Source organism: Micromonospora chokoriensis, assembly GCF_000718555.1.
Classification (GTDB): domain Bacteria; phylum Actinomycetota; class Actinomycetes; order Mycobacteriales; family Micromonosporaceae; genus Micromonospora; species Micromonospora chokoriensis_B.
Window position 1 is genome coordinate 1 of the sequence record NZ_JOAN01000015.1, and the last position, 56,103, is coordinate 56,103.

At 70.0% G+C, this 56,103-nt stretch carries 53 protein-coding genes, 2 tRNA genes, 1 other RNA gene and 2 pseudogenes; 33 read left to right on the forward strand and 25 right to left on the reverse strand.

Annotated features, from left to right (window positions below; genetic code table 11):
• Nucleotides 1-333: 333 nt before the first annotated feature.
• On the reverse strand, nt 334-2,154 hold the full coding sequence (locus tag IF46_RS0119800) for a VanW family protein (RefSeq protein ID WP_030489840.1): 1,821 nt from the start codon (nt 2,152-2,154) through the stop codon (nt 334-336).
• An 84-nt stretch (nt 2,155-2,238) separates the two neighbouring features.
• Between IF46_RS0119800 and nudC the strand changes: the two genes are divergently transcribed.
• Nucleotides 2,239-3,258, forward strand: a complete 1,020-nt coding sequence (gene nudC, locus IF46_RS0119805) for an NAD(+) diphosphatase (RefSeq protein ID WP_420063581.1) — start codon at nt 2,239-2,241, stop codon at nt 3,256-3,258.
• A 106-nt stretch (nt 3,259-3,364) separates the two neighbouring features.
• Nucleotides 3,365-4,084 (forward strand): FkbM family methyltransferase, encoded by a 720-nt coding sequence (locus IF46_RS0119810; protein WP_198041480.1) that lies wholly within the window; start codon nt 3,365-3,367, stop codon nt 4,082-4,084.
• On the opposite strand, the gene IF46_RS0119815 is transcribed toward IF46_RS0119810, so the two are convergent.
• Entirely contained in the window at nt 4,077-5,357 is a 1,281-nt protein-coding gene (locus IF46_RS0119815) for a hypothetical protein (RefSeq protein WP_051724023.1), read from the reverse strand. The genes IF46_RS0119810 and IF46_RS0119815 overlap by 8 nt on opposite strands.
• Nucleotides 5,358-5,599: 242 nt before the next feature.
• Here IF46_RS0119815 and IF46_RS0119820 point away from each other — a divergent pair, with 242 nt between their 5' ends.
• The 3 genes from IF46_RS0119820 to IF46_RS34475 are packed head-to-tail and all read left to right on the forward strand — an operon-like array spanning nt 5,600 to nt 8,198.
• Nucleotides 5,600-6,337 (forward strand): methyltransferase domain-containing protein, encoded by a 738-nt coding sequence (locus tag IF46_RS0119820; RefSeq protein WP_030489844.1) that lies wholly within the window; start codon nt 5,600-5,602, stop codon nt 6,335-6,337.
• Nucleotides 6,318-8,003, forward strand: a complete 1,686-nt coding sequence (locus IF46_RS0119825) for a hypothetical protein (RefSeq protein WP_030489845.1) — start codon at nt 6,318-6,320, stop codon at nt 8,001-8,003. Before IF46_RS0119820 ends, IF46_RS0119825 begins: the two co-directional genes overlap by 20 nt.
• Nucleotides 8,004-8,039: 36 nt before the next feature.
• Nucleotides 8,040-8,198, forward strand: a complete 159-nt coding sequence (locus IF46_RS34475; RefSeq protein WP_157563198.1) for a hypothetical protein — start codon at nt 8,040-8,042, stop codon at nt 8,196-8,198.
• Here IF46_RS34475 and IF46_RS0119835 read toward each other — a convergent pair.
• Nucleotides 8,183-9,370 carry a glycosyltransferase family 4 protein gene (locus IF46_RS0119835; protein WP_030489846.1) on the reverse strand — a complete coding sequence of 396 codons (1,188 nt, stop codon included), beginning with the start codon at nt 9,368-9,370 and terminating at the stop codon, nt 8,183-8,185. The genes IF46_RS34475 and IF46_RS0119835 overlap by 16 nt on opposite strands.
• An 89-nt stretch (nt 9,371-9,459) precedes the next feature.
• Between IF46_RS0119835 and IF46_RS35745 the strand changes: the two are divergent.
• A pseudogene (locus IF46_RS35745) lies at nt 9,460-12,204 on the forward strand (alpha-(1->3)-arabinofuranosyltransferase); the annotation flags it as partial.
• 129 nt (nt 12,205-12,333) lie between these two features.
• Nucleotides 12,334-13,713, forward strand: a pseudogene (locus IF46_RS35750) (discoidin domain-containing protein); the annotation flags it as partial.
• On the opposite strand, the gene IF46_RS33860 reads toward IF46_RS35750, so the two are convergent.
• On the reverse strand, nt 13,602-14,801 hold the full coding sequence (locus IF46_RS33860; protein WP_157563204.1) for an acyltransferase family protein: 1,200 nt from the start codon (nt 14,799-14,801) through the stop codon (nt 13,602-13,604). The pseudogene IF46_RS35750 and the gene IF46_RS33860 overlap by 112 nt on opposite strands.
• A gap of 136 nt (nt 14,802-14,937) precedes the next feature.
• Here IF46_RS33860 and IF46_RS0119850 point away from each other — a divergent pair, with 136 nt between their 5' ends.
• A complete protein-coding gene (locus IF46_RS0119850; protein WP_084597966.1) occupies nt 14,938-16,047 on the forward strand; it encodes a DUF3068 domain-containing protein in 1,110 nt (369 codons plus the stop codon).
• A 54-nt stretch (nt 16,048-16,101) separates the two neighbouring features.
• Here IF46_RS0119850 and IF46_RS0119855 read toward each other — a convergent pair whose 3' ends face one another.
• Nucleotides 16,102-16,845: a class I SAM-dependent methyltransferase gene (locus IF46_RS0119855; RefSeq protein WP_198041482.1), complete on the reverse strand. Its 744-nt coding sequence runs from the start codon at nt 16,843-16,845 to the stop codon at nt 16,102-16,104.
• A gap of 384 nt (nt 16,846-17,229) precedes the next feature.
• Between IF46_RS0119855 and IF46_RS0119860 the strand changes: the two genes are divergently transcribed.
• The gene (locus tag IF46_RS0119860) at nt 17,230-17,853 is read left to right on the forward strand and encodes a DUF6230 family protein (RefSeq protein WP_030489851.1); all 624 of its coding nucleotides are present in this window, start codon (nt 17,230-17,232) and stop codon (nt 17,851-17,853) included.
• Nucleotides 17,854-17,928: 75 nt separating this feature from the next.
• The gene (locus IF46_RS0119865; RefSeq protein WP_030489852.1) at nt 17,929-19,377 is read left to right on the forward strand and encodes a DUF6114 domain-containing protein; all 1,449 of its coding nucleotides are present in this window, start codon (nt 17,929-17,931) and stop codon (nt 19,375-19,377) included.
• A gap of 116 nt (nt 19,378-19,493) precedes the next feature.
• Here IF46_RS0119865 and IF46_RS0119870 read toward each other — a convergent pair whose 3' ends face one another.
• Nucleotides 19,494-21,164, reverse strand: coding sequence for a DUF885 domain-containing protein (locus tag IF46_RS0119870; RefSeq protein ID WP_030489853.1), 1,671 nt, complete (start codon nt 21,162-21,164; stop codon nt 19,494-19,496).
• Between the two features lie 130 nt (nt 21,165-21,294).
• Here IF46_RS0119870 and IF46_RS0119875 point away from each other — a divergent pair, with 130 nt between their 5' ends.
• Entirely contained in the window at nt 21,295-22,275 is a 981-nt protein-coding gene (locus IF46_RS0119875) for a DMT family transporter (protein ID WP_051724025.1), read from the forward strand.
• A 21-nt stretch (nt 22,276-22,296) separates the two neighbouring features.
• On the opposite strand, the gene IF46_RS0119880 is transcribed toward IF46_RS0119875, so the two are convergent.
• Complete coding sequence (locus IF46_RS0119880) at nt 22,297-23,370, reverse strand: PHP domain-containing protein (RefSeq protein WP_030489855.1); 1,074 nt, start codon at nt 23,368-23,370, stop codon at nt 22,297-22,299.
• A gap of 1 nt (nt 23,371) precedes the next feature.
• On the reverse strand, nt 23,372-24,136 hold the full coding sequence (locus tag IF46_RS0119885; protein ID WP_030489856.1) for a M23 family metallopeptidase: 765 nt from the start codon (nt 24,134-24,136) through the stop codon (nt 23,372-23,374).
• Between the two features lie 65 nt (nt 24,137-24,201).
• On the opposite strand from IF46_RS0119885, the gene IF46_RS0119890 reads away from it, so the two are divergent.
• From IF46_RS0119890 to IF46_RS0119905, 4 genes are all read left to right on the forward strand, one after another.
• The gene (locus IF46_RS0119890; protein WP_030489857.1) at nt 24,202-24,591 is read left to right on the forward strand and encodes a hypothetical protein; all 390 of its coding nucleotides are present in this window, start codon (nt 24,202-24,204) and stop codon (nt 24,589-24,591) included.
• Between the two features lie 111 nt (nt 24,592-24,702).
• Nucleotides 24,703-24,870: a hypothetical protein gene (locus tag IF46_RS34830; protein WP_198041483.1), complete on the forward strand. Its 168-nt coding sequence runs from the start codon at nt 24,703-24,705 to the stop codon at nt 24,868-24,870.
• A 117-nt stretch (nt 24,871-24,987) separates the two neighbouring features.
• Nucleotides 24,988-25,515 carry a tRNA adenosine deaminase-associated protein gene (locus IF46_RS0119900; RefSeq protein WP_030489858.1) on the forward strand — a complete coding sequence of 176 codons (528 nt, stop codon included), beginning with the start codon at nt 24,988-24,990 and terminating at the stop codon, nt 25,513-25,515.
• A 34-nt stretch (nt 25,516-25,549) separates the two neighbouring features.
• Nucleotides 25,550-25,996, forward strand: coding sequence for a nucleoside deaminase (locus IF46_RS0119905; RefSeq protein ID WP_036392693.1), 447 nt, complete (start codon nt 25,550-25,552; stop codon nt 25,994-25,996).
• A gap of 4 nt (nt 25,997-26,000) precedes the next feature.
• Here the strand turns inward: IF46_RS0119905 and IF46_RS0119910 are convergent, their stop codons facing one another.
• Nucleotides 26,001-27,155: a sensor histidine kinase gene (locus IF46_RS0119910; RefSeq protein WP_030489860.1), complete on the reverse strand. Its 1,155-nt coding sequence runs from the start codon at nt 27,153-27,155 to the stop codon at nt 26,001-26,003.
• A complete protein-coding gene (locus IF46_RS0119915) occupies nt 27,152-27,808 on the reverse strand; it encodes a response regulator transcription factor (RefSeq protein WP_030489861.1) in 657 nt (218 codons plus the stop codon). The genes IF46_RS0119910 and IF46_RS0119915 overlap by 4 nt, the downstream gene beginning before the upstream one ends.
• A gap of 138 nt (nt 27,809-27,946) precedes the next feature.
• Between IF46_RS0119915 and IF46_RS0119920 the strand changes: the two genes are divergently transcribed.
• The 4 genes from IF46_RS0119920 to IF46_RS0119935 are packed head-to-tail and all read left to right on the forward strand — an operon-like array spanning nt 27,947 to nt 31,441.
• The gene (locus IF46_RS0119920; protein ID WP_232234098.1) at nt 27,947-28,462 is read left to right on the forward strand and encodes a hypothetical protein; all 516 of its coding nucleotides are present in this window, start codon (nt 27,947-27,949) and stop codon (nt 28,460-28,462) included.
• Complete coding sequence (locus tag IF46_RS0119925; RefSeq protein ID WP_051724026.1) at nt 28,459-29,550, forward strand: peptidoglycan-binding protein; 1,092 nt, start codon at nt 28,459-28,461, stop codon at nt 29,548-29,550. Before IF46_RS0119920 ends, IF46_RS0119925 begins: the two co-directional genes overlap by 4 nt.
• Before the next feature lie 8 nt (nt 29,551-29,558).
• Nucleotides 29,559-30,242: an ABC transporter ATP-binding protein gene (locus IF46_RS0119930; protein WP_198041494.1), complete on the forward strand. Its 684-nt coding sequence runs from the start codon at nt 29,559-29,561 to the stop codon at nt 30,240-30,242.
• A complete protein-coding gene (locus IF46_RS0119935; RefSeq protein WP_030489865.1) occupies nt 30,242-31,441 on the forward strand; it encodes an ABC transporter permease in 1,200 nt (399 codons plus the stop codon). Before IF46_RS0119930 ends, IF46_RS0119935 begins: the two co-directional genes overlap by 1 nt.
• Before the next feature lie 129 nt (nt 31,442-31,570).
• On the opposite strand, the gene deoD is transcribed toward IF46_RS0119935, so the two are convergent.
• Nucleotides 31,571-32,278 (reverse strand): purine-nucleoside phosphorylase, encoded by a 708-nt coding sequence (gene deoD, locus IF46_RS0119940; protein WP_030489866.1) that lies wholly within the window; start codon nt 32,276-32,278, stop codon nt 31,571-31,573.
• A gap of 75 nt (nt 32,279-32,353) precedes the next feature.
• Here deoD and IF46_RS0119945 point away from each other — a divergent pair.
• A tRNA-Ser gene (locus tag IF46_RS0119945) sits at nt 32,354-32,440 on the forward strand.
• Nucleotides 32,441-32,505: 65 nt separating this feature from the next.
• On the opposite strand, the gene IF46_RS33320 is transcribed toward IF46_RS0119945, so the two are convergent.
• The 5 genes from IF46_RS33320 to IF46_RS0119970 form a co-directional block, all read right to left on the reverse strand.
• Nucleotides 32,506-33,741, reverse strand: coding sequence for an ice-binding family protein (locus IF46_RS33320; protein WP_198041484.1), 1,236 nt, complete (start codon nt 33,739-33,741; stop codon nt 32,506-32,508).
• Between the two features lie 79 nt (nt 33,742-33,820).
• Nucleotides 33,821-34,315, reverse strand: coding sequence for a hypothetical protein (locus IF46_RS0119955; RefSeq protein ID WP_030489868.1), 495 nt, complete (start codon nt 34,313-34,315; stop codon nt 33,821-33,823).
• A gap of 92 nt (nt 34,316-34,407) precedes the next feature.
• Nucleotides 34,408-34,962: a hypothetical protein gene (locus IF46_RS0119960; RefSeq protein ID WP_030489869.1), complete on the reverse strand. Its 555-nt coding sequence runs from the start codon at nt 34,960-34,962 to the stop codon at nt 34,408-34,410.
• 108 nt (nt 34,963-35,070) lie between these two features.
• Nucleotides 35,071-35,262: a DUF397 domain-containing protein gene (locus tag IF46_RS0119965; RefSeq protein ID WP_030489870.1), complete on the reverse strand. Its 192-nt coding sequence runs from the start codon at nt 35,260-35,262 to the stop codon at nt 35,071-35,073.
• Nucleotides 35,253-36,020 carry a helix-turn-helix domain-containing protein gene (locus IF46_RS0119970; RefSeq protein ID WP_030489871.1) on the reverse strand — a complete coding sequence of 256 codons (768 nt, stop codon included), beginning with the start codon at nt 36,018-36,020 and terminating at the stop codon, nt 35,253-35,255. Before IF46_RS0119970 ends, IF46_RS0119965 begins: the two co-directional genes overlap by 10 nt.
• A 198-nt stretch (nt 36,021-36,218) precedes the next feature.
• Between IF46_RS0119970 and IF46_RS0119975 the strand changes: the two genes are divergently transcribed.
• Nucleotides 36,219-36,461 carry a hypothetical protein gene (locus IF46_RS0119975; protein ID WP_030489872.1) on the forward strand — a complete coding sequence of 81 codons (243 nt, stop codon included), beginning with the start codon at nt 36,219-36,221 and terminating at the stop codon, nt 36,459-36,461.
• 8 nt (nt 36,462-36,469) lie between these two features.
• Here the strand turns inward: IF46_RS0119975 and IF46_RS0119980 are convergent, their stop codons facing one another.
• Nucleotides 36,470-37,306: a class I SAM-dependent methyltransferase gene (locus IF46_RS0119980; RefSeq protein ID WP_030489873.1), complete on the reverse strand. Its 837-nt coding sequence runs from the start codon at nt 37,304-37,306 to the stop codon at nt 36,470-36,472.
• A gap of 218 nt (nt 37,307-37,524) precedes the next feature.
• Between IF46_RS0119980 and IF46_RS0119985 the strand changes: the two genes are divergently transcribed.
• Complete coding sequence (locus IF46_RS0119985) at nt 37,525-37,869, forward strand: YbaB/EbfC family nucleoid-associated protein (protein ID WP_198041485.1); 345 nt, start codon at nt 37,525-37,527, stop codon at nt 37,867-37,869.
• Nucleotides 37,870-37,890: 21 nt separating this feature from the next.
• The gene (locus IF46_RS33325; protein ID WP_051724028.1) at nt 37,891-38,553 is read left to right on the forward strand and encodes a pentapeptide repeat-containing protein; all 663 of its coding nucleotides are present in this window, start codon (nt 37,891-37,893) and stop codon (nt 38,551-38,553) included.
• A 121-nt stretch (nt 38,554-38,674) separates the two neighbouring features.
• On the opposite strand, the gene IF46_RS34480 is transcribed toward IF46_RS33325, so the two are convergent.
• The 4 genes from IF46_RS34480 to IF46_RS0120010 all read right to left on the reverse strand — a co-directional run bounded on the left by IF46_RS34480 (nt 38,675) and on the right by IF46_RS0120010 (nt 40,485).
• Nucleotides 38,675-38,941 carry a hypothetical protein gene (locus tag IF46_RS34480; RefSeq protein ID WP_157563210.1) on the reverse strand — a complete coding sequence of 89 codons (267 nt, stop codon included), beginning with the start codon at nt 38,939-38,941 and terminating at the stop codon, nt 38,675-38,677.
• Between the two features lie 79 nt (nt 38,942-39,020).
• Nucleotides 39,021-39,311: a hypothetical protein gene (locus IF46_RS0120000; protein ID WP_157563213.1), complete on the reverse strand. Its 291-nt coding sequence runs from the start codon at nt 39,309-39,311 to the stop codon at nt 39,021-39,023.
• Nucleotides 39,312-39,916: 605 nt separating this feature from the next.
• The gene (locus tag IF46_RS0120005) at nt 39,917-40,192 is read right to left on the reverse strand and encodes a hypothetical protein (protein ID WP_157563218.1); all 276 of its coding nucleotides are present in this window, start codon (nt 40,190-40,192) and stop codon (nt 39,917-39,919) included.
• 208 nt (nt 40,193-40,400) lie between these two features.
• Nucleotides 40,401-40,485 (reverse strand) — tRNA-Ser (locus IF46_RS0120010).
• A gap of 82 nt (nt 40,486-40,567) precedes the next feature.
• On the opposite strand from IF46_RS0120010, the gene ffs reads away from it, so the two are divergent.
• Together ffs and IF46_RS0120020 are read left to right on the forward strand one after the other, a co-directional pair.
• Nucleotides 40,568-40,657, forward strand: an RNA gene (ffs, locus tag IF46_RS33865) — signal recognition particle sRNA small type.
• Between the two features lie 211 nt (nt 40,658-40,868).
• Nucleotides 40,869-43,613 carry a DNA polymerase III subunit gamma and tau gene (locus IF46_RS0120020; RefSeq protein WP_030489878.1) on the forward strand — a complete coding sequence of 915 codons (2,745 nt, stop codon included), beginning with the start codon at nt 40,869-40,871 and terminating at the stop codon, nt 43,611-43,613.
• Here the strand turns inward: IF46_RS0120020 and IF46_RS0120025 are convergent.
• On the reverse strand, nt 43,610-44,269 hold the full coding sequence (locus IF46_RS0120025) for a DUF998 domain-containing protein (protein WP_030489879.1): 660 nt from the start codon (nt 44,267-44,269) through the stop codon (nt 43,610-43,612). The genes IF46_RS0120020 and IF46_RS0120025 overlap by 4 nt on opposite strands.
• A 213-nt stretch (nt 44,270-44,482) precedes the next feature.
• Between IF46_RS0120025 and IF46_RS0120030 the strand changes: the two genes are divergently transcribed.
• The 7 genes from IF46_RS0120030 to IF46_RS0120060 all read left to right on the forward strand — a co-directional run bounded on the left by IF46_RS0120030 (nt 44,483) and on the right by IF46_RS0120060 (nt 51,618).
• Nucleotides 44,483-44,791, forward strand: a complete 309-nt coding sequence (locus IF46_RS0120030; RefSeq protein WP_030489880.1) for a YbaB/EbfC family nucleoid-associated protein — start codon at nt 44,483-44,485, stop codon at nt 44,789-44,791.
• An 8-nt stretch (nt 44,792-44,799) separates the two neighbouring features.
• Complete coding sequence (recR, locus tag IF46_RS0120035; protein WP_030489881.1) at nt 44,800-45,393, forward strand: recombination mediator RecR; 594 nt, start codon at nt 44,800-44,802, stop codon at nt 45,391-45,393.
• A 312-nt stretch (nt 45,394-45,705) separates the two neighbouring features.
• A complete protein-coding gene (locus IF46_RS0120040) occupies nt 45,706-47,367 on the forward strand; it encodes an ABC transporter substrate-binding protein (protein ID WP_030489882.1) in 1,662 nt (553 codons plus the stop codon).
• 85 nt (nt 47,368-47,452) lie between these two features.
• Entirely contained in the window at nt 47,453-48,457 is a 1,005-nt protein-coding gene (locus tag IF46_RS0120045; protein WP_030489883.1) for an ABC transporter permease, read from the forward strand.
• Nucleotides 48,454-49,416 (forward strand): ABC transporter permease, encoded by a 963-nt coding sequence (locus tag IF46_RS0120050; protein ID WP_030489884.1) that lies wholly within the window; start codon nt 48,454-48,456, stop codon nt 49,414-49,416. Before IF46_RS0120045 ends, IF46_RS0120050 begins: the two co-directional genes overlap by 4 nt.
• 8 nt (nt 49,417-49,424) lie before the next feature.
• Complete coding sequence (locus IF46_RS0120055) at nt 49,425-50,438, forward strand: ABC transporter ATP-binding protein (protein WP_030489885.1); 1,014 nt, start codon at nt 49,425-49,427, stop codon at nt 50,436-50,438.
• Between the two features lie 76 nt (nt 50,439-50,514).
• Complete coding sequence (locus IF46_RS0120060; RefSeq protein WP_030489886.1) at nt 50,515-51,618, forward strand: ABC transporter ATP-binding protein; 1,104 nt, start codon at nt 50,515-50,517, stop codon at nt 51,616-51,618.
• 24 nt (nt 51,619-51,642) lie between these two features.
• Here the strand turns inward: IF46_RS0120060 and IF46_RS0120065 are convergent, their stop codons facing one another.
• Together IF46_RS0120065 and IF46_RS0120070 are read right to left on the reverse strand one after the other, a co-directional pair.
• Nucleotides 51,643-52,014, reverse strand: coding sequence for a hypothetical protein (locus IF46_RS0120065; protein WP_030489887.1), 372 nt, complete (start codon nt 52,012-52,014; stop codon nt 51,643-51,645).
• An 11-nt stretch (nt 52,015-52,025) separates the two neighbouring features.
• On the reverse strand, nt 52,026-52,670 hold the full coding sequence (locus IF46_RS0120070; protein ID WP_030489888.1) for an HNH endonuclease family protein: 645 nt from the start codon (nt 52,668-52,670) through the stop codon (nt 52,026-52,028).
• A 107-nt stretch (nt 52,671-52,777) separates the two neighbouring features.
• Here IF46_RS0120070 and IF46_RS0120075 point away from each other — a divergent pair, with 107 nt between their 5' ends.
• Nucleotides 52,778-54,271, forward strand: a complete 1,494-nt coding sequence (locus IF46_RS0120075; RefSeq protein WP_030489889.1) for an MFS transporter — start codon at nt 52,778-52,780, stop codon at nt 54,269-54,271.
• 29 nt (nt 54,272-54,300) lie between these two features.
• Here IF46_RS0120075 and leuA read toward each other — a convergent pair whose 3' ends face one another.
• On the reverse strand, nt 54,301-56,052 hold the full coding sequence (leuA, locus tag IF46_RS0120080) for a 2-isopropylmalate synthase (protein WP_030489890.1): 1,752 nt from the start codon (nt 56,050-56,052) through the stop codon (nt 54,301-54,303).
• Nucleotides 56,053-56,103: the final 51 nt, after the last annotated feature.

A 56,103-nucleotide genomic window follows, 5' to 3' on the forward strand; every position in this document is an offset into this window, starting at 1 on the left:
CCGATGGTACTGCACTCGTGAGGGTGTGGGAGAGTAGGACGCCGCCGGACAACTTTTCAGAATAGGCCACCCCCACCCGGGGGTGGCCTATTCTGCGTTCCCGTTTGTCCCTGCGTAATCGACCCGGCTCCCCCAGGTCTCCCGGGAGTGTCCGACGCCCCCTGGAGGGCTCGGCGCGCCCGAAGCCGCCAAGGTCACGCTCGAACCATGTTGTAGTGGCCTCACTGACGCGCCGACACCACTACAACCAGGATGTTGCGTGACCGAGCGAGCGGGCGGTCCGGGCGGGCGGGTCCGGCCCCGGGGGCCGGACCCTGAGAGCGAATGAGGACCTCAGGATGTCTTCGGCCCGCAGACATAGCGGGGTTCCGCGGCGTAGCGCCAGGTGAACTTCTCCCGCTTGACCACTACGCCGCCCTTCTTGATGACCCGGAAGGCGTCCTGGGCGAAGCCGTTGATGCCGTTGGTCTCGATGCACGAGGGCCCGGGATCCAGGTGGACCTGCTTCGGCGTGGTGATGTTGCGGCGTGGCCCGTACTCCGTCTTCACGCTGTCGTAGATCTTGGTGCTCCAGATCGACACGGTGATCGAGCTGGACGTGTACGACGTGTCGATGAGCAGGCCGTGCTCGGTGTTGTTGCGGAACTTGAAGTCCAGATTCGGCCAGATGATCGTCGACTCGATCACCGCCGGGTACCTGTCGAACCAGTACGAGTGCGGCTTGTGCTCGACGTCCTCCAGGCCGGCGTAGTAGGTCGCGTTGAAGAGCGTGGTGGTGAACTGCGAGATGCCGCCGCCCACGCCCGGCACCAGTTTGCCGTCGAGGATGACCGGTGCGTCCTTGTAGCCCTGGGCGTAGCCGCGCTCGCCGGTGTGACCGTTGAGCGAGAACGTCTTCCCGGGCAGCACGACCGTGCCGTCCACCTTCTTCGCGATGATCGCGATGTTCTGGTTGCGCGGCGCCGCCATGCCGCCGCTGAAGCGGGTGGTGAAGGTGGACACCCGCTCCTTGATGCCCAGGCCGGCGAGCTTCTCGCCGGTCAGCGCCGGCGGCGTCGACTTCAACTCGCCGGTGACCTCGCGGCCCTCCGTCTTGGGTAGCACGGCCAGCAGGTCCCGACTGAGGGCCGCTGCGTCCAGCTGCTGCCCGGACTGTCCCTCGGTGGGGGTGGGACGGCCGCCAGAAATGGTCATCGTGGCGTCTTTGGGCGGCACCTCGATGGTGGCCAGCTTGTCGCCGAGCGCCGCCCGAAGCCGCTTGACGTCCACCGACGGGGTGAGCTTGCCGGTCTTGTCGGCGTTGAATCGCAGGCTCTTCGCGATTGCGGCGGGCGGGATCGTCACCGAACCCTTGTCGGTACGCAGGGTGGCCGGAGCGGCGACTGCCGGCTTCGCCAGCTCGCTGACCAGCCGGTCCAACTCCTGCGGGGTGGTCGCCGGGTGGCTCTCCACCAGGGGCACGGTGATCGGTGCGCCGGCCAGCCAGCCAGCGCGGACCACCTCGGCGGAGCGCTGCGGGTCCAGAGCCAGGCCGGGCTTGGGCTGTACGACCTTCGGCGTGGTGCCCTGGTAGGTGATCGCCGGCATGGTCATCCCCTGGGCCTGGTTGCCGAGCACCTTGCGGAGCGCGTCGTCCAACCGGCCCACGTCGACGGTGACCACCGGCTCGACGGTGCGGGAGCCGACCAGCCGGCTGACTGGGTGCGCCTCGGCCTCGGCCGCTGCCGCGACGGTTGCCGGCACGTCGACCGTCAGCCCCACGTCGGCCGGGTTGATCTCGGCGGTGCGCCCGTCGACGGTGACCTTCAGCGGTGTGGCGAGCGTTGCCGCCCGCCGGGCCAGTGCCGCCCGCAACTCCCGGTCGGCGTCGGCACGGCTCCGGCCGCCCAGCTCGGTGCCGAGCACGCTGGTGCCACGGGGCACATCTCCGGCGTACGCCCAGGCGCCGGCACCTGCCACGGCGGCGAGGACACCACCGGTGACGCCGGCGGCGAGCAGCATCCGCACCCGACGCTGGCGACGCGGATCGCCGTCCGGCTCGCCAGGAGCGGCTGTCGTGACCGGCTCAGGCCCGTCGTCCGGCCAACTGACCGCGGTGACCTGCACGGTGGGCCGGTCGTCGGCGGGTGGAGTCTTGTCGCCGTACAGCGTCACTGGAACCTCGATCGCCAGGGTGCTGCGGGAGGTCCTCCCTCCCGGAGGCACCTACGGTAACGAATGTCCGGCCGTCCTCGTGGGCTGAGCCCACCAGGCGCTGCTACCGCGTGTCGTTTGGCGTGTCGTGGCTGGCCGGGGGGCGGTGTCTGCGGCGGACCGGGGACGTGGCACGGTGGCCGGGTGGGCACTGTGGAGCGGGCGTTGGCGTACGGCGGCGGTCGGCTGGACCGGGCGGGCCCGCTGCGTACCGATTCGACGCGGTTGCACGCGCTGTTCGCCGAGTCGACCACGGTGGTGCTGCCGATGTGGCGGGACCGCTGCCTCGTCGACGGCCACGGGCCGGTACGGCTCAGCGCGGAGCGGGCCGCCCTGGTCCGATCCGCCGCCAGTGACACGGTGTTCCTGGGGCTCGACGCGGACGTCGCGGTGTTCGCCGCGGACCTGTCCGCACTCCCCGAGCGGTCCGCCGTCGAGATGGCCGGCGCGGTGCGCTCCGTCGACGTGCGGGGCCTGGTCGGCCGGCTCGAACCCGGCGACGCGGCCGTCCAGGCGTACGCCCGGGGTTTGCTGCACTGGCACCGGCAGCAGCGTTTCTGCGGGACGTGCGGTGCGGCGGCCGTCGCCGACGGTGGCGGGCACCTGCGGACCTGCACCAGTGGGGAGTGCGGGCGTCTGCTGTTCCCAAGGATCGAGCCGGCGGTCATCGTGTTGGTCGAGGCGCCCGGCCGACCGGGGCGCTGCCTGCTGGCCCGGCACGCGGGTGCGGCCGAGGACGCGTACTCGACGCTGGCCGGCTTCGTCGAGGTCGGCGAGAGCCTGGAGGACGCGGTCCGTCGGGAGATGGCCGAGGAGGCGGGGGTGACCGTCACCGACGTGACCTACCAGGGGTCGCAGGCGTGGCCGTTCCCCGCCGGTCTGATGGTGGGTTTCCGGGCCACCGCCACATCCGACGAGGTACGCGTCGACGGCGAGGAGTTGCTGGAGGCGCGCTGGTTCACCCGGGCGGAGCTGCGGGATCGGGTGGCCTCGGGTCGTCCGCTCGGTCGGGTGGACGCGATCGACCACCGTCTCCTGGCGGACTGGTTGTCCGCAGAAGCGTGACCGGTGGCGAGCCGGCGCTCCGCACCCTGTTCAGGGGCGTCGATGACAGTTAGCCTTTGCGCCCATGCCGTCTTCGACAGGTCTGCTGACCGCGGTGAGTTCGCACGTGGCGTCGCTGCTTCCCGATCGGGCGGTGGCGGGCGCCATCCGCGCGGTCTATCCGCGCGTCGAGCCTGAGCTCGCACGCCTGGCGGAATTCATGCCAAAGGGCGGCACCGCCCTCGATGTCGGCGCCTGGTACGGCCCATGGACTCGCCGTATGCGCAAGCTGGCCGACCAGGTCGTCGCCTTCGAGCCGAACGAGGAGCTGGCGCGAAGCATCGTGCGTGCCTTTCCCGAGGTACGGGTCATCCGCGCGGTGGCGTCGGATCATGAGGGAAGCGCCGAGTTGTTCCTGCCGGAGAGTGGACCCGCAGTGGGCACCTCATCGCTGGAGTACGGATCCGGCCGCTCGGTGACCGTCCCTCGCGTGACGATCGACGGCCTGGGCCTCAGCGACGTGCGGTTCCTGAAGATCGATGTCGAGGGGCACGAGCTGCCGACGTTGAACGGCGCCGCCGAGACGATTCACCGGGACGACCCGGTGCTGCTGGTCGAGGTCGAGGAGCGAGTCCAACCCGTTGCCCCGATCATCGATCTGCTGACCGGGTGGGGTTACCGCGGCTACGTGCTGCCGGGGCGGGAATGGTTGCCGCTCGCGGACTTCGACATCCGCGGCAATCAGCGTGACGCGATAGCGCGAGTACACCAGAGTTTCGCGCGTCGGGTCGTGTTCCCCCGGCCGCGATACGTCAATTCGGTCCTGTTCAAGAGGGACGTCAGCTGATCCGGCCAGCGAGGTCCGGGGGTGCGACGGGTTGCGGCCCCGCCGTTGGGTTTCGCCGCCGCGCCGAGGCGCGGACGATGACCGCCAGGGCGAGGGCGGCAGCCGCGGCAGCGGTGGTGGCGGTCCACATGATGCCGGCGAAGGTGTGCGGTGCCACGAAGACCGCCACGAAGACGAGCCCGCCCGCCGCCACCCAGAGCGGCACCGATGGCCAGCGGGCCCCGCTCGCGATCTGCGCGTTGATCAGCACAAAGGCCAGAGCGTAGAAGGCCCCGGTGGCGGCGAAGAACGGTGCGTATCCGCCGAGTGCGGCGTAATCCTGCCCGCCAGCGAGCCGGAAGGCGAGGCCGCCGGCCAGCGCCGCGCCGAGGACGAGTGCGCCGCCGCACGCGCTGACGACGGCCCAGGCGGCTCGCCGTGTCCTGCCGTCGAGGCGGGCCATCCGGGGCAGGGCCAGCACGGTGACCACCTGCGGTGCCCAGAGCGCTCCCTTGGTCAGCACCGTCCCGACCGAATAGGCGCCGGACTCCGCAGGTGTCAGCAGCTGCCGGGCCAGGATGAGGTCGGCGTACGACGCGACAAGCATCGCCAGGGTGGCGCTGCTGGCCGTGCTGACCTGCCGCAGACCCAGCGTCGACCCGCCGGCCGCGCGGCGTCCCGCCGGTGGCGCCTCGATTCCAGCGGCCCCCGCCCCGGCGACCAGGCGCAGGATCGGCAGAGCGACGTACGAGCAGACGAGACCAGCCAGCAACGAGCCGACGAGGCCGGCGCCGAGGGCGAGCCCACCGATCACGCCGGCGTAGCGTCCGATGGCCAGCACGCCCATCCCCACCGCCAGTCGCAGGAAACGCTGGTCCCCCTGCAACTCGCCGAGCCATCCGGCGGCCAGGACCACGGGGAGCGTCATGCCCACCAGCAAGGTCACCACCTCGACCGGCAGGTGCAGGCTTGTGACGATCAGGGGAATGGCGGCCACCAGGATGCCGGCCGTGACAGCTGCCGTGCCGAGGGTGACGCGTGCGGTCGACGTGTGCGGGTGACGTGCCCGGTGCACGGCGACGGCGGTCTGGAGACCCGCGCCGGCGACGCCGGCGATGGCGACGAGAGCCTGCACGGTCGCCAGCGCTCCGAGGTCGGCGGCGGTGAGGTGGCGGGCACCGAGCATGGGCACCAGATAGGCCAGCCCATTGGTCAAGGTCGCGGCGGCCATCACGGCGCTGCCGGTCGCCGCCATCCGGCCGGCGTCGGAAACCGGTGCGGTAGTTCCTCTCATACCGGCCGTCTGACTCCACTTCTCCCCGCCGTCGTGCCGGAAGGGTGGGCACCGGCGGGAGCGCACAGGGTACCGAGATGAGCGGGCCCGCGTGGGCCGCTAGTCGGGCCGTCTGGCCGGTCGACTACGCCCGGTGGAGGGGCTAACGTCTCCCCGCGCGACCGGCTCGGGCGGGGTCTCACGGACGACGCCCCGGCGTCGCCACAACCCGTCCCGTCCTGGCCCACAAATAGGAGCCACGCGTGAAGCTCCCCGGTGCTCACCGCGCCGACCTGGCACGATCGGTGCGCCTGCTCCGTGCGTTTCGCGTGGAGCAGACCGATCCCGATTTCTTCTACGGCCTGCTCGCGCAGGACACCGTCGACCAGCTTCAGTCGTACGCCGACCTGGCCGGTGCCGTGGTCCTGGACGTCGGAGGGGGTGCCGGCTACTTCGCCGAGGCCCTCACCCGGGCCGGCGCGCGGATCGTCTGCGTGGACTGCGACGCGGGCGAGATGTCTGCGCGAGGTGAGGTCGTGCCGGGCGGTGTGGTGGGTAGTGCGCTCGACATGCCCGTTCGCACCGGCACGGTCGACGTCTGCTTCTCCTCGAACGTGCTCGAACACGTGCCGCAGCCGTACGCCATGGCCGACGAGATGCTCCGGGTGACCCGTCCTGGTGGCACGATCTTCCTGTCCTTCACCAACTGGCTGTCGCCCTGGGGTGGTCACGAGACGTCGCCCTGGCACTACCTGGGCGGGCACCGCGCGGCGCGGCGGTATGAGCGCAAGCAGGGTCGGCGGCCGAAGAACGTCTTCGGCGAGAGCATGTACGCCGTCTCGGTCGGCGAGATGCTCCGCTGGGCCCGGCAGCAGTCCGAGGCGGAGGTGGTCGACATCCTGCCGCGCTACCTCCCGGCGTGGGCCAAGGGAGTCGTCCGCGTGCCTGGCGTACGTGAGGTTCTCACCTGGAACCTGGTCCTTGTCCTCCGTAAGCGCTGACCTGCCTGGTCGGCTGCGCCTGCACGTCGCCGCCGCCGTCACCGCCCTCCTCGTGTTGGCGCCCCTGGTCCGACCGGGCTACGTGCTGCGCTACGACATGGTCTTCGTGCCTCGGCAGCCGCTGCGGTGGAATCTGTTCGCCCCGGGTGACGCGCTTCCGCGTGCGGTGCCGCAGGACGCGGTGGTGTCTCTGCTCAACCTGGCGGTGCCCGGTTGGCTGCTGCAGCGGATCGCGCTCGTCGCGATCATCTGGTTCGCGGTGGTGGGTGCCGGCCGACTGGTGCCGGCGCGACGTGAGCTGACCCGCCTCGTCGCGGCCGTCGGGTATGCCTGGACGCCGTTCCTGGCCGAGCGGCTGCTGCTGGGACAGTGGGGTCTGCTGCTGGCGTACGCCGCACTGCCCTGGCTGGTCCGGGCCGCGATCGGGTTGCGCGAGGGCCGACCCGGGGCGCTGCCGCGGTTGATTGTGGCCGCTGCTGCCGCGGCGATCACTCCCACCGGTGGCCTGCTGGCCCTGACGACTGTCTCGGTTCTTCTCCTGGGTCGCGGTGGCCCTGGCCGGCGGGCATGCGGCGCGGCGCTCGGTGCGGTGGCCGCGCTCAACCTGCCCTGGCTGGTCGCGGCCGCGGTGACAACCGCCGGTGGTCGTTCGGATCCCGATGGTGTGGCGGCCTTCGCCGCTCGGGCCGAGAACTGGGGCGGCCCGCTCGTCGCGCTCGCCGGCACGGGTGGGATCTGGAACTCGCTTACCACTCCGGCCAGTCGTGGGGCTCTGCTCGTGCCGGTCGTCACGGCAGGGCTGCTCGTCCTCGCCGCCCTCGGCTTTCCGGTGCTGCGCGACCGCCTACCGACGGGTGTGGCGACCCGGCTGGGCGTGCTGTCCGTCGGCGCGTTCGTGGGTGCCGCCTTCGCGGCGCTGCCCGGCGGCGCGGCCGCCCTGCGTTGGCTGGTGGCGGAGGTGCCCGGTGCCGGCCTGCTCCGCGACGGTCAGAAGCTCCTCATCCCGTACGTGCTCTGCCTGGTGCTCTGCGCTGCGCTCGGTGGTGAGCGAGCGGCAGCGCGCCTGAAGCAGCCCGGGGACCGCCTGGCCCTGGTCGGGCTGGTGCTGCTGCCGGTCGCGGTCCTCCCCGATCTGGCGTACGGCGCCGCCGGCCGCTTGCAACCGGTCCGCTACCCGCAGGAGTGGGGTGTCGTCGCGCGGGCGGTCGCCCAGGAGCCCGGCCCGACCCTCTCGTTACCGATGAGCATGTACCGGTCGTACCGGTGGAACCACGGCACTGTGGTGATCGACCCGCTGGCGCGCTACCTCCCGGTGGAGGTGGTCACGGACGATGCCCTCCTCGTCGGTGACCGGACGGTGGACGGCGAGAGCCCTCGGGTGGCGCAGCTCCGCAGATCGCTGCTCGACCGGCGGTCGCTGGCGGGCAGCGACCTGCGGTGGGTGGTGGTGCAGCACCGGTCGGGAGGGACGGTTCCGCCGCAGGTGCTGGAGGGGCTTCAGGTCGTCCACAGTGGCGAGGAGTTGACGCTCTATCGCAATCCGGCGGTGTCACCGGCCGGCGCGGGGCAGCGTGCCGGCTGGCCTCTGGTCCTGAGCCTCTGCTGCGCCCTGGCGATGCTCCTGCTCGCGATCGTGAGCCTGTTGCGCCGCCCTACCGCGTGGTAACGTGCCGCCACGCTCATCGATGGAGGAGGGTACACAATGCCGAAGCCGCTTACCTTGATGCTGGCCGCGGTGGTCGGTGCGGTGCTGGCGGTGGTGGCGCTGGGTGCCATGACGCAGCAGCTCGTCGTCTCGTCGGGCACTGCGGCGAGCACCTCCGACGACAACGGCGACCCCCAGCACTACGGCGTCAGGTAACCAGCCGCCGGCTTCGGCCCGCTGTCGGTAACGGCCCGCACGAGGTCGGCGAAACGGTTTCCCGATGCCGACCAGGTAAAGCCGGCAGCGTGCGACTGTGCCGCCTTTCCCATTTCGAGGCGAAACACGTCGTCGGCCAGAAGGCTCCGCACCTGTGCGACGAAGTCAGCAGTGTCGTGGGCGAGTAGTCCGGTTTCCCCGGCGACGATTGCCTCGGTGACACCGCCCGCTTCGTGAAATGCCACGGTCGGCGTGCCAACTGCTCCCGCCTCGACTATCGTCAGGCCCCATCCCTCTTTCCGGGAGGGGGTCAGGGCGACCCATGTCGAGCAGAGCAATTCGTGCTTCTCCGGCTCTGACACGAAACCCGCGAAATGCACTCGGTCACCGATGTCCAGTATGTCCACGAGTTCGCGTAGTCGCCTTTCCCACCAGCCCTGCCCCGCGATGGTCAGCCGTACGGTCGGGAATTCCGCAGCGAGCTGCGCCACCGCCTCCAGGGCAATCTCCACCCGCTTGTGTGGAACGAGCCGGCACAGCACCAGGAGCGAGGGATAAGGGGTGCGAGGAGCCGTGTCTGGCGTCAATTCCGGAGTGCCGTTGTAGACCACCGTGACACGACCCGGGTCGACTCCGAGAAATGCCAGTTCATCGCGGGTCGCGGACGAGACGGTGACGTAGCGGCAGCGCCGGTAGACACGCGTCGCGAAGCTCGACTCGATCCACCATCCGATGCGGGCGCCCCAGGCCCCGAGGACCACCGGCCACTGCTCACGGTGCACGTGGTGCACGAGGATGACGATGGCGCAGCGCGCGTACAGCGGGGTGAGGAAGGGCAGCCCGTTGCACACGTCGACAATCAGGTCGGGCCGGCCGAGCGATCGCGAACGCAGTGGGCCGAACCCGACCAGGCCGGCGAGATAGACGAGCGCGGCCCGCAGGTAAACGGTGTGTCGGCCGCCCCGCCGAAGGATCCGTAAACCGCGTTCTGACGTCTCCTCGCGGGGTGCACCCGGATGGTTGGCGCACAATAGCGTCGCGCGGTGCCCGTGCGCTATCAACTCTTCGGCGATGCGCTCGACATAGACCTCCGAACCTCCACCTTCCGGATTGCGCGTGTCGCGCCAGTTGAGGAACAGTACGTGCCGTCCGGGGCCGTCGAGGGTCTGCACCCGCTGCTCCTACTGCCGAGTAGTGTTCGCGATCGCGCCACCTTAAGGCGCTCGTGTCCGAACCCGCAATGGGTCGACGCGTCGGTCTGATGTGCACCAGGCGGCCGGCAGTAGACGGGAGAGACAAAATGCGCGAGGCATCGCAACCGGCGGGCGAGTTGGCACCCTACGGTGCTTCCTCGGCGGTATGGCGATTGCGGGCGGCATCGGTCTGCGTCGCACTGACGGCGCTGGCGTTCCTTCAGGAACCCGGCAAGATCGTGATGGACACCAAGGTCGATCTTGCGACAAATCCCGTCGGATGGCTCGAACGCGCATTGCACGTCTGGAATCCAGCGGGGTCGTTTGGCCAACTACAGAACCAGGCGTACGGATATCTATGGCCGATGGGGCCATTCTTCGCAGCTGGCGATGTCATCGGCGTACCCGCCTGGGTGGTGCAACGACTCTGGTGGGCGCTGCTGATGTGCGTCGCCTGCATCGGGGTCATCAAACTGGCTGAGCGGCTGGCCATCGGCACGCCGGCCGCCCGGATCATCGCGGGCGTCGCGTTCGCGCTCTCCCCCCGGATCGTCACCGAACTCGGCCCGATCTCGGTCGAGGCATGGCCCAGCGCGATCGCCCCGTGGGTGCTCGTACCCCTGATCGGACTGGCCCACGGCGCTTCGCTGCGCCGGGCCGTCGCCTGGTCCGCACTGGCCGTCGCCTGCGCTGGCGGTGTCAACGCCACGGCCGTGCTGGCGGTCGTACCGTTGGCGGTGCTCTGGCTGGTGACCCTGCGGCCGATGCGGCGTCGGCTCCTCGCGGTCGCCGCCTGGGGGGTGGCGGTCGCCGCCGCGACCGCCTGGTGGTTGGTGCCGTTGCTGCTGCTCGGCAAGTACAGTCCACCGTTCCTCGACTACATCGAGACGGCCCCCGTGACCACCCGGGTCACCGACCTGGTGACGACGATGCGCGGGACGTCGCACTGGCTCGCCTACGGCCGGTCCTGGGGTGCGGGTGCCCAGCTCGCCCTCGACGGCCCGCTGGTCATCGCTACCATCGTGGTCGCCGCTCTCGGCCTAGCCGGCCTGGCCCGCAGCGGGATGCCGCACCGGCGTTTCCTCATCACCGGCCTGCTCGTCGGCATCGCCCTGGTCGGAATGGGGCACGTCGCCGCCGTCGACGGCCTCCTCGCCGAGTCGCAACGGTCCTTCCTCGACCGAGCGGGGGCACCGCTGCGCAACGTGCACAAGTTCGACGTGGTGCTGCGACTACCGCTGATCCTCGGCCTCGCGCACCTGCTCGGCATGGTGTCCCGTACGTCGGCGGTGGCCGGCCGCCGATGGCACTCCGCGCAGAAACGCGCGATCGTGGTGAAGGTCGTGGCGCTGACCGGAATCGCCGCCGTCGCGAGCCCCGCCCTCGCTGGTCAACTGCCGATCAAGGGCAGTTTCGACAGCGTTCCCGGTTACTGGCAGGCCGCAGGCAGCTGGCTGGACGACAACCTCGGGCGCGACCGCGTACTGGTGGCGCCAGCCGCCCGCTTTCCCGACTACAACTGGGGCAGCCCCGCCGACGAGATTATCCAACCCCTGCTGAAGAGCTCCTGGGCGGTGCGCAACTCGATCCCGCTCACCCCGCCAGCAACGATCAGGCTCCTCGACGCCGTCGAATCGGTGCTGAGCACCGGCACTGGTTCGGACGGCCTGGCCGAGCTGCTCGCCCGCTCCGGAGTGCGGTACGTCCTGCTCCGGTCGGACCTCGACTACGGTGCGTCCCGTGCCGCCCGCCCGGTGCAGGCGCGGCAGGCCATCGACCGCTCTCCCGGGCTGCGGCTGGTCGCCTCCTTCGGTCCGATGATCGGCGGCGAAAGTGCCTTCGGCGGCTACCGGGACCAGGGCCTGGACGTGCCGACCCGCGCGCTGGAGGTGTACGAGGTCCAGCAGGCGGTGCAGCCCGTCGTCGCGTACGACGCCACGGCGATCTCGACCGTCGTCGGCGGGCCGGAATCGCTGCTGGACATCGCCGCGGCCCGCCGACTCGACGCGGCACCCACAGTGCTCGCCGGCGACCTGCCGACCGGTCAGGCCCTGGGCCCGGTGCTGCTGACCGACGGCATGCGCCGTCGGGAGGTGACCTTCGGACTGCTGCACGACAACGCGTCGGCCACCACCGAAGCCGACCAGCGGCCGCTGCTCGCCGGAGTCGCGCGTGACTACCTGCCGGCCTGGGGGGACAGGTACGCCACGGTGGCGCGGTACGTCGGGATCAACGGGGTCACCGCCTCCAGCTCCTGGGCGCAGGCGCACCCACTGAGCGGATCCCGCCCGGCTCACCTCCCGTACGCGGCGGTCGATGGCGACCCGGCGACCTCCTGGCGCACCGCCCCCAGTGCCCCCACCCGGCAGTGGCTGGAGGTCGAGCTCACCGAGCCGAGGAAGGTCTCTGAGGTGCGGCTGCGGTTCGACACGGAGGCGGACATGCTGCCCACGAAGGTGACCGTGCGCAGCGGCCCGGAACGGGTCACCGTCGACTCGTTCGAACCGACGTTGACCGTCCGGCTCCCTGGCGTGCACTCCAGCACCCGGATCAGGGTCACCATCGAGGCGGCGTGGCCGATCCGGACCGGTCAGGGGCGGGTCGGCATCGCGGAACTGGAGATCCCCGGCGTGCAGGCGGCGCGGACCCTGGTCACGCCGCAGGGCCCGGACACCGAGCGGCCCGCGACAGTGGTGCTCACCTCGGCGCCGACCACCGACTCGTGCTTCTTCGTCGACGACGTCCCACGTTGCGGGTCCGGAGTGGGCCGAGAGTCCGAGGACGGTGGTCAGCTCGACCGGACCGTGGTGCTGCCGGCGAGCGCCTCGTACACGCCGACGGTCTGGGCGCGACCGAAGGCCGGCCCGCAGCTCAGCGCACTGCTCGACGCGGAGGTGGCGAAGTCGTGGCCGCTGACGCTGCCGCCGCGGGCGACCGCCTCGTCCAGTGCGGTGCCCGACCCGGTGGCCCGACCCGGCGCGGTCCTCGACGGGGATCCCGCGACGGCCTGGCTGCCAGCCGCTGAGGACGAGGGCCCGTGGTTGAAACTCAACTGGCTCACCACCCGCACGATCAGCGGCCTGCGGTTGTCGTCAGCGGATTCGGTGGCCCGTGCACGCCCCTGGCGAGTCACAGTCATCGGCGACGGTGGGGTGCGCGCGGGCACGGTCGACAAGGACGGGTTGGTCAGGTTCGACCGGCCGTTGCGCACCGACGAGGTCACGATTCTCTTCCGTGCGAACACCTCCGTGAAGAGCTTCGACCCGTACAAGGGCAGGTCCGAACGGCTGCCGCTGGGTATCGGCGAGGTGAGCACCCTGCCTGCGGGTCAGTCGATCGGAGTGAATCTCGACGAGCGCGTCACGTTGCCCTGCGGCAGCGGGCCGACACTTCAGGTCGCCGACCGGCAACTGCGGACGTCCATCACGGCCAGCCGCCGGGAGCTGCTGGAACTTCGGGAGGTACGGGCCACGGCGTGCGGCGAGAAGGTGTCGGAGCCACTGGAGTTGCGCGCGGGCGAGCTGCGGGTGGTGGCGGCCGGGAGTGATCTGGCCGTACCGACGAGGCTCGTTCTGGACCCGGCTGGCCGCACCAGCCCGATCGCGTTGCCGAGCCTCGTACGCGTCGACGGGTGGTCGGCGACGGAGCGACGGCTGTACGTCGCCGCGAACCCGGGCGGCACCGTCATCGCGGTGCGGGAGAACGTGAACCCTGGTTGGCAGGCGACCGTGGCGGGGCACAAACTGACGCCAATCGTGCTGGACGGATGGCAGCAGGGCTGGTTGCTGCCCCCCGACGTCGGCGGGGACGTCGTACTCCGCTTCACGCCGGAGGGCACCTACCGGGTGGGACTGGTGGCGGGTGCGGCGCTGCTCGGGATCGTCCTGCTGCTTGCGGTGCTTCCGTCCCGCCGCCCGCCGAGGTCGATCGTGGCCGCGCCGGGACGGCGTCGGCGGGGCTGGCTGCTACCGAGCGCCGTCGGCGCTGCGGCGTTGCTGAGCGTCGGCGGAATCTGGGCGGCCGTGCTGGCGGTCGTCGGAGCGGCGGTTCTTGTCGCCCCCGGGCTGCTCGCACCGTACCTGCACCGCAGTGAACTGCGGCGGCTCCGCCGGATCAGTCGGCTGGTGGCATGGCTGCTCCCGGTCGTCTGCTTCGGTGCGGCGGGGTGGCTCTCGCTCGTCGATCCTCTGCCGCACACGTCCGCGGCGCCTCAGCTGGCGGCGCTTGCCGCCGTCACCGCCCTCTGGTGCTCGATCGCCCTGCCCGCACGTCGCTTCGCGGTCGCCGACCCCCAACGCAGCAACGGGCGCTCGACGACGTAGTAGCTGACCGCCGCGAACGCGATCGCGCCGGTCAGGGTGAGCGCATAGATCCGCACCGGGTTCCCGGTGAAGTAGGCGCGACCTTCGACGCGGTAGATCAGCTCCAGCACCAACGGGTGCCACAGGAACATTCCGTAGGAGAGCGTGCCGAGCCAGCGGATCGGTGCGCTACCGAGGGCCAGCGACATCAGCGTGGTCGGGCCGAACACGAGGGGCAACAAGATCATCACCGCGACACCGGCGTAGAGCCCGAGCTGCGCGGCGAACTGTCCGGCCGTCGGGGCGGCGACGCCCCGCGGCCCGGTGACCGAGGTGCTGGCCACGGCGAGCAGGCCGAGCGCGATGCTCCAACAGGCCAGTGGCGCGGAGCCGAGCTGATCGAAGACCTGCCACGAGCGGGGTGCCGTCGACGTCCGGAGCGCGACATGGATCGTGGCGAGCACGATGCCCGCGGCGAACCACAGCGCGTACGAGGGGAACCACATGATGTGCAGGCCGGTGTCCAGGAGGCCCGCTCCCATCGCGGCGATCCAGCCCACCGTGATCGCCAGGCCGACACCCGCGAGCGTCACCGTGCGGACGGGTCTCCATCGCCTCCCGACGAGACCCGCCGCCGCCAACGGCAGCAGCAGGTAGAACACCACTTCGGTGGCGAGACTCCAGGTCTGACCCAGGCCGGGCCGGATCTGTGCGTGCTCGTAGATCTGGGCGAAGGTGAGGTGCCGCAGCCAGTCGCCCAACGGAGCGACGCCCTGCTCTGGAAGCACCGTGAGGCAGACGACGACCGCGAGCCAGTATGCCGGCAGGATCCGTACGGCCCGCTTCCAGTAGAAGCGCCGCGCACCCGGCGTCGCGGAACCGGTGGCGGCAGCACGGGCCCAGGGACGAAAGAGCAGGAAGCCCGAGAGCGTGAAGAAGAGCGCTACCGCGAAATCCATCATGGCGATCCAGCCGCCCCAGCTTTCCCGGGTAGTGACGCCCGTGATGAACCCGACGTGTTGGGCAATCACCGCTACCGCACCGATTACCCGCACCCCGTCGAGGGCCGGCAGACGCGGAAGCGCAGGGGCGGATGGGGCAGTAAACATCGGGCTTCCCGGGGGTCGCGGAGAGAGGTGACTGGAGAGTAACGTGCCGCCATGCCAGAGGCGTCCACCCGTGACGTCGATGTCTTCAGCGCCTGGCTGGCTGGCGCCTTTTCGCCTTGTCATCGAAGGAGGAGCTGTGAAGAGGATTGTCGGCGCCGCGCTTTTTGGACTTGGCGTCCTGCTGGTCGTCGCCGCTGTGGGGCTGCCGCTGTACGTCGCACCCGTGGTCGGTCAGTTGCCGTACGACCTGAAGCGGTCGGAGTCCGTGGCCGAGGCGGCCGACGCCGAGTTCCTCCAGATCAAGGCAGGCGCGGCGAACGTCGAGCGGGGTGGACTCCGGTCGACTGTGGAGGTGGTCCCGCAGCCCAAGACCACCGACGAGAAGATGACAGGCGACCTCAAGGGCAAGGCCGTTGTCTGGGACGTGTTCCAGTCGGTGCGACGCGTCGACAACAACGAGATTATTAGCGAGTACAGCACCGAACTCGCCATTGACCGCGTTAGTGGTGCGGCCGCGAAGTGGGATCCTGCCTGGCTCGATGACGGCACTGGCCAACCCGCGAACTACGCGGGTCAGGTCTACAAGTTCCCCTTCGGCACCGAAAAGAAGGACTACCCGGTCTACGACCGCGAGATTCGCAAGACGGTCCCGGCGCAGTTCAAAGAGGTCACCGAGGTACGTGGGGTGAAGGCCTACCGCTTCGAGCAGACCGTCCCCGAGGCGCAGTTGGTGGTGGCCGAAAGCAGCCTGAAGGTGCTGTTGGCACGCTTCGCACCCGGGGCCACGACGGCCCGACTCATGTACACCAACACGCGCACGTTCTGGGTGGAGCCCGTCACCGGCTCGTACGTGGACGTCCGCGACCAGCCGCGCAAGGTGCTGGTGCCGGACGTGGGCGCACCGACGGTGCTGCTGAACGCCGACTTCCGCTACAACGAGGCGACTGTGATCTCCAGTGCCGACCGCGCCGCGGAGAACGCCAGCTCCATTCAGCTCGTACGCCTCTGGGGGCCGATCACGCTCGGAGTGCTCGGTCTGCTGGCGATCGTCGGCGGCATGCTGCTGGCTCTGCGTGGCTCCGGCAAGCCGGTCACTGCCGCCGAGCAGGCCGCTGCCGAGCCGATCGAGGAGGAGCGGGGCGGTAGCCACCGGGCCGACCGGGATGGTGAGGACACCGCCGCCGACTCCACCGAGCAGACGGTGCCCGATCAGCGGTCGGCGGCTGAGCGTTCCGCGACGCTCTGACCCCTGAGTCACCTGTTCGGTGGGCCTGGTTCGCCGGGCCCACCGAACTGCTTTTCACCGCTTGACGGCCGACACCACGAGGATCGAGGCGAGTGAGGGCCGGCGGCTCATGGCCGTGTCGAACCAGGCCATGCTCGACGGGACCCCGTGGAACCCCGCGCCTCGCAGGGTGACCGGCTCGAACCCTTCGCGGCGGAGCAGGTCGAGCAGCGCGGTGCGGTTGAACAGGCGCAGATGCCCGACCGGCATGGTGTCGGTCTTGAGGCGACGCAGGGCTCCGGCGCCGACCTCGGTCGACCGTGTGGAGGTCTCGTAGAAGATCGGCTGGACGCCGGCCAGGAAGAGCGCTCTGTTGTACCAGGCTTGCAGGTTCGGCGTGGTCAGCACGAGGTGACCGCCCGGCCGGAGCACGCGCGCGCACTCCTCAAGCAGGTGGTCGGGGTCGTACAGGTGCTCGAGCACCTCGCCGGCGTGCACCAGATCGATCGAGCCGTCCGGCAGTGGCAGGCCGTCGTCGAGGTCGCAGCGGTGGAACTCGTACGGCAGTTCGGCGGCCCGTGCGAGCTGGTGCTCCGAGTAGTCGACCCCGATCCAACGGATGTCCCGCTCGGGGGCAGCGGACGCGAGATGGGCCAGAAAGCTGCCGTCGCCGCACCCGACATCGAGAACAGTCGACGGGTTCGCCGAGTCGGCGGTCAGCGCGGAGAGGATCAGGTCGGTTGCGACGTGTTGGCGTTGCCGCAACGGGGGTGATTGGCTGCCCCAGCCCTGGGGGCCGTAGTAATCGATCAGCGGCACGCCGCAGAGCATAGCCATCCGGCAGTGCCTGAGGGAGGGTCGCGCGATGCGAGATCGCGCCGCGCGCTCTCGGCCTCCTTTACATTCGTTACCTTTTTGTAATTCATCGATGGGTAAGTCACTCTGTGTTGTTTTGCTGGGTTAAATGTCGGCCTTGAGATTGATTTGGCGATCACTGGGCCTCGATTCTTCAACGCAACGTGACGCTGTGCCGCCGCGGTGCTGGCCGTGTGTTACCGCTGGGTAATCGGGGGGTTGTGACCTGCGCCGCAGCGGGTGCACCATCAAGCCCGATGGTTACCAGCCGGTAACAGGTGGCGGGCCCCGATGTGGGCCGCCAGTTCGGGACCGGTCACTCGTGCGCATCGACCCGAGGAGGAACCCGTGCAGGATCGGTTTGACAGTCAGGGTCGTACCCGATGGAAGCGGTTCGCCGCCATGATGGTGCCCACCACGGCGGCCGCCGGCGCCATCCTGTTCGGAATGTCGACCGGCGCGATCGCCTCCGACATCACGGTCTCGGGGCAGACGTTCAAGATTGGTGCCAACCGCCTTGAGGGCGACGGCTTCAAGCAGTACGGCGGCATCGTCCGCGAGAAGGGCAAGGACGGAAAGGCCGGTCAGGTCCACCCGATCGCGCTCTCCGAGATCAGCAGCGCCGAGCTGTACAGCCTCTGCCAGTCCGTCCGCGCCGACCTGCCGGGCCTGCCGGTGGTGCTCACCATCAACGCCGGCGAGGGTAAGGAACCCGCCCGCGCCAAGGACCTGCTTATCGCGATGGACTCGTTGAACGGCAACGCGACCTTCACCAACATCAAGATCGGCCGGGACGCCACCGACCTGAACCCGACCGCGCAGGCCGGCTCGTTCGGCCAGAACTCCGACCACGTCACCATCACCAACCTGCAACAGGTGTCTCGCTACACCACGGCGGCCACGTTCAACCTGGTCGGCCTGAGGCTCAAGGTCAATGTGGGTGACGACGCCAAGGGCAAGGAGTGCTTCTGAGTGAGCCCCGGCCCGCGGTGGTCGACACCGCGGGCCGGGCCCAGGTCCCCGATCCCGCTCGGCCAGGAGGAGTACGTGACAACCGCGAACCCGTCCCACGCCCGGCCCGGTGGTCCGGCTCAGGCGTGGCGGTTCTTCCGCCGCTGGCGGCGCAGCCGACCGTTCTGGGGCGGACTGCTCATCGCTCTGGCCGGGTTGGAGATGTTCGCCTCCACCCGAATGACCCTCAACGGCCTCAGCTTTCGCAGCGGGGCGACCGGCCTACTCTCGTTGCTGATCCCGGTCATCCTGGTGACCTGTGGCCTGCTGCTCTGGTTCACCCCGGCGCAGCGGCTGTTCTACTCGGTCGTCGCGGCGGTCACTGCGGTGTACTCGCTGATCGGGCTCAACCTCGGCGGCTTCTTCGTCGGTCTGTTGCTCGGCATCGTCGGCAGCGCGCTCGCCTTCGCCTGGACGCCGACCCGCCCCGCCCCACCCCGGCAACAGGCCGACGCCGAAAAGGACGGCACTGGTCGGTCCGGTGAGGACCAGGGCGGTGTCGAGCGGGTCGAGCATCCGGCGCCCCGGGAGTCCGACGAGGGTGCGCCGCCCGACTGGCCGGGCCGCTCCGCTGATCCGCGAGCCTTCGCCATCGCTCTCGTGGTCCTCGGCCTGGCGGCCATCGGGCTGGCCAGCCAGCCGCGAGCGGTGCAGGCCGCGCCGAGCCGACCGGCCTCGACAGGCTGTCCCACCCCTCCCGGGACCGGCACCCCGATGCCCACCCGTAGCGCGGCCACGCCGACACCTCCCCGCAGCGCGGCCACGCCGACGCCCACCCGGAGCCCGGAGCGGGGCGGCAATGTCATCACCGACATCCTGGACGGAATCGGCGATCTGCTCAGCGGTGGCCGCCGGGAGGGGTCCGCCGCGCCGGCAGTGACCCCGACCGGCACGCCCGCAGCCCGGCCGACCGGCAGCGCGACGCCCCGCCCCGGGCCTGCCGACTGCCCGTCGCAGATCCCGGGCAAGTCGACCCCGGGTAAGCCCGGCACCACGGCACCCGACCGGCCGGCAACGGTGCAGCCGGGCAAGCCGCTGCCGCGCATCGCCGCCGATCCGGCGTTGCCGACCGTGGCGCAGACACCGTCGAAGCTCACCGGATCGTCGGTACGGATGACCGGGCTGCGCTTCGAGGGGATCACGGACCTGCACACCGTCAAGGGCGACCTCAAGGTGCTGAAGTTCAGCATGCGGGAGGCGGTGACCGCCGACTTCCTGCTGCGCGCCGACGGCCCCGAAGGGCGCAACCAGCGGTACGCGACCGACCAGTTGACCGTCCGGGGAGACGTGGCCTTCTACGCGACCCGGTTCGTCGGCCGACTGCTCGGCATCAAGATCACGCTGACTCCGGATCTGCCGCTACCGGACGGCATCCCGGTCACCTCGCCCATTCCGATCACGTTCACCGATCCGGCTATCGACCTGGCCTACGTCACGAGTGACACGCTGACCGCCCGCCCGGCATTGGCACTCACCCTTAGCTGAGCGCCCGGCTGCGTGGCCACCCTCAGCGCGCGGCCGCGCGAGCAGCCTCGGCTCGACGCACGGCTGCGCGCGGCGACGGACTCGTCGTACCGTCGACGCGCGCAGCCGCGGCCCGGTCAGAGCCGGGCCAGCGCCCGGCGCAGCGGGTCGAGACCCAGCGCACCCAGGTCCAACGCCTGCCGGTGGAACTCCCGCAGGTCGAAATCGGCGCCCTTGCGGGCCTTGGCGTCCTCGCGGGCCTGGAGCCAGATTCGCTCACCCACCTTGTACGACGGTGCCTGCCCCGGCCAACCCAGGTAGCGGTTCAGCTCGAAGCGCAGATTCTCGTCCGGCACCCGGCAGTGCGCCCGCATGAACTCCCAGCCCAGCTCGGGCGTCCACCGCTCGCCCGGGTGGAAACCGAAGGGGTTGTCCTTCGGGATCTCCAGCTCCAGGTGCATGCCGATGTCCACGATCACCCGTGCCGCGCGCATCGCCTGGCCGTCGAGCATGCCCAGCTTGTCGCCCGGGTCGTCCAGATAGCCCAGCTCGTCCATCAGCCGCTCCGAGTAGAGCGCCCAGCCCTCACCGTGCCCGGAAACCCAGCAGAGCAGCCGCTGCCAGCGGTTGAGCAGGTCGGCCCGGACGGCGGTCTGCGCCACCTGGAGATGGTGGCCCGGCACGCCCTCGTGGTAGACCGTGGTCACCTCTCGCCAGGTGGAGAAGTCGCTGATGCCCTGCGGCACCGCCCACCACATCCGGCCCGGACGGGAGAAGTCCTCACTCGGGCCGGTGTAGTAGATGGCGCCGTCGCTGGTCGGGGCGAGGCAGCACTCGATGCGGCGCACCTGCTCCGGGATGTCGAAGTGGGTGCCGTGAAGCTCGGTGATCGCCTTGTCGGCCAGCGCCTGCATCCAGTCCCGGAATGCCTCCTTGCCCTGGATGGTCCGGGCCGGGTCGGCGTCCAACCTGACAACGGCCTCGTCGACCGTGGCACCGGAGCCGGCGATGCGTCCGGCCACGACCCGCATCTCCGCCTCCAGGCGGGCCAACTCCGCGAAGCCCCAGGCGTACGTCTCGTCCAGGTCGATCTTGGCGCCGAGGAAGTACTGCGAGGCGAGCTCGTAGCGCTCCCGACCGGCGGCCTGCTTGTCGCGTCCGTGCGGGGCCAACTCGGTACGCAGGAACTGACCGAACTCAGCGGTCGCCGCGGTCGCCGACGCCGCACCCCGACGCAGCTCCGCGCCGAGCGTGCCCTCCGCACCCAGCCGCTCGACCAGCCCGTGGAAGAAGTTGTCCCCGGTCGGGTCGGTCCAGATGTCGCACTGCTTGGCCACCTCGACCAGCTGCACCTTCGAGCTGACCTCACCAGCGGCGAGCGCCTCGCGCAGGGTGGTCTTGTAGCCCTCCAGCGCGCCGGCGAAGCCGTTGAGCCGGGCGGCGATGTTGGCCTGCTCGTCGCTTGTCGCGCTGGGCATCAGGTCGAACACCATGCGGATCTCGTGCAACCCGCTGGTGATCACGCTGACCTCGCTGGTCACCTCCCCGGCGTCGTACCGGGCCAGGTCCAGGCCGAGTCGTTCCTGCATAGCCTCCTGGGCGGTCCGCTCCGATTCGGTCTCCGGCTCGGTCGCCTCCAGCTCGGTGAGCGTCCGGCGGGTGAGGTCCGCCCGTGCCCGGTAGCCGTCGGGCGAGAGGTCGTCGAGCTGGTCGTCATGGCCGGCAATGCCGACGAAGGTCGCGCCGGTCGGGCTCAACGGAGCCCACTCGGCCACGTAGCGGTTGGCGAGTTCATCAATTCGTCCCACGCTGCGACCCTACGTGACCATTCCACCCTGGTGTCGCCGACGTTTGTCGTGTTCAAGCCGCAAGTTGCGGTACGGCGGGGCGGCCGAAAGGCCCGCGACTTTGTCGTACGGTTACGGCAGAGTGTCAGGGGTGACCACCGATACCACTCCTGACAAAGCGCCGGTCCGCGCCTGGCTGCCCGGCTTCGTCGCCCTCGCCGCGATCTGGGGTGCCAGCTTCCTCTTCATCAAGGTCGGGGTGGCCGAGCTGCATCCGGTCCAGCTCACCCTCTACCGAGTGGTCGCCGGCGCGTTGACCCTGTTGGTGGTCCTCGCCGTGCTGCGCGACCGGCTGCCCCGCGAGCCCAGGGTCTGGGCGCACCTGGCCGTTGTCGCCGCGTTCGGCGTGGCGTTGCCGTTCACCCTCTTCGGCTACGGAGAGCAGCGGGTCGAATCGATGCTGGCCGGCATCTGGAACGCCACCACGCCGCTGATCGTGCTGCCGCTGGCGGTGCTCGTCTTCCGCACCGAGCGGCTGACCGTGCGCCGTGCGGTCGGGCTGGGGCTGGGCTTTGTCGGGGTGCTGGTGGTGCTCGGGGTCTGGGAGGGCATCGGCGGGGCGCACTTCACCGGGCAGCTCATGTGCTTCGGCGCGGCGGCCTGCTATGGCGTCGCCATTCCGTACCAGAAGCGGTTCGTCGCTGGCAGCGCGTACTCAGGTCTGTCGCTGTCCGCCGCGCAGCTGCTGCTCGCCGCCGTGCAACTGGCCATCGTCACCCCGATCGTCGCGGGCCTGCCGCCGCTGCCCACCGAGCTGTCGCCGGGGGTGGTGGGAAGCGTGCTGGCTCTCGGCGCGCTCGGCACCGGGCTCGCGTTCGTGATCAACATGCGTAACATCCGGTTGGCCGGCGCGAGCACGGCGTCCACCGTCACGTACCTGATCCCGATCTTCGCGGTGCTGATCGGCGCCGTGGCGCTCGACGAGCGACTCAACTGGCACCAACCGGTCGGCGCGCTGATCGTGCTGCTCGGGGTCGCGGTCTCGCAGGGGCTGTTCGGTCGCCGCCGGAGCAGCCCGGTGGTCGGCGTCGGCGCACCCGCCGCACCCGCCGCCGAGCCCGCCCGCCGCTGACCGGCCGCCGCGTCGCGGGGGTCAGGGGCGATCGTGCGTCCAGGCCACCAACTGCTCTGCCGACCAGGTGTTGATCACGCGGTCGGCGGGGACGCCGCAGAGGGCGGCGCGCTCGCAGCCGAACCGTTGCCAGTCGAGTTGGCCGGGCGCGTGCGCGTCGGTGTTGATGGCGAACCGGCAGCCGGCCTCCAACGCGCGGCGGATCAGGCGCTTCGGCGGGTCCTGCCGCTCCGGCCGAGAATTGATCTCGACGGCGGTGTCGTGCTCGGCGCAGGCGGCGAAGACGGCGTCCGCGTCGAAGTCGCTCTCTGCCCGGGTACGCGCGCGGTGCCCCCGATCGCCCGGACCGGTCACCCCGGCCGGGCGGGACGACACCATCCGGCCGGTGACGTGGCCGAGGATGTCCAGGTGTGGGTTGGCGACGGCTTTCAGCATGCGGCGGGTCATCTTCGACCGCTCGTCCTTCAGGCCGCTGTGCACCGACCCGACCACCACGTCGAGCCGGGCCAGCAACTCGTCGTCCTGGTCCAGGGAACCGTCGGCGAGGATGTCCACCTCGATCCCGGTGAGGATCCGGAAACCCTCGGGCAGCGCCGCGTTGACCTGGGCCACGTGGTCGAGTTGCTGGCGTAGCCGCGCCGCGGTCAGCCCCCGGGCCACCGTCAGCCGGGGCGAGTGGTCGGTCAGCACCACGTACTCGTGGCCCAACTCCACCGCCGCCAGCGCCATCTCCTCGATCGGCGAGCCACCGTCGGACCAGTCCGAGTGGGTGTGACAGTCGCCGCGAAGGGCGGCGCGCAGCGCCGTGGCCTCGGCATCCAGATCGCTGCCCTCGGTCGCCACCAGTCGGCGCAGGTAGACCGGCTCCTCACCGGCGAGGGACTCCGCCACGCAGCGGGCCGTGACGTCACCGACCCCGGCCAACTCGGTGAGCGTGCCGTTGCCGGCCCGTTCGGTCAGCTCGGCCGAAGACAGGCCGGCGAGCGCCTTCGCCGCCGACCGGAACGCGCGTACCCGGTAGGTGGCCTCGTTGGCCCGCTCCAACAGGAACGCGATCCGGCGCAGGTCGGCGATGGGATCTCTCGCGCGGGCCATGTCAGGGCGCCTTCGGGCAGCCGTGCTTGCGTTGCCACGCGGTCACCTCGGTGGCTGGCTCCCGATTGCCGCCGCCTCGCCAGGAGTCCAGGTAACGCGCCGGCCAGATCACCCCGCGCCGAATCCACCAGCCGTCCTTGCCCGTGCAGGCCGGCGAGATGCCGAAGTGCACATGGCACACGTTGTTCGCGTTGCCGGTGCGGCCCACCTTGCCGAGCTGCTGCCCGGCGCGGACCCGCACCCCGGCGTCGACGCCGCTGGTCACGACGCTCAGGTGTGAGCCGTAGTAGCGCACCCCGTCGTCGCCGAGCAGGGCGACCGACAGGCCGCCGTTGTCCGGCCCCTGCTGCCCACGCTTGGAATACCTGTCCACGCGACTCACCTCAAGCACCGTCCCGTCGGTCACCGCCACGAACGGCTCGCCGCAGTCGGCGAACAGGTCCGTCGCCGGGTACGCCCCGTGCGTCGGGTGATAGTCGACGTTGTCGGCGCGTACCGGGAAGACATGCTTGAGCCCGGTGCGGGGTGCCGTCGCCGACGGCCTGGCCGACGACGGCACCGGGCGGCCCGGGTCGGTCGCCGTCGGCGTGGGCGGTTGGGACGGCGGCTGGTCGGCGGTCGCCCAGACCACCGGTGGCGTCGGCGCGGCGCCGTCGGGTGGCACCCCCGGCCGCGTGGTCGCGCAGCCGGCGGCCAGCACCGGGGCGAGCAGCAGCAGGATCGGGTACGCCGGACGAGCGCGGCGGCTGATCGTCGGCGAGGACATTCGGTCATCCTGGCAGAGCCGGTACCGTGGGGACGAGCGGCACGCGTGAGGGGAGGGCAGCGACGGTGACCATTGCCCGACCCGATCCTGGCCCGGATTTCGGTGCCGCCCGCCCGGTGCCGCGTACCCCGTCGGGTCTCTTCCCCTCCGGGCCCCCGACCCGGCCCACCTACCGCGAGCCGCACCCGATCACCGGCGGTGGTGTCGCCTCCGGCGGCGGCGCGGCGGCCGGTTGGCTGCTGCTGTTCGGCCTGCTCGGCACCGATGTGGCCAGCTACGCGTGGTGGACGGTGTTCGCCGGTCTGCTGGCCTGGGCCACCGCCCTGGTGCTGGTGCGCCACGGTGACCGGGGGGTGGCCACCGGGGTCGCCATCGTCACGGCGGGTGGCTGGAGCATCGCCGCCGCCGTGGTGGCGGTCCGCTGGGCCACAAGCGGTGACTGGCCGCTCTGGTGAGCGACACGAAACAGGCCCGAAACGGTTGTCGATGACTGCACCGTGTGCCCGGTTGGCTGCGTAGCGAATGCCGTCTTGACGTGGCCGCTGAGACTCGGCACGCTCGGGACTATGGCCTGGACCACTCCGCGGCAGGATCCCGATCGCAACCGTCGTCGCCTGCAGTTGCTGGCCGAGTTGGCGGGCGCCCGGGCGGTCCGCCAGCGCAGCCGACCGCAGCGGCAGCGCACCGAGCGTCTGCGCCAGCTCATCGCCACCCGCCGTCGAGTCACCGGCTGATCCGACTTTGTCAGTAATGACCCGCCCTTCGGGGCGTTGACGGGTCGCCTGCCGACCTGACCGGATAACGTGCACGCGTAACGAGTCGACGCTGTGTCGAGGGCTATTGGGGGGACCGTGTCGTACTTCGCTGCGGCCGTGGTGCGCGATGACAGTGGTTGGACCGCCGCCGAGGTCAATCTGCGTGGCGCCACCGACATCGACGAGGTCGCGGACCGGCTGCGCGACGTCGACCAGGAGGCCGACGTGTCGCTGCTCTTCGTCGAGGCCGACGACGCCTACCTGGTGGTCCTGCGCCTCGACGAGGGCGAGGACCTGCGGGTGTTCGGTTCGGATTCCGCGTACGCCGAGGAGTCGCCGCTGGGGTCGCTTCTGGTCGGTGACCTGAAGACCTCGGTGACCGGGCTCGACGGTGACGAGGAGCCCCGCCCGGTGAGCACCGGTGACGAGGAGAGCGAGCAGCCCGTCGTCGACCCGGAGGCCGACCCGGTCGGTGATGCAGACCTGCTGGCCAACCTGGGCATCTCCGCACAGAAACTGCTGACCCTCTGCACCCACGAGGGGATGATGCCGGCGGACGTCACCGCCGAGATCTGCCAGGTGCTGGGCTGCGTCGACGAGGTCGAAGACCTGCGTGAGGTCTGAGCCGGCCGGCCGACGGCAGCGCCACGAGCTGTGGATGCGCCGGGCCCTGGAGGTCGCCGTCACCGGGCCGCCGGTGGACGACGGGGTCAGCACCGACGTCGACGACGTGCCGGTGGGTGCGGTGCTCTACGGGCCGGACGGCACCGAGCTGGCCACCGGACGCAACGAGCGGGAGCTGACCGGCGACCCCACCGCCCACGCCGAGGTGTTGGCCCTGCGCCGAGGTGCCGAGCGCACCGGCCGGTGGCGGCTGGACGGCTGCACCCTGGTGGTCACCCTCGAACCCTGCACCATGTGCGCGGGGGCGCTGGTGCTGGCCCGGGTCTCCACCGTCGTGTTCGGGGCGTGGGAGCCCAAGACCGGCGCGGCCGGATCGCTCTGGGACGTACTGCGTGATCGTCGGCTCAACCACCGCCCCGAGGTCTACGGCGGGGTGCTGGAGGCCGAGACCGCGACTGTGCTGCGCGCGTTCTTCCGCTGAAGGCTCAGGCCGGCGGCAGGGTGACCGTGACGATCAGGCCACCGGCCGGGCGGGGCTGCGCCTCGGCTGTGCCGCCGTGCGCGCGGGCCACCGCGCGGACGATGGACAGCCCCAGCCCAAAGCCCCGCGCGCCGGCGACCCGCTCTCGTGACAGCCGACGGAAGGGCTGGAACATCGTCTCGACGTCGTAGCCGGGGATGACCGGGCCGGTGTTGGTCACCGTCAGGGTGGGCCGCCCGCCGACCAGCCCGGTGCGTACCTCCACCCAGCCGTCGGCGGGCAGATTGTGCCGCAGCGCGTTCTCCACCAGGTTGAACGTGAGCCGTTCCAACAGCACCGGGTCGCCGCTGATCAGCGCCGGGGCCAGGGCTCGCCGTACCCGCACCCCAGGTGCCTGCTTCCCGGCCTGATCGGTCGTGTGCGCGCAGACCTCGGCCAGATCGACAGGCGTACGCTCGGTCAGCTCGTTCTCCGAGTCGGCCAGGGTGAGCAGGCCGTCGATCAGCCGCTCGTGGCGTTCGTTGACCGCCAGCAGCGACTCACCCAGTCGACGGGTCTCCGCCGAGACGTCCGGACGGGTGACCGCCAGCTCCACCAGGGCGCGGTTGAGCGCCAGCGGCGTACGCAGCTCGTGCGAGGCGTTCGCCACGAACCGGCGCTGCCCGTCGAAGGACCGGTCCAGCCGTTCCAGCATCTCGTCGAACGTGTCGGCGAGTTCGCGTACCTCGTCGGGAGGGCCGGTGAGCGCGATCCGCTCGTGCAGGCCACGGCCGGCGGTATCCGCACCGGCGATCCGTCGGGCCGTGCCGGTGATCTGGTGCAGGGGCTGCAAGGCCCGGCCGGCGAGCAACCAGCCGAACGCGATCGCCACCGCCGACACCACGATCAACGCGATGCCGCCCTGGGTGAGCAGCGACTCCAATGCGTTGCGCTTCGCCTCGTCCTGCACCTCCTGCACCAGGGCGCGCAGGTTGTCGATGGTCTGCCCGCTGGACGTCGTGGCGGTGGTCTTCGGCAGATCCCGCAGGCTCACCCCGAACGGCTGCGGCATCCGCTGATCCACAAGCACGTACGTGACGGCGAGCAGGACCATGCCGGCCAACAGGAAGAGCCCTCCGTAGATGAGGGTGAGCCGGGCACGGATCGTCAGGCGCTTCATCGGATCTGGTACCCCGCTCCGGGGACCGTCTCGATCACCGGTGGGTCGCCGAGTTTGCGGCGCAGCTTCATCACGGTCACCCGGACCACGTTTGTGAACGGGTCGATGTGCTCGTCCCAGGCGCGTTCCAGCAGCTCCTCGGCGGAGACCACCGCGCCGTCGGCGCGGAGCAGCTCGGCCAGCACCGCGAACTCCTTGCGGGACAGCGCCACGTGCCGGTCGTCCCGGCGTACCTCGTGTCGGGCCGGGTCGAGCTGGATGCCGGCGCGACGCAGCGTCGGCGGTGCCGCCGGGCGGGCCCGCCGGGTCAGCGCGTGCACCCGCGCCGACAGCTCGACCAGGGCGAACGGCTTCGTCAGGTAGTCGTCGGCGCCGAGCGCCAACCCCGCCACCCGCTCCCGGACCGCCGCCGACGCGGTCAGCATCAGCACCCGGGTCTCCCCGCCCGCGTCCACGATCGCCCGGCACACGTCGTCGCCGTGCACCACCGGCAGGTCCCGGTCCAGGACCACCACGGCGTACTCGTTGACGCCGAGCCGTTCCAACGCGGCGTCCCCGTCGTACGCCACGTCGACCGCGAACGACTCCCGACGCAGCCACTCGGCGATGGCGTCCGCCAGCACGTTCTCGTCCTCGACCACCAGCACTCTCACCCCTCCATGGTCCCCGGGGTGGGGTAACGGCGGCATAACCGCCGACGGTAACGCCGGGGATACGTCCGCTGCCGTGCACTGGGTGTCACGTTCGGCGAATCGCGCCGGACCTGAGCGGAAGCGGACGCCATGCGACGAATGATGCTTGCGATCCCCGTCCTGCTGGCCCTGGCGCTGCCCGGGTGCGCGGCGGGAGGCGACGACGGTGGCGGGGTCGCCACCGCCGGTGGGGCGAAGGCCGAGACCACGGCGAGTAGCGCCCCCGTCAGCGACTCGGACCGGCAGCTCGCCTTCGCCCGGTGCATGCGGGAGAACGGGGTGGACATGCCCGACCCGGAGGCGGGCGGCCGGCCCGGCTTCCGGTTCGGCGCGGATGTGGATCAGCAGAAGGTCCAGGCGGCCATGGAGAAGTGTCAGGACAAGCTGCCCAACGGCGGGCAGGGGCCGCAGCTCAACCCCGAGCAGGCCGAGCAGATGCGCACGCTGGCCAAGTGCATGCGGGAGAACGGAGTGCCGGACTTCCCAGACCCGGACGCCGACGGGCGGGTCCGGATCGGCACGGGGGGCAACGCGATCGACATCGGCGACCCGGCCATGAAGGCCGCGCTGGAGAAGTGCCGGCAGCACGCGCCGCAGTTCGGGGGTGGCCGGTGACCGGCGCCATCCGACGCTCGCGGCTGCGCGCCGCCATCACCGGGGGCGTCGTTCTGCTTGTCGCGGCCGTGGGCGTGGTCGCCGCGGTGGGCTTCGGCGGCGGTGCCGACGGAGGCCGGGCCCAGGCCGGTAGCGCGCCACCAGCCACCGCCACGGTCACCCGGCAGACCCTCGCCGACTCGGAGACCGCCGACGGTGAGCTGGGGTACGGCACGACGCGTACCGCCACGGCGAAGCTCAGCGGCACCGTCACCGCGCTGGCGGCCACCGGGTCGACGGTACGCCGGGGCAAGGCGCTCTACCTGGTCGACAACGAGGAGGTGGTGCTCCTCTACGGGGGGCTGCCCGCGTACCGGACGCTCGCCCCCGGGGTGGAGGGTGCCGACGTCGCGCAGTTCGAGCGGAACCTCGCGGCGCTGGGCTACACCGGCTTCACTGTCGACGACGAGTACACCGGCGCCACCGCGGACGCCGTCCGAGAGTGGCAGGAGGACCTGGGTCAGACCGAGAGCGGTCGGGTCGAGCCGGGGCGGATCGTGTACGCCGACCGGGAGGTCCGGGTGGAGAGCCACCAGGTCGACGTCGGTGATCTCACGCAGCCCGGCCAGGCGGTGCTCACCTATACCGGCACGAGCCGGGTCGTCACCGTCGAGTTGGACGTGGACGACCAGCGGTTGGCCAAGCGCGACGCGAAGGTCACCGTGCGGCTGCCGGACGGCCGGGCGGTGGCGGGCACGATCAGCACGGTCGAGACGGTCATCCAGGCCGGCGCGGCCGGTGCCAACGGGCAGTCCGGTGACGCCGAGACGAAGATCGAGGTGACCGTCGTGGTGACCGACCCGAGCGCCCTCACCGGCTTCGACCAGGCCAGCGCGGACGTCACGTTCACCGTCTCGGAGCGCCGCGACGTGCTCACCGTGCCGGTGGCGGCGCTGTTGGCGCTCGCCGAGGGCGGCTACGGCGTCCAGGTCGCCGAGGGCGATGCGAGCCGGGTCGTCGCGGTGACCACCGGGCTGTTCGCCGACGGCCGGGTGGAGGTCAGCGGTACGGACCTCACCGAGGGCACGACGGTGGTGGTGCCGACGTGAGCGGCGAGGTGATCGTGCTCGACCGGGTCAGCAAGCGGTACGCCGGCGACGTCGTGGCGTTGGACGACGTGTCGCTGCGGATCGGCTATGGCGAGTTGGTCGCGATCGTCGGCCCATCCGGATCGGGTAAGTCGACCATGCTGCACCTGATCGGCACCCTGGACCGGCCGTCGTCGGGCAGCGTGCTCATCGACGGGTACGACGCGGCGAAGCTGACCGACCGGGAGCTGTCCGCGTTGCGGGCCACCCGGATCGGCTTCGTCTTCCAGCAGTTCCACCTAGCTCCCGGCGTCCCGGTCGTGGACAACGTGGCCGACGGGTTGCTCTACTCCGGCGTACCCCTGCGGAGGCGGCGCGAACGGGCGGAGGCCGCGTTGGTCCGGGTTGGCCTGGGCCACCGGTTGGGGCACCGGCCGCACGAGCTGTCCGGCGGTGAACGGCAGCGGGTGGCGGTGGCCCGCGCGGTGGTCGGTGAGCCGGCGGTGCTGCTTGCCGACGAGCCGACCGGCAACCTCGACTCCCACTCCGGTGCCGGGGTGTTGGAGCTGCTGCACGATCTGCACCGGGCCGGCACCACCGTCGTGGTGATCACCCACGACCGGGAGATCGCGGGAAGCCTGCCCCGGCAGGTGCGGATGCACGACGGCGCGGTGCGGCACGACTCGGCCTTCGCGTCGGGCGAGGTCGGCTGATGGCGACGCTCACCCCGGCCCGGCTGGGGCCGGCGGACATCCTGCGCGTCGGTGGGGTGGGGCTGCGGACCCGTCCGCTGCGGGCGTTCCTCTCCGCGTTGGGTATCGCGATCGGTATCGCCGCGATGATCGCGGTCGTCGGCATCTCCTCGTCGTCCCGGGCCGAGCTGGATCGGGCGCTCGCTGCGCTCGGCACCAACCTGCTCACCGTCGAGCCGGGCAGCACCCTGTTCGGCGCGGACGCGCAGTTGCCCGAGGAGTCGATCGCGATGATCGGGCGGATCGGCCCGGTGACCGAGGTGTCCGCGACCGGGCAGGTCTCCGACGCCAAGGTGTACCGCTCGGATCGGATTCCGGCGGCGGAGACCGGCGGTATCGCCACCCAGGCGGCCCGGCTGGACCTGCTCGGCACCGTCGGGGCCGAGGTGGCCACCGGCACCTGGCTCAACGCGGCGACCGCCCGCTACCCGGCGGTCGTGCTCGGCGCCACCGCGGCGCAGCGGCTCGGGATCACCGCAGCGGACCCGCAGGTGCAGGTGTGGCTGGGTGGGCGGCCGTTCACCGTGGTCGGCACCCTCGCCGCCGCGCCACTCGCCCCGGAGTTGGACACGTCGGCGTTGATCGGCTGGCCGGCGGCGACCGAATACCTGGGCTTCGACGGCCACCCGACCACCGTCTACACCCGGGCGCGGGAGTCGCAGGTCGAGGCGGTCCGGTCGGTGCTCGGCGCGACCACCAACCCGCAGGCGCCGAACGAGGTCGAGGTGTCCCGGCCCTCGGACGCGCTGGCCGCCGCCGAGGCGACCGACGACGCGTTCACCGGCCTGTTGCTGGGTCTGGGTGCGGTCGCGCTGCTGGTCGGTGGGGTCGGTGTGGCGAACACCATGGTGATCTCGGTGCTGGAACGCCGCGCCGAGATCGGCCTGCGCCGGTCACTGGGAGCCACCCGCGGTCAGGTACGGACCCAGTTCCTCGCCGAATCGCTGCTGCTCTCCGCGCTCGGCGGGATCGGCGGGGTGGTGCTGGGGATCCTGGTCACCTCGGGGTACGCGCTGTCGCAGAACTGGCCAACAGTGGTGCCGGCCTGGGCGATGCTCGGTGGGGTGGGTGCGACCCTGGTCATCGGCGGCTTCGCGGGCCTCTACCCGGCCGTGCGCGCCGCCCGCCTCGCGCCGACGGAGGCGTTGGCCGCCGTCTGACCTCTGCGGCCTGCTGTGGCTTTCCGTGGCCTTCCCCGGTCGGACGCGAAAGAGCGTGATGACTGTGGGGCATATTGATGCCTCACAGTCATCACGCTCTCCGCGGTGTTGCCCGCCCGGTCAGACGGCTCAGGCGATGATCGTGTCGAGGGCGATCTCGACCATCTGGCTGAAGGTCTGCTCGCGCTCCTCCGAGGTGGTCTTCTCGCCGGTCTTGATGTGGTCGCTAACGGTCAGCACGGTCAGCGCGCGGGCCTTGAACCGGGCGGCGATCGTGTAGAGCGCCGCCGACTCCATCTCCACCGCCAGCACGCCGTAGTCGGCGAGGGTGTCGTAGAGGTCCGGCCGGTCGGTGTAGAAGGCGTCCGCCGCCAGGATCGGCCCGACGTGCATGGTGATGCCGCGTCGCTCGGCCACCTCGACCGACGTACGCAGGAGCCCGAAATCGGCCACCGGGGCGTAGTCGATCAGCCCGTCGAAGCGCATCCGGTTCATGTTCGAGTCGGTGGACGACCCGATCGCCGCCACCACGTCCCGCAATTGCAGGTCGGTGCTGAGGGCACCACACGAGCCGACCCGAATCAGCGTCTTCACGCCGTACTCGTTGATCAGCTCGTGGGCGTAGATGGAGGCCGACGGCATGCCCATGCCGGAGCCCTGGATGGAAACCTCGACGCCGTTCCAGCGGCCGGTGAAGCCCAGCATGCCCCGGACCGTCGAGTAGCAGGTGGCGCCCTCGAGGTAGGTCTCCGCGATCCACTTGGCCCGCAGCGGGTCGCCCGGCATCAGGACCCGCTCGGCGATCTCGCCCGGCTTCGCGCCGATGTGCGTACTCATGGCAAAGATCCTGCCAGGCCGGCCAGGGCGATACCGGTTCGGCGTCCGAACCCGCGGTCCTGTACCCTCGTCGGCGGTGGCGTGTCCGAGCGGCCTAAGGAGCACGCCTCGAAAGCGTGTGAGGGTTAACGCCCTCCGAGGGTTCAAATCCCTCCGCCACCGCTCTGTAGTGCCGAAACGCCCGGTTGATTCGCGAGGATCGGCCGGGCGTTTCTGTGTCGGAGCGTTCAGGCGACCGAGAACGTGATCGTTGCGGTGTAGGTGCCCGCGACGGCCGTCGGGGGTATCTGGACCGAGACCACGGGATCCCAGGTCGCCGAGTTGTTGCCGATGCCGTCGGTCAGGGTGAACGCGGTTCGTTCGACATTGATGATCTCTGCGTCTCCCGCAGTGGGTTGGCCTGAGGTGAAGGTGCCGATACCGCTGGTTGCGGTGGCCGGGCCCGACCAGTAGGAGGCGTTGGTGTTGGAGATCGTGTGAACCGGGACGCCGCTGGTGACGAAGTTCGTCGCGACGACGGTCGCGGTCCAGGTCGGCGCCGACAGCAGGCGTTCATCCGTCACCGTGACCGGTCCCAGATGGCTCGACACGACTCCGCCCAGGCTGGCGCTGCCCAGATCGGCCGTCTCCGGCGCGCTGATCGACAACTCTCCCGGCTCCGCGCAGGTCGACCTGGTGACCGTGTCGGTGTCCATGGTGACCGCGCCGTTGATCGCCATCGTGCGGCCGTCCACCTCAAGCGCTGCGCCCACAGTGATCGAGGTGAAGGCGAGAATGTTGCCGCGGAACAGGGAGTTGGCACCGAGCGTGACCGAGCTTCCGACCTGCCAGAAGACGTTGCACGACTGGGCGCCGTTGATCAGGTTCACCGTGCTCGACGCGCCCGTGATGAGTGTGCTGGTGGTCTTGAAGATGAAGACCGCGTTCGGGTCACCCTCCGCGTCGAGGGTCAGGTCCCCGGTGATGGTGAACGTGCCTCCAGCGGATTCGTACACGCCGGTGGGCTGGGTGGTGCCGGCGAGTTCACTGGAGAGGATGTCTGTGGTCGTCCGCGAGACGGCGTCGTTGTAGGCGATGACGAGATCACTCTTGCCTTGCACGGCGGGGCCGTCGTTGGAGTGGATCGCCCCGTTCAGTTGACCGGGCGGGAATCCGGTCACAGCGGTGCCTGGGCTCACGCCGAGGTCGCCGGTGACCACGCTGAGCCCGGTGTTGGTGACGGTCGTGCCGGCGAGGATCGCGAAGTCCTCGGCCGTGCCCAGCGGCACCGGCAACTCGGCCGCGCTCGCGCTGCGCGGGCTGACCACGAGGAACAGGGCGGTGGTCGCACCAACCAGAGTCAGGGCGATGGTTGCCCGGGTCATCCCGGTGATCTTGCGGTATTTGCCCGCACGAACAGAGAGCGCCATGGTCTCCTCGGGAGTCTCGACGGCCAGCAGTCCTTCAGTCGCCCATAGTGGCACGTTCAGGTAATAAGTGGAGCAAATCGGTCATTCGGAGGAGTGGCGCGATCCTGTGCTTGCCCTGGCCGGTCCGAGCCGATCAGCAGGGGCCGATGCCCTCGTTGAAGAGGCGGCGGGCCCAGTCCGCGTACCCGGCGATGGTCTTTCGGACCGTGCGCCCGTCGTGCAGGAACAGGTACGCGCGGTCGCCGCTGCGGGCCAGTAGCCCGTCGAGGCGGTGCGTCCCCTGTGGAGCGCGAAGTCGGCTGACCTCTGGATAGCGTTCCCAGACAAGGTCGATGGGCGAGCCTGCCGTTATGCCCTCCGGTGTCCGCATCGGGTCGCCGACCCAGAGCAGGACGAGTTTGTCCTCCACGAAGACCGGGCTGACCGTGTCGTGGCCAGCAAGCACCGGCCCGCAGGCATCCAGGCTGGTACGCAGGATGCCGCGTCGGGTCAGCTCGTCCTCGGTGGTGCCGAACTCGATGTTGCGCAGGCCGTTCAGGTCGATGATCTCCACACTGCCGGCAGGCCGACCGTCTGGAATCGGCTCAGTTGGCGGTACGCCGCTGCCCGCGATCGAGGCAGCCGTCATCAGCGTGGCGATAAACGCAAATTGTCGCAATTTCATGGAATCCCCCAGTCCCCAACGGAACGGGAGCGTTCAGGTTGCTGGCAATGGCCGGATTACTGGTTTTCCCACTGTTCGACCAGCTCGTCCCAGTAGTCGGCGCTGAGTCGACGCCGTCCGTGCGTCAGCCAGCCGTCGGTGTTCCGTTCCAGGTGCAACCCCAGCTCGGCGAACGGGTCGATCCAGGTCCCGGGCTCGACGCCGAGCTGAGTCAGCGCACCGTTGATCGGCCACTGTTCGCGCGACGTATCCAACTCGTCGTCGAAGCGGGGGCCCCAGGCCAGCGCCCCACCCAGCCACACCGCCGCCGACTGGTAGCCGACCCCACCGCCGAACTCCGCCTCCAGGTACGCCACCGGCCCCGACTGTGACCAGCGGCTCAGCAACTCGACCAACGCCGCCGACAACACCAGGCCGAACGGGCGCTCGGCGCTGCGGTCGTCGGTCGCGAAATCCGGCAACGAGCCAGTCAGCTCCACCACCAACTGCGGGGTGACCGGCAGCAACGCGAAGTCCTGGCGCAGCTCGCCGAGGACCGCGTGATCCAGCTCGGCGGTCTGCTCGCGGAGCAGTTCAGCGTCCGCGATCACCGCGCTGAGCTGGTAACCCATCGATCCCTCCGCCGTCCACAGCCTGTGGATAGAACATGTGTACGACGGGTTTCGGGTCCGTCGGTGCCTGGCAGGCTACCGGTGCTGGGCCGAGCCGGCCGGGGCCGTTCAGGCCCGCTGGGCGAGCTGGCTGACGAACGCACGCCAGGCCGCTGGGGCGAAGGCGAGCGCCGGGCCGGTCGGGTCCTTTGAATCCCGTACGCCGACGACGCCGGGCAGGTTGTCGGCGACCTCCACACAATTCCCACCGTTGCCGCTGCTGCGGCTGCTCTTGCGCCACCGGGCGCCGTTCAGCTCCATGACTCCGCCACTTCCGTGATGAGTTCGACCGACTGCCAGTGCGACAGCGCCTCCCCGCGCACGTTCTCCCATGCCGTCATCATGGCCGCGATGTCCTCGGGGTCGCTAGCCACTTGTCCCTGGAGCTGGTTGTCGAGGTAGCCGGCGACCCGGTGGTCGTGGCTGTGCGCGATCACGAACGGCCCGTTGAGGCCGGCGTAGGCGCCGACCGTGCTGGGCACGACGTGCACCCGGATGTGCGGCTCGGCGCAGGCTGCCGCCACCGCCAGCAGTTGCTCACGCATGGTCGCCCGGCCGCCCACCGGGCGGCGAATCACCGCCTCGTCGATGACCGCCGTGAACTGCGGCGGGTCGTCCCGCTTGAGCACGCCCTGCCGGCCGAGTCGGACCGTGAGGTGGCGCTCGATGTCGCCTCGGGGGATCAGGCCCGCGCCGCTCAACACGGCGCGGGCATACGCCTCGGTCTGGAGCAACCCCGGCAGAACGGTCGACTCGAATGACCGCAGCGACACTGCTTCACGCTCGATCTCTTGCCACGGACGAAACCAGATGGGGTCACGACGTCTTGAAGTGTCCGGCCAGATGTCCGACACGTCCTTACGGAGGGCTTCCGCTGCCGCCAGGCGATGGCGAGGATGCGGGATGCGGCCCTCCGTCAACCAGCGCCCCACGGTCTTGGGGTCGACGCCGACGGTTTCGGCGAGGGATTCGGTGGTGTGCCCGGTGTCGCTGAGCGCCACCCGGAGCGCATCGTTCATGGCCCCTCCATCGGATGTCCTAGATATCTGAGAACCATATAGCTACGCGGTGTATCTGTCTCATGACGCGCTTGAGGGTGGTCTACAGAAGACGGCGCGATCGGTGGAGGCGCAGGAGCCCGGCGGTCGGCGTCAGTCCGGGGGTCGCCCCGACGGGGAGGCGGGGCGATCCCCTTCCACCGCGAAAGAGGTCCGCCCATGCCCCGCCGCCGTTACCGGAACCACCTACCGACTCGACCCACCTGGCGCTGTGCCGCGTGCGGCATCGCTTGGCCTTGCTCAGCGGCGAAGCTGCGGCTGCTCGGTGAATACCGGCACGACCGGGTCGCGTTGACCGTCTACCTGGCGACGCTGCAAGCGGAGGCCGGTGAACACCTCGCCGACATCGACCCGGCCCGACTGACCGAACGCTTCCTCGCCTGGACCCGCGCCCGAGCCTGACGGAAGCGTCAGGGGCGCCAGATCACCACCTCGATGTCGCGTCGTCGTTCGGCGAACCGGCCGTCGTGTGCCGTCGCCGTCAAGAGTTGACGCAGGTCCGCCTCGAAGGCCGGGAGCCGATCGGCGAACAGGTGCGGTGCCGCACTGGACAGCGAGAACACCGCCGAGGTGATCTCGTCCACGGAGCGTTCCACGACCATCCCCTGTTCGACAGTGATTCGGGTGGGGCCGGTGAAGCCCGCCGCGCGCATGATCTCCGCCTCGCCGGAGGGGGTGCCCGTCGGCAGCAAACCCTGCCCAGCTCGGCGGACCGGGCCCAGGTAGCTCGCGACCAACTCGTCGATCTGCCGCCAGGGTGCTCGGGGGTACGGCAGTGGGTCGTCCCCGGTCACGCCCTGATGAGTGTTGGCGCCGACATGGACCCAGGCCCCGTCGGGCGTGAGCATCTCGCGGACGCGACCAGCAACGAGTGGCCGATCCATCCAGTGGAACGACTGGGCGAACGTGGCCACCCGGAACGTACCCAGGCTGGCTGGCAGCGCCTCGGCACGCAGGTGCCGCCACTCGACTTTGGTGGCCCCGTCCTCGTCGGCTCTACGCTGGGCCTCGGTGAGCATGTCCTGGTCCGCATCGACGCCCACCGCGCTCTCGAACAGGGGTGCGAGCAGGAGCGTCAGCGATCCGGGTCCACAGCCGACGTCGAGGAGTCGGCCAGTGCCGTTGAGGTCGAGTGCGGTGCCGATCGTTTCGGCGAGGCTGCTCGGATAGGGCAGGCGGCCGACGCTGTAGTGGCTGGCGCTGCCCGCGTACAAGGTCTCGTCCCACTGCCACGTCGCCTCGGTCACGACGTCGATGAGACCACAGAGCGGTGCGCGGGGGCCGGTTATGGCGTCTCACGTGGACATTCGTGGCGGCCATCTCATGTTAATCTCGCTCAGCTCTGCATGATCACCTTGAGCGACCGAGGGGACGCATGACGGCCGAGGTTCCACACGCGGGCGGGCTACTGGACCCGGGCGGTGCCATGGATCGGCTCGCGGAGTGGAAGGGTCGCCTGGACCAGTTGGCGACCGCCACCGACGCGATGAGCGACCGTATCCAGGAACTGCGAGTGACGGTCGCCGACGGCAACGGGCTGGTGGAGGTCACGATCGACTCCGTGGGTGCGTTGGTCGATCTGCGGCTGGGTCAGCGGGTGCAGCGGGTCGCACCCGATGTCGTCGCACGGACGATCATGACGACGATCGCGCTGGCCAAGCGGCAACTTGCCGACCATGCTCAGGAGATCATCGGCGATACGCTGGGCACCGATTCGCCGGCCGCGCGGGCGATCGCCGAACGCGTCGGGCAGCAGCTGCGCGATGCCGACCCCGCGGCGGGTGACCAGGGCGAGCAGTACGGCCGGTAGTGAGCGGCGGGTTCGAGGGCGATGAGCAGATACAAGCGTGCCAGCGGCGACGTGATTCGTTGGCCGGACAGCCCCACCGCGCGGGAAGCACTTGAGCAGTGGTTCGCCGCCGATTCGCCCACGGCGTACCTGTCGGGGGATTCTCTTGATTTTCGCGGGGCGGACCTCAGCCGCCTCGACCTGGCTGGTGCCTATCTCGCCAGTGCCCACCTGGTCGGCGTCCGCTTCGAAGGGGCCAACCTCGGCGACGCCAACCTGAGCAACGCCGAGTTGCAGGGTGCGGATGTCTCCTTCGCCGACCTGGCCAAGGCGGTGATGGTCGGCTGCTCGGCCGGTGCGGCCTCGTTCCGGTCGGCTCGGCTGTTCTCGGCGCAGCTCGACGACGCCGTGCTGGCAGGAGCGGATCTTCGCTGCGCGATCCTCAACTCCGCCAAGCTCTACCAGACCGATCTGCGCGGTGCCAATCTCGAGTTGGCCAGCCTGCGCTGGTCCACGCTCGGCGGCGCGGGCATGCCGGCGGTGCTGACCGGCGCGCGGATGTTCGGTTGCCAGTTCGAGGGCGCAAAAGGTGCGGTAGTCGGGCCGGCTCTGGTGGACGAGGGGGCGACCCGGTCGCTCGGCGGTGCCGAGTTGGCGGCGTGGTTCTCGGCGCAGGGCGCGGAGCACGTCCAGGTGGTGGGTTGACGCCACCGCACAGACGACTCAGGGCCGGCCCCCGCCGGGGTCGGCCCTGTCGTTCTGCTGCTCACGCTCAACGGTGAATGATCGGGGTTAGCGTCTCCGCGGCACCGCCGACATCACGAGTTCAGGCGAGCCGGTGGCGCCACCACAGTTCGGTGTGGTTGGCTCCGCCGCAGTAGTAGTACTCGTCGTCGACTCCGTAAATCGCGTTGAGTCTGTCCTTGGTCCACACGCATTCAGAATCCGTACTGAAGGTTTGAATATGCGTGTTGACGGGACCACAACTCCCGCACCACCCCTTGGCGGACGCCGGTGTCGCTTCCAGGCCCAACGAGAAAATCGCGGCCAGGGCGACTGCGGGTGCCACGATTTTGATCGTCTTTGAGAGCATCTATTTCCCTCTGAATGGATGTGGAGGCGGTGGTGTTGTGGGCTTGCTGGTTCGCCCACTAGTTGTGGCGTTGGAAATACTAGGCGATGTGCCGCAGCCAGAGTTCGTTGTGGTAGGCCCCGCCGCAGTAGTAGTACTCGTTGTTGCTCGGGAGGCCACGAGAGGCGTTGAGGCTGTTCCGCGTCAGGATGCAGATCGTGTCCGACGAGTAAGTGTAGATGTGATCGTTCACGTAGCGAACCGGCCCGTTGTTCGGATCGCTGCCCTGATCGCCCGCTGCGAAGGCTGGTGCCGCGCCGGCGAAGGACAGGGCGACGACCGTTCCCAAAGTGGCAGCGCGTGCGAACATCTTGGTTTTCTTCGAGGGCATTGCGGCTGCGCCTTTCGAGACAATCCCTGAGTCGCGCGTGGGGAGCGTCGAGGGTGTCCAGCACGGGCGATCCGGGTGCGACGGGCGGCCGTAAGGGTTGGATCAGGGCAAGTGAGTCGACGCCTCAGGTGAGAGTGACCGCAGGAACGACGCAGGGCCGGCCCCCGCCGGGGTCGGCCCTGCCGTTCTGCTGCTCACGCTCAACGGTGAATGATCGGGGTTAGCGTCTCCGCGGCACCGCCGACATCACGATCTCAGGCGAGCCAGTGGCGCCACCACAGCTCGGTGTGGTGGGCTCCGCCGCAGTAGTAGTACTCGTCGTCGACTCCGTAAATTGCGTTGAGTCTGTCCTTGGTCCGGACGCATTCAGAATCCGTACTGAAGGTCTGAATGTGCGTGTTGACAGCCACGCAAACCCCGGGGCACCGCCCCTTGGCGGATGCCGGTGTCGCTTCCGCGCCCAATGTGAACATCGTGGCTAGGGCGACTGCGGGTGCGAACACTTTGATCGTCTTCGAGAGCATCTAGTTTCCTCTGAGTGGATGTGCAGGCGGTAATGTTGCGGGCTTGCGGGGGTTCGCCCACTCATTGCGGCACCGGAACTACTAGGCGATGTGCCGCAGCCAGAGTTCGTTGTGGTAGGCCCCGCCGCAGTAGTAGTACTCGTTGTTGCTCGGGAGGCCGCGAGAGGCGTTGAGGCTGTTCCGTGTGAGGACGCAGACCGTGTCCGACGAGTAAGTGTAGATGTGATCGTTCACGTAGTGATCAGGCTCGTAGCCCTGATTGCCGGCGAATGCTGGTGCCGCGCCGGCGAAGGACAGGGCGATGACCGTTCCCAAAGTGGCAGCGCGTGCGAACATCTTGGTTTTCTTCGAGGGCATTGCGGCTGCGCCTTTCGAGACAATCCCTGAGTCGCGCGTGGGGAGGTGTCGGTCTGCATAGTCCTCGCCGATAAGGGGAACAACTGCCCCTGCGGCGGGTCGCCGGTGGACCGGCCGGACCAGGTCAAGTGAGACGGGAGCAACCGTCGAGACGACGAAGGGCCGGTCCCCGTGGGGGCCAGCCCTTCGTACTGCCTGCTCAAGCGAGCGGAGGATACGAGATTCGAACTCGTGAGGGTGTAAACCCAACACGCTTTCCAAGCGTGCGCCCTAGGCCTCTAGGCGAATCCTCCGCGAGCCAGGATACAGGCCCGTCTCGGCCGGGCCACCCCACCACCCCCTGAAGATCGACCGGCGGTCAGGTAGGCTGGGCGGCACCTCCCGTGCGGCGGTATCTCGTGAACCTCCCCAGGGCCGGAAGGCAGCAAGGATAAGCGAGCTCTGCCGGGTGCACGGGAGGCCTTTTCGTCTGTGGGCCGGTTGATCCACTCGAGATCTGTGATGTCGCGGTGTCCCGGCCACACGGACACCGCGGTTTCCAGGAAGCCGAGTCGATCAAGGTCGGCGGCCAGGAAGTCGAGTCGATCAAGCCCGAAGGCCCAGGCGCCCCGGGGTGGTGGGTGGTCACCCGCGCCTGACCGGCGCAGAATGGCTCGGTCGAGAGGAGGCGGGACGAGTGACGCTGGCGCTCTACCGCAAGTACCGGCCGCGTACCTTCGCTGAGGTCATCGGTCAGGAGCACGTGACCGAACCGCTGTCGCAGGCGCTGCGCAGCGGACGGCTCAACCACGCCTACCTCTTCTCCGGCCCACGCGGCTGCGGCAAGACCACCAGCGCCCGGATCATGGCCCGCTCGCTCAACTGTGAGCAAGGCCCCACCCCCGAGCCGTGCGGCAAGTGTCAGTCCTGCCGCTCACTGGCCACCGACGGTGCCGGTTCGATCGACGTGATCGAGATCGACGCGGCCAGCCACGGCGGTGTCGACGACGCCCGCGAACTGCGCGAGCGTGCCTTCTTCGCGCCGGCCAACAGCCGCTTCAAGATCTACATCATCGACGAGGCGCACATGGTCTCGACCCAGGGCTTCAACGCCCTGCTCAAGCTGGTCGAGGAGCCTCCGGAGTACGTCAAGTTCATCTTCGCCACCACCGAGCCGGAGAAGGTCCTCGGCACGATCCGGTCGCGGACCCACCACTACCCGTTCCGGCTGTTTCCGCCGAAGGTGGTCCGCCCCTATCTGGAGCAGCTCTGCCAGGCGGAGGGAGTCACCGTCGAGCCGGCGGCCTTTCCGCTGGTGGTGCGTGCCGGTGGCGGCAGCATGCGGGACAGTCTCTCCGTGCTCGACCAGCTCATCGCTGGCGCCGGCGCGGAGGGGGTCAGCTACGCCCGGGCCGCCTCGCTGCTCGGGGTCACCGACTCGGCGCTGATCGACGAGATGTGCGACGCGCTGGCCGCCGGTGACGGCGCCGCCGCGTACGCCACCGTCGACCGGGTGGCCGAGGCCGGGCACGACATGCGCCGGTTCGCGTCGGATCTGCTGGAGCGGCTGCGCGACCTGATCGTGCTTCAGCAGGTGCCGGCCGCCGCCGCGAAGGGCCTGATCGACGGCCCGGCCGACCAGATGGAACGGATGGCCGCCCAGGCCTCGCAACTTGGCCCCGGCACGCTCTCCCGCTGCGCCGACATCGTGCACGACGGCCTGGTCGAGATGCGCGGCACCACAGCGCCTCGCCTGCTGCTGGAACTGATCTGCGCCCGGATGCTGCTGCCCGGCGCGGACGACACCACCGGCGGCCTGCTCCAGCGCCTCGAACGGATGGAACGTCGGCTCACCCTGGGTGGCACCGACGCGCCGTCGGCCGCCGCCGGCTCCGCGCCAGCCAACCACCCAGGGGTACGCCCACAGCACGCCACCCCGGTCCCGGCTGCCGCCACCCCGGCACCGGTGAACGCCCCGACCTCCGCCCCGCCGTGGGCGGTCGACCCGGCAGCGTCCCCGACCCAGAACGCTGCGGCCTCGGGCGCTCCGGTCGCGCACGCCCCGACCTCCGGCGCACCGGCCTCGTACGTGTCGGCCGCCGATTCGCCGATCCCGACGTCCCCCGGTGCGTCGACCGGGTCGGCACCTGTCGAACCCGTCTCGCCCGCCGGCTCGACAGCACCACGTCGCGTGGTGCCCCCGTCGGCGGTGCTCCCCGACCCGGCCACCCCAGCGCCGCCCCGACCGGGTGCGCCGGCTGCCGCGCTGGACGCGGTCGCGGTCCGCCGCGTCTGGCCCGACGTGGTCGGCAAGGTCAACCGGACCAACAAGCGGATCGCCGCCCTGATGCGTGACGCGGTCGTCCGCGAACTCGACGGCGACATGCTGGTGCTGACGGTGAAGTCCACCGTGCTGGCCAAGATGATGGCCGATCACGCGGCTGTGCTCACCGATGCGCTCTACGAGGAGTTGGGCGGGCGCTGGCAGATCCGGTGTGAGGTGGCCGGCGAGCGCGGCGGCGTGTCGCTGTCCAGCCCACCGCGCTCGCAACCCGCCGCACCGGCCCGACCAGCCACGCCGCCGGAGCCGCCTGCTGCGGCTGGCCCGTCGAGCGGGCCGCCTGTTGCGCCGATCGTGCCTGCTGCCGCTGGTCCGACGAGCGTGTCGCCTGGCTCAGCCAACTCGCACGCTGCGGCTGGCCGGTCGTCGCCTGGCGCACCCAACGGGCCTGCTGCGGCTGGCCCGTCGAGCGTGCCGTCCGCCGCGCCGAACGCGTCTGCCGCTGTCGGCCCGGCGAGCGCGCCGTCTGCCCCGGCGTCGGACGACGAGGACTGGCCGGAGGCGGCTCGCCCCGGCGGCGGTGCTCCCGCAACCGAGGCGACGGATGACGAGGACTGGCCGGAGGCTGCCCGACCTGGTGGCGCGGCGGCCGGAAACGAGTCGAGCTTCAACTCCGCACCGGCACCGACCGGCGCGAACGGCGGCGGTACCAATGGCAGCGCCGCGAACGGCGGCGGACCCGGCGGTTCGGACGGCCCTGGGGCAGCGGCCGGTGGCGGTAAGCCGGGCGGGCGTGGTAACTCGACACCGGCGGCCCGGCAGCCGGCGGCAGCCGGTGGTGCGCCGGTGAGCAGCGCCATCGCCGCGGCTCGCGCGGCGGCGGCGGGGCGTGGTGCGCGTACCGGAGCGGCAGCCCGACCTGTCGCGGACGCCGAGTGGGCCGGCGAGCCGCCCTACGACCCGGACTTCGATGGCCCGGCGCGGGCCGGTCGGCCGGGCGGCGCGGCGGCCCCGAACTACGAGGGATTCGACCCGGGCGACGAGCCGCTGGACGAGATCATCGACGAGAAGACCGCGCGGGAATCCAGCGAGGAGCAGGCAGTACGGCTACTCCGGGAAACCTTCGGCGCGGAAAAGATCAACGAGGTCGACGCCCGCTAGCCCCGCACACGGGCGAGGGCGGGCGTTTCGGCCAGCAGGACGGCTAGGCAGCAGGCCCAGAGGGGGAAGGGCAGGACGGCTATCCGTTCCATGCCGCCTACTCCGATTCCCAGGCCCTGCTGGGCGAAGAACAGCACCGTCCCGACCAGCGCGATGAGCCCGGCGGTAAGCGTGAGTCGGCGCCAGCGGCCGAGCGTCGTGGCGCGCGGCGCGAAACCGGCGAGGAGCAGGCCGACGTTGCCCACCCCCATGATCAGGAATGCGCCTAGGACGTGCAGGTTCTCGTCGATGTCGGCCGGGTAGAGGGCGGCCAGGGCGTACCCGCCGGTGGCCAGCAGCAGGAGTGTCTGGGCCGAGCGCACCAATGCGCCGCGACCGAGGATTCGCCAGGTCAGCAGGATTCCGGCGGCGAGTAGCACGGCGGTGGTCAGCATCGCGGCGTTCATCAGTGGGTGCCACGGCGAGCAGACGTAGCGGGGGCGGGTGGTGTCCCAGATGCCGCAGTGCGCGTTGCCGAGGTCGCTGATGTTGTGGGTGGCCCAGCTGTAGGTCGGCTCGCGCCACCGCAGCCCGGTGATCAGGCTGGCGACGAGGAAGACGGGTGTGGCCGCGACCCAGCACAGCGTGCCGACCCGGCCGGTGCGGGTGAGGTTCATGCCACGAGCAGACCAGTGCGACGGTGCCCGGCGCACTACCAGCAGATGGCCGATTCGGGGTAGTGGTAGCCGTACCCGTCGCGGGGTGGAAGGCCCCGGCGTGGGCGGACGCACCGGGCGGGGCAGGGTCGGTCCCAGCGGATAGGCTGAGCGGCGGTCGAGCAGACGAGTGCGAGAAGGAGCCATCCCGTGCGCCCAGGTGGACAGCCGAACATGCAGCAGATGCTGAAGCAGGCGCAGAAGATGCAGCAGCAGATCGCTGCCGCCCAGGCCGAGCTGGCCGAGGCCGAGCTGACCGGCACCGCCGGTGGCGGGCTGGTCACCGCGACCGTCTCCGGCTCTGGTGAGCTCAAGGCCATCAAGATCGACCCGAAGGCCGTCGACGCGGACGACGTGGAGACGCTTGAGGATCTGGTCGTCGCGGCTGTGCACAACGCCGCCGAGGCGGCCCGGGAGTTGACCGAGCGCAAGATGGGCCCGGTCGCCGGCGGCATGGGCGGCCTCGGCCTGCCCGGTTTCTGAGCCGGCAGATGTACGAAGGTGCCATCCAGGATCTGATCGACGAGCTGGGTCGGCTGCCGGGCGTGGGTCCGAAGAGCGCTCAGCGGATCGCGTTCCACGTCCTCTCGGCGGATCCGGCCGACGTCAACCGGCTGGCCGGCGCGCTGCGCAAGGTCAAGGAGCTGGTGCGGTTCTGCACGACCTGCTACAACGTGGCCGAGTCCGAGCAGTGCCGGATCTGCCGCGACCCGCGCCGCACCGACGAGGTGCTGTGCGTGGTGGAGGAGCCCAAGGACGTGGTGGCCGTCGAGCGGACGGGTGAGTTCCGCGGTCGCTATCACGTGCTGGGCGGCGCGATCAATCCGCTGGAAGGCATCGGTCCGGACAATCTGCGCATCCGGGAGTTGCTGATCCGGCTCGGTGGTGGCGCGGTGCGGGAGCTGATCCTGGCGACGGACCCGAACACCGAGGGCGAGGCGACCGCCACCTACCTGGCGTTGATGGTGAAGCCGATGGGCATCGCGGTGACCCGGCTGGCCAGTGGGCTGCCGGTCGGTGGCGATCTGGAGTACGCCGACGAGATCACCCTCGGTCGGGCCTTCGAGGGTCGCCGCGCGCTCTGATCCCCTGTGTACGGCTGGTGGCCGGTGCCCGTATGGGTGCCGGCCACTGCTGCGTCACTGCCCGGAAATGATCTGACACCTGCGCCCTCATCGGGGCTGTTCGACGTAACAGTTTGGCATCGCGGGTGCGGAATGCTCGGTTTTTGCCGCTGTTTACCTACGAATCGAATGTCAAGCGGCGATTGAGGCACGATCCGATACCAACCGTCCACTCAACGGTTTCCGGGTGGACGCATCGGGAGCTATGGTCACCGCCATCGGTGACCCCTGTCACCACGTTGTCCGTACCCCCAAGGACGAGGTGAAGCACACATGCGTGCACCCAGGCCGAAGGTCGCGATCGCGGCCGTCGCGGTCGCGGCCCTCGCGGTAGCAGGCTGCGCCGAGAGCAACCGCGACGACAAATCCGGTGGTAGCAAGAAGGACACCCTCGTCTTCGGCGTAGCCGGAGACCCGAAGGTGCTCGATCCGAGCTTCGCCAGCGACGGTGAGTCGCTGCGTGTGGCGCGTCAGGTCTTCGAGACCCTGGTTCGGCCGGAGGAGGGTGGCACGAAGGTCACCCCCGGCCTGGCCGAGTCCTGGACCCCGGACGCCGCCGGCACCACGTGGACCTTCAAGCTCCGCTCGGGCGTGAAGTTCCACGACGGCACCGACTTCAACGCCGAGGCCGTCTGCGTCAACTTCAACCGCTGGTACAACTCCAAGGGCCTCATGCAGAGCCCGGACGTGACCGCGTACTGGCAGGACGTCATGGGCGGCTTCGCGAAGAACGAGAACCCGGAGCTGCCGCCGAGCCTCTTCAAGTCGTGCGCCGCCAAGGACGCGACCACTGTGGACCTGTCCTTCACGCGGGTCTCCAGCAAGATTCCGGCCGCGCTGATGCTCCCCTCGTTCTCCATCCACAGCCCGAAGGCGCTGCAGGAGTTCGACGCCAGCAACGTCGCGGGCACCGCCGAGGACATCAAGTACCCGGCGTACGCGACGGCGCACCCGACCGGCACCGGCCCGTTCAAGTTCAAGGCCTGGGACGTCGCGAACAAGACGCTGACCCTGGAGCGCAACGAGGACTACTCGGGTGCCAAGGCCAAGCTGAAGACCCTTATCTTCAAGACGATCTCGGACGAGAACGCCCGCAAGCAGGCGCTGCGCTCCGGTGACATCCAGGGCTACGACCTGGTCGGCCCCGCCGACGTCGACCCGCTGAAGAGCGAGGGCTTCAACGTCCTCACCCGCCCGGCGTTCAACGTGCTCTACCTGGCGATCAACCAGAAGGGCAACCCGAAGCTCGCCGACATCCGTGTCCGGCAGGCCATCGCGTACGCCCTCAACCGTCAGCAGCTGGTCACCTCCAAGCTGCCGCCGGGCGCCAAGGTCGCCGACAACTTCATGCCGGACACCGTCGAGGGTTGGAACGGTGACGTCACGAAGTACGCCTACGACCCGGCCAAGGCGAAGGCGCTGCTGGCCGAGGCTGGCGCGTCGAACCTGACGCTGAAGTTCCACTACCCGACCGAGGTCACCCGGCCGTACATGCCGAACCCGAAGGACATCTTCGAGTTGCTCTCGGCGGACCTGAAGGCCGTTGGCATCACCATCGAGGCGATCCCGCTGAAGTGGAGCCCGGACTACCTCAACGCCACCACGTCGGGCAACAAGCACGACATCCACTTCCTGGGCTGGACCGGCGACTACGGCGACGCCTACAACTTCATCGGTACCTTCTTCGACCGGCCGAAGCCCGAGTGGGGCTTCAGCAACCAGGCCCTGTTCGACCAGTTCAAGGACGCGGACACCACCGCGGACATCGCGGCCCGGACCGAGAAGTACAAGGCCCTGAACAAGTCCGTGATGGACTTCCTGCCGGGTGTGCCGATCTCGCACTCGCCGCCGGCGATCGTGTTCGGCAAGGACGTGACCGGCGTCAAGGCCAGCCCGCTCACCGACGAGCGGTACGCCACCGCCGAGTTCAAGTAAGTCCTGATCTGACGCAGCAAGGAACGCGGGCGGGCGCTGTCGCACAGCGCCCGCCCGCAACCCTCCGCACCCCTTCGAGGCCGCCGTGTTCCGGTTTATCGTCAGGCGCCTGCTTCAGCTGATACCTACGCTGTTCGGGCTCTCCCTCCTGCTCTTCATCTGGCTCCGCCGGCTCCCCGGCGGTCCCGAGACCGCCATCCTCGGCGAGCGCGGCACACCCGAGATGCGGGCCGTGATCCGCCGCAACATGGGGCTCGACGAGCCCATCCTGGTGCAGTACGGCCGTTTCGTGCGCCGGCTGATCCGGCTCGACCTGGGCACCTCGACCTCCACCAAGCGGGCGGTCACCACGGAGTTCATCGAGCGCTTCCCCGGCACCGTCGAGCTGACCATCACCGCGATGGTGATCGCGATCGGCGTCGGCATCCCGCTGGGCTACCTGGCCGCCCGCCGTCGCGGCCGTTTCCTGGACCACGCGTCCGTGGGCGGCTCGCTGATCGGCATCTGCATCCCGGTCTTCTTCCTGGGCTACCTGCTCAAAGCGATCTTCTCGGAGAACCTGCACTGGTTCCCGTCCAGCGGCCGGCAGGATCCGACACTCGGGGCGACCCGGGTCACCAACTTCTTCGTCCTGGACGGGTTGATGACCCGTGAGTGGGACGCCGCAGCCGACGCCCTCTGGCATCTGGTGTTGCCCAGCATCGCGCTGGCCAGCATCCCACTGGCGATCATCGTCCGGATCACCCGGGCGAGCGTGCTGGAGGTGCTGAACGAGGACTTCGTCCGGACCGCCGAGGCGAAGGGCCTGACCGAGCAGACGGTTCGTCGCCGGCACGTCCTGCGTAACGCCATGCTGCCGGTGGCCACCTCGATCGGTCTGCTCGCGGGCGGGCTGCTCTCCGGCGCGGTGCTGACCGAGACCGTCTTCGCCTTCAGCGGCATCGGAGCGTTCGTCGCCGAGGCCATCGGCCAGCGCGACTATCCGGTGCTGATGGGCTTCATTCTGATCATCGCGGTGGTGTACGTGCTGGTGAACCTCCTGGTCGATCTCTCCTACAGCTTCATCGACCCGAGGGTGAGGGTGCGATGACGCTCAGCCCAGGCAAGAAGCGCGAAAAGATCGACCGGCTCTCCGAGTTGGCCGCCCGTGACGACGAGCGGGGCGTGAGCCTCTGGCAGGAGGCGTTCCGCCCGCTGCGCGGTAACCCGGCCGCTATCGTCGGCGCGATCATCCTGGCGATCTTCGTGCTGGTCGCGGTGGTCGGGCCGTTCCTCGTGCCGTACGCGCCGACGGACACGATCGGCATCCGGGAGGGGTTGATCAAGCCGGGTGTCATCCCCGGTCCGACCGGCGAGCACTGGTTCGGGTACGACCACCAGGGCCGTGACGAGTTCAGCCGGATGATCGTGGGTGCCCGCCAGACCCTGCTGGTCGGCGTGGTCTCCACCCTGATCGGTCTGGCGGTCGGCGCGCTTATCGGTGGCATTTCCGGTGCCGCGGCCGGTCTCGGTGGCCGCTGGGGGCGGTGGATCGACACCACCCTGATGCGCTTCATCGACATGCTGCTGGCGATGCCGAGCCTGCTGCTGGCGGTGAGCATCGCGGCCCTGCTCGGGGCCAGCCTGACCACTGTGATGATCGCGGTCGGCGTGGTCTCGGTGCCGGTGTTCGCCCGGCTGCTGCGCGGCTCGATGATCTCCCAGGCCAACAGCGACTACGTGCTGGCGGCGACCTCGCTCGGCGTCAAGAAGTCGAAGATCGCGCTGACCCACGTGGTGCCGAACTCGCTCGCCCCGGTGATCGTGCAGGCCACGCTGACCCTGGCCACCGCGATCATCGAGGCTGCGGCGCTCTCCTTCCTCGGCCTCGGTAACCCGGACACGGCCGTGCCGGAGTGGGGGGTCATGCTCGCCGACGCGCAGCAGTACCTCGGCATCCGGCCGTCGCTGGCGATCTACCCAGCGGTCGCGATCATCATCACCGCGCTCGGCTTCACCCTGCTCGGTGAGGCGATGCGTGAGGCCCTCGACCCGAAGCTGCGGAAGTAGGCCCCTAAATGGCACTGCTCGAAGTTGAAGATCTCTCCGTCACGTTCGCCCGCCGCGGTCAGCGGGCCGTGCACGCGGTCGACGGGGTGTCCTTCTCGGTCGACGCCGGCGAGGTCGTCGGCCTGGTCGGCGAGTCCGGTTGCGGCAAGAGCGTCACCTCGCTCGCGATCATGGGTCTGTTGCCGAAGCAGCCCGGCCTGCGGGTCGGCGGTAAGGCCGTCTTCGACGGCACCGACCTGCTTCAGCTCGACGACCGGTCGCGGCGGGACATCCGTGGCCGAGACATCGCGATGATCTTCCAGGACCCGCTCTCCTCGCTGAACCCGGTGATCCCGATCGGGTTGCAGGTGACCGAGGTGCTCACCCGGCACCGCGGCATGAAGGGCGAGACCGCGGCGAAGGAGGCGGCGGCGCTGCTGGACCGGGTCGGCATCCCCGACCCGAAGCGGCGGCTGAAGGAATACCCGCACCAGCTCTCCGGTGGTATGCGCCAGCGTGCGCTCATCGCGATGGCGGTGGCCTGCCAGCCTCGGCTGCTGATCGCCGACGAGCCGACCACCGCGCTGGACGTCACCATCCAGGCCCAGATCCTGGAGCTGCTCAAGGAGCTGGTCCGGGACTCCGGCACCGCCCTGTTGATGATCACGCACGATCTGGGTGTGGTGGCCGGCATGTGCGACACCGTGAACGTGCTCTACGGCGGCCGGGTGGTGGAGACGGCCCGCCGTCGTCCGCTGTTCCGTCAGCCGCGGCACCCGTACACCGTGGGTCTGCTCGGGTCGGTGCCGCGTCTGGACGCTGGGCGGGGCGAGAAGCTCAACCCGATTCCCGGTTCGGTCCGTGACCTGCTGCCCTGGCCGGAAGGGTGCGCCTTCGCCCCGCGTTGCGCCCGGCGGACCGACGAGTGTGTGGGTGAGCCGCCGGAGCTGGTGCACGCGCACGACGGACGTAGCTACCGGTGCGTCAACCCGGAGCCGGTGCCCGGCCTGGTGCCCGCCCCGCGCGAGGAGGAATCAGCGTGAGCGAGCGTAGCGAGCGAACCATCAGGCACAGCAGCGTGGCGTCTCGCGCCGGCGCGGAGCGAAGCGGAGTGCTGGCGTGAGCGAGAACGACATCCTCGTCGAGGTGCGCGACCTGAAGGTGCACTTCCCGATCAAGCGGGGGGTGCTCTTCGACCGGGTGGTCGGCCAGGTGAAGGCCGTCGACGGGGTCGACCTGAGCATCGCGCGCGGCAAGACGTACGGCCTGGTCGGCGAGTCCGGCTGCGGCAAGTCCACGTTGGGTCGGGCGCTGCTCCAGCTCACCCCGCCGACCGCCGGTGAGGTCAGCTTCGACGGTGTCGAGCTGACCACGCTGCCGTCGGGCAAGCTGCGCAGCATGCGTCGCCGGATGCAGATGATCTTCCAGGATCCGATGTCCAGCCTCGACCCCCGGCAGAACGTGGAGTCGATCCTGACCGAGGGCCTGCAGACCCACGGGATCGGCACCGACCGCACCGACCGGCGGCGGATCATCGGCGAGACCCTGGACGCGGTTGGGCTGCCGCGCTGGGCGCTGTCCCGCTACCCGCACGAGTTCTCCGGCGGGCAGCGCCAGCGCATCGGTATCGCCCGCGCGCTGGTGCTCGGGCCGGAGCTGATCGTCGCCGACGAGCCGGTCTCGGCTCTCGACGTCTCGATCCAGGCTCAGGTGGTCAACCTGCTTGACGAACTCCAGGACAACCTGGGGCTGACCTACCTGGTGATCGCGCACGACCTCGCGGTGGTGCGGCACATCTCCGACACGGTCGGCGTCATGTACCTGGGGGCGCTTGTCGAGGAGGCGCCGAGCGACCGGCTCTACACCGAGCCGCTGCACCCGTACACGCGGGCGCTGATGTCCGCGGTGCCGGTGCCGGACCCGGACGTGGAGGATCGCCGGGAGCGGATCCTGCTCGCCGGTGACCTGCCGTCGCCGGCCAACCCGCCATCCGGCTGCCGCTTCCACACCCGCTGCCCGTGGGCCCAGCCCACCCGCTGCGCGGACGAGCGACCGGTGCTGCGGGAGATCGGCTCCAGCAGGGTGGCCTGCCACTTTGCCGAGCAGATCGCCAGCGGCGAACTGCGCCCGCACCAGGTCAGCGCCCAGATCGTCCGACCCGAGGACGAGGGGGACGCACCGGGTGTGGTCTCCGCACCCACCGAGCCCGGCTCGTACGTCTGAGACTGGACGCGGTGCCGGCGGCCGTCAGCCCTCAGGGCGGTTGAGCAGCCCCACCGCGACGCCGTGCACCGCGTCCAGCCCGGCCGGATCGGCCAACGTGACCGACGCTCCGGTCACCGCGTACCACTCGTCCGCGTCCTTGTACTGCACCCGCAGGGTGACCTTGCCGTCCGCGTACTCGGTGCGCAACGTCAGGTCGCCGGTGACGACGCCGACCTCGTCGGTCATCACGCCGCCGGGGCCGGGCACGATGTCGGTGGTGCGGCTCTGCGGGCCGGCGGCGCCGCCCGAATCCGCCACCATGCCGGCACCCGGCACGGCGGCAGGGGTCTCAGCGGTGCCGTCCGCGGTCATGCCGGCGGCGGACGGGCCGTTTTCCCCAGCGGCGGTCACGATTCACTCCCCACTCAACAGCCCTCCAACATGTCGGTCAGGGCGGCCTTCTCGGCGCTGGTCACGGTCAGCTTCCAGTAGTGCTTGACCGTCACCCAGTCTTGAGCATATTTACACCAGTACGATCGGTTTGCCGGCTTCCACTGGGACGGGTCCTGGTCACCCTTCGACCGGTTCGAGGAGGCGGAAACCGCGAAGAGCTGCGGACGGGTGGTGTCGTTGGCGAAATCACTGCGCTTCGCGTTGTCCCACTCGTCGGCACCCGAGCGCCACGCGTTGGCCAACGGCACCATGTGGTCGATGTCCACCTCGGAGGGATCGGCGGCGCTGCGGCCGTCGTACACGCTCTCCCAGCGCCCACCGACCACGTTGCAGCCGGAGAGTTTCACGTCCTTGCCGTCGCGCTGCAGGATGGTGTCCCGGACATCGCAGTTCTTGCCGGTGTCCCGCCAGTGCGGGAAACGCTCCCGGCTGTAGCCCTTCATCGAGCCGGCGGTGGCGACGGTGAGCTGGCCTAGCTGCTCTGCGGCATTGCCGCCGTCGCTCGACGATGGCGGCGGTGTGGTCGGCTCCTCCTGCGGGACGCAACCGGCCACGCCGAGCGCCAGCGCCGCGGTGAGCGCGGCCACCGCCGCTCGCGGTCCTGATCTGGTACGCACAGACGACACCTCTCCAGCTTGGGGGCTCCCGGCGATTGCGCACAGTACCCGGGGACGGTTTCGGCGTTTCGTGGCGTCTCCCACATGATGCAAGGCAGATTGGTGGGATGACCGCACCCGTACCGGCGACTGCCCTCCGGATGGGCAGCACCGCCGGCCGGGGCACGCTGCTCGCCGCCGTACTCGCCTCTGGCATGGTGTTCCTCGACAGCACTGTCGTCAACGTGGCGCTGCCGAAGCTCGGGCAGGACCTCGGCGCGAACGTCGCCGATCTGCAGTGGACCATCAACGGCTATCTGCTGATGCTGGCGGCGTTCGTGCTGCTCGGCGGTGCGCTCGGGGACCGCTTCGGCCGACGGCGCATCTTCCTCATCGGCGTGGTCTGGTTCACCGCCGCCTCCGTGCTGTGCGGGCTGGCTCAGGGCACGAGTTGGCTGATCGGGGCCCGGTTCCTCCAGGGCGCCGGTGGCGCGTTGCTCACGCCCGGGTCGCTCTCGGTGCTCCAGGCGAGTTTCCACCCGGACGACAGGGGCCGCGCGATCGGTGCCTGGGCCGGGCTGTCCGGGGTCTCCACCGCGCTGGGCCCGTTCATCGGGGGCTGGCTGATCGACGCGCTCTCCTGGCGCTGGATCTTCTTTCTCAACCTGCCGCTCGCGGTGCTGGTGGTGCTGGCCGCGCTGCGCTGGGTGCCGGAGAGCCGGGACGAGAGTGCCTCCCGGACCCAGGGACGGGGTCGGAGCCGACGGCGGTTCGACGTCGCGGGAGCCCTGCTCGGAGCGCTCGCCCTCGCCGGTGTCACCTACGCCCTGATCGACGCTCCGGCGCGCGGGTTCGACTCCCCCGAGGTGCTGATCGCGGCCCTGGTCGGGGTGCTCGCCGCGGTGGCCTTCGTGTTGCTGGAGCGGCGGCGTGGCGACACCGCGATGCTCCCCACTGGGCTGTTCGGCAGCCGACTCTTCTCGGTGCTGAACATCTTCACCGTGGTCGTCTACGCGGCGCTCGGCGGCTTCACCTTCTTCTTCGCCGTCTACCTGCAGAACGTGGTCGAGTGGTCGGCCCTGCGCACCGGCATCGCATTGCTGCCGATGACCCTGCTGCTGTTGGTCGGCTCGGCGCGGGCCGGCGCGCTGTCGGCCCGGATCGGCCCACGGCTGCCGCTCACCATCGGGCCGGTGGTCGCCGCGGTCGGTCTGCTGCTGCTACGCGGCGTCGGGCCAGGCGCGTCGTACTGGACGGACGTGCTGCCCGGGGTGCTGCTCTTCGGCATCGGGCTGACCCTGGTGGTGGCGCCGCTGACCGCGTCGGTGCTGGCCGCCGTGCAGGATCGGTTCTCCGGGGTGGCCAGCGGCTTCAACAACGCCGCGTCCCGTGCCGGCGGGCTGCTCGCGGTGGCGGCGCTGCCGCTGCTGGTCGGCCTGTCCGGTGGAGGGTACGAGCAGAAGGCCGAGCTGACCGACGCCTTCCGGGGCGCCATGCTCTGGTGTGCGGGACTGTTGCTGGCCGGCGCGGTGCTGGCCCTCGTGCTGGTCCACCGGCCACCCCGGGACGCTCCGCCGTCGCAGCCCTGCCACTCGTTGCCCGCCGCCACGCCCCCGAGGTAGGCAACCACTCGGGGACGCGGCGCGTGCGGTCAGCGGCGTGCGCGGTTGACGGCGCTGGTGACCGCCTTGATCGACGCGGTGACGATGTTGGCGTCGGTGCCGACACCCCAGACCGTCTTCCCGTCCACCTCGCACTCCACGTACGCGGCGGCCTGCGCGTCACCACCGGAGGAGAGCGCGTGCTCGTGGTAGTCCAGCACCCGTACGCCCACCCCGACCGACTGGAGCGCGTTGACGTACGCGTCGATCGGGCCGTTGCCGACCGAGGCGAGCGAGCGCTGCTCGCCACCCACGCCGACCTGGGCCTCGATCTCGACCTTGCCGTCCGTGGTGCCGATCGTGTAGCCGGCCAACCGGACCGCCGGGTCGGGCTGGTGGTCGAGCAGGTAGTGCGTCGCGAAGATCTCCCACATGGCGGCCGGGTCGACCTCGCCGCCGTCGTGATCGGTGACCTGCTGCACCACTCCGGAGAACTCGATCTGGAGCCGGCGCGGCAGGTCCAGTTGGTGCTCGCTCTTCATGATGTACGCGACGCCGCCCTTGCCGGACTGCGAGTTGACCCGGATGACCGCCTCGTAGGTGCGGCCCAGGTCCTTCGGGTCGATCGGCAGGTACGGCACCGCCCAGGTGTGCTCGTCCATCGGGACGCCGGCCGCCTTCGCGTCGGCGGCGAGGGCGTCGAAGCCCTTCTTGATGGCGTCCTGGTGGGAGCCGGAGAAGGCGGTGTAGACCAGGTCACCCGCGTACGGGTGGCGCTCGTGCACCGGCAGCTGGTTGCAGTACTCGACGGCCCGCCGGACCTCGTCGATGTTCGAGAAGTCGATCATCGGGTCGATGCCCTGGGAGAAGATGTTGAGCCCCAGGGTCACCAGGTCGACGTTGCCGGTGCGCTCACCGTTGCCGAACAGGCAGCCCTCGATGCGGTCCGCACCGGCCAGCAGACCCAGCTCGGCGGCGGCCACGCCGGTGCCCCGGTCGTTGTGCGGGTGCAGGCTCAGCACCACGCTGTCGCGGCGCGGCAGGTGTCGGTGCATCCACTCGATCGAGTCGGCGTACACGTTCGGGGTGGCCATCTCGACGGTGGCCGGCAGGTTGATGATCAGCGGCCGGTCCGGGGTCGGGTCGATCACGTCGATCACCCGCGAGCAGACCTCCAGCGCGTACTCCAGCTCGGTGCCCGTGTACGACTCCGGCGAGTACTCGTAGAAGATCTCGGTGTCCGGGGTGTGGATCTCCGCGTACTTCTGGCAGAGCCGCGCACCCGTGGTGGCGATGTCGGCGATGCCGTCGCGGTCCAGGCCGAAGACCACCCGCCGCTGGAGCGTCGAGGTCGAGTTGTAGAAGTGCACGATGGCCCGCTTCGCGCCGCGCAGCGACTCGAACGTCCGGTCGATCAGGTGCTCCCGGCACTGCGTGAGCACCTGGATGGTGACGTCGTCCGGGATCATGTCGTCTTCGATGAGCTGCCGGACGAAGTCGAAGTCGGTCTGGCTGGCCGACGGGAAGCCGACCTCGATCTCCTTGTAGCCCATCTGGACCAGCAGCTGGAACATCCGGCGCTTGCGTTCCGGCGACATCGGGTCGATCAGTGCCTGGTTGCCGTCGCGGAGATCGACCGCGCACCAGCGGGGGGCGGCGTCGACGGTGCGGGTGGGCCAGGTGCGGTCCGGCAGGTCGACCCGGAACTGCTCCTGGTACGGCTGGTAGCGGTGGTACGGCATCCGGCTCGGGCGTTGCCGGGCGATGGGATCGGTCTCAGCGTCGGTGACAGGTTGAGCCATGGCGAAGTGCTCCCTGGAACATGTGGCGTCAGCAGATCGGAAGGTGTCGGC

Coding starts and splice junctions, on each gene's coding strand:
- IF46_RS34475 (WP_157563198.1), top strand. CDS start 8,040: ATGCCGAAGCCGCTTACCTTGATGCTGGCCGCGGTGGTCGGTGCGGTG.
- leuA (WP_030489890.1), bottom strand. CDS start 56,052: ATGGCTCAACCTGTCACCGACGCTGAGACCGATCCCATCGCCCGGCAA.
- IF46_RS0120005 (WP_157563218.1), bottom strand. CDS start 40,192: ATGCCCTCGAAGAAAACCAAGATGTTCGCACGCGCTGCCACTTTGGGA.
- IF46_RS0120030 (WP_030489880.1), top strand. CDS start 44,483: ATGCAGCAGATGCTGAAGCAGGCGCAGAAGATGCAGCAGCAGATCGCT.
- IF46_RS0120050 (WP_030489884.1), top strand. CDS start 48,454: ATGACGCTCAGCCCAGGCAAGAAGCGCGAAAAGATCGACCGGCTCTCC.
- IF46_RS0120000 (WP_157563213.1), bottom strand. CDS start 39,311: ATGCCCTCGAAGAAAACCAAGATGTTCGCACGCGCTGCCACTTTGGGA.
- IF46_RS0119965 (WP_030489870.1), bottom strand. CDS start 35,262: ATGGAGCTGAACGGCGCCCGGTGGCGCAAGAGCAGCCGCAGCAGCGGC.
- deoD (WP_030489866.1), bottom strand. CDS start 32,278: ATGAGTACGCACATCGGCGCGAAGCCGGGCGAGATCGCCGAGCGGGTC.
- IF46_RS0120055 (WP_030489885.1), top strand. CDS start 49,425: ATGGCACTGCTCGAAGTTGAAGATCTCTCCGTCACGTTCGCCCGCCGC.
- IF46_RS0119815 (WP_051724023.1), bottom strand. CDS start 5,357: ATGAGAGGAACTACCGCACCGGTTTCCGACGCCGGCCGGATGGCGGCG.
- IF46_RS33325 (WP_051724028.1), top strand. CDS start 37,891: ATGAGCAGATACAAGCGTGCCAGCGGCGACGTGATTCGTTGGCCGGAC.
- IF46_RS34830 (WP_198041483.1), top strand. CDS start 24,703: ATGGCCTGGACCACTCCGCGGCAGGATCCCGATCGCAACCGTCGTCGC.
- IF46_RS0119960 (WP_030489869.1), bottom strand. CDS start 34,962: ATGGGTTACCAGCTCAGCGCGGTGATCGCGGACGCTGAACTGCTCCGC.
- IF46_RS0119910 (WP_030489860.1), bottom strand. CDS start 27,155: ATGAAGCGCCTGACGATCCGTGCCCGGCTCACCCTCATCTACGGAGGG.
- IF46_RS0120075 (WP_030489889.1), top strand. CDS start 52,778: ATGACCGCACCCGTACCGGCGACTGCCCTCCGGATGGGCAGCACCGCC.
- IF46_RS0120025 (WP_030489879.1), bottom strand. CDS start 44,269: ATGAACCTCACCCGCACCGGCCGGGTCGGCACGCTGTGCTGGGTCGCG.
- IF46_RS0119970 (WP_030489871.1), bottom strand. CDS start 36,020: ATGAACGATGCGCTCCGGGTGGCGCTCAGCGACACCGGGCACACCACC.
- IF46_RS0119920 (WP_232234098.1), top strand. CDS start 27,947: ATGATGCTTGCGATCCCCGTCCTGCTGGCCCTGGCGCTGCCCGGGTGC.
- IF46_RS0120040 (WP_030489882.1), top strand. CDS start 45,706: ATGCGTGCACCCAGGCCGAAGGTCGCGATCGCGGCCGTCGCGGTCGCG.
- IF46_RS0119955 (WP_030489868.1), bottom strand. CDS start 34,315: ATGACGGCTGCCTCGATCGCGGGCAGCGGCGTACCGCCAACTGAGCCG.
- IF46_RS0119935 (WP_030489865.1), top strand. CDS start 30,242: ATGGCGACGCTCACCCCGGCCCGGCTGGGGCCGGCGGACATCCTGCGC.
- IF46_RS0119885 (WP_030489856.1), bottom strand. CDS start 24,136: ATGTCCTCGCCGACGATCAGCCGCCGCGCTCGTCCGGCGTACCCGATC.
- IF46_RS33860 (WP_157563204.1), bottom strand. CDS start 14,801: ATGTTTACTGCCCCATCCGCCCCTGCGCTTCCGCGTCTGCCGGCCCTC.
- IF46_RS0119905 (WP_036392693.1), top strand. CDS start 25,550: ATGCGCCGGGCCCTGGAGGTCGCCGTCACCGGGCCGCCGGTGGACGAC.
- IF46_RS0119880 (WP_030489855.1), bottom strand. CDS start 23,370: ATGGCCCGCGCGAGAGATCCCATCGCCGACCTGCGCCGGATCGCGTTC.
- IF46_RS34480 (WP_157563210.1), bottom strand. CDS start 38,941: ATGCTCTCAAAGACGATCAAAATCGTGGCACCCGCAGTCGCCCTGGCC.
- IF46_RS0119975 (WP_030489872.1), top strand. CDS start 36,219: ATGCCCCGCCGCCGTTACCGGAACCACCTACCGACTCGACCCACCTGG.
- recR (WP_030489881.1), top strand. CDS start 44,800: ATGTACGAAGGTGCCATCCAGGATCTGATCGACGAGCTGGGTCGGCTG.